This is a genomic window from Pseudomonas sp. PME37.24/025, assembly GCF_055556615.1.
The window spans coordinates 57,090-113,223 of sequence record NZ_JBVHNK010000016.1 but is presented as its reverse complement, the minus strand read 5'-3'; the positions used below and the strand labels follow the sequence as shown (position 1 = coordinate 113,223).

General features: G+C 59.6%; 57 protein-coding genes and 1 other RNA gene (2 of these 58 only partly in view). 15 read left to right on the top strand and 43 right to left on the bottom strand.

Annotation, left to right across the window (positions count from 1 at the left end):
- The 15 genes from ispG to trmJ form a co-directional block, all read right to left on the bottom strand.
- On the bottom strand, window positions 1-4 hold the 5' portion of the coding sequence (ispG, locus tag ACZ3HH_RS25895) for a flavodoxin-dependent (E)-4-hydroxy-3-methylbut-2-enyl-diphosphate synthase (protein ID WP_010457850.1). The gene continues 1,106 nt to the left of window position 1, outside the view; the window shows 4 of its 1,110 coding nt (coding positions 1-4); it begins with the start codon at window positions 2-4; its stop codon lies beyond the left edge, outside the window.
- A gap of 3 nt (window positions 5-7) precedes the next feature.
- On the bottom strand, window positions 8-1,039 hold the full coding sequence (locus ACZ3HH_RS25890) for a RodZ domain-containing protein (protein ID WP_465808900.1): 1,032 nt from the start codon (window positions 1,037-1,039) through the stop codon (window positions 8-10).
- Window positions 1,039-1,797: a type IV pilus biogenesis/stability protein PilW gene (pilW, locus tag ACZ3HH_RS25885; protein WP_007903601.1), complete on the bottom strand. Its 759-nt coding sequence runs from the start codon at window positions 1,795-1,797 to the stop codon at window positions 1,039-1,041. The genes ACZ3HH_RS25890 and pilW overlap by 1 nt, the downstream gene beginning before the upstream one ends.
- A gap of 12 nt (window positions 1,798-1,809) precedes the next feature.
- Complete coding sequence (gene rlmN, locus ACZ3HH_RS25880; protein ID WP_007903600.1) at window positions 1,810-2,958, bottom strand: dual-specificity RNA methyltransferase RlmN; 1,149 nt, start codon at window positions 2,956-2,958, stop codon at window positions 1,810-1,812.
- 28 nt (window positions 2,959-2,986) lie between these two features.
- Window positions 2,987-3,412 (bottom strand): nucleoside-diphosphate kinase, encoded by a 426-nt coding sequence (gene ndk / locus ACZ3HH_RS25875; RefSeq protein ID WP_007916882.1) that lies wholly within the window; start codon window positions 3,410-3,412, stop codon window positions 2,987-2,989.
- A 92-nt stretch (window positions 3,413-3,504) separates the two neighbouring features.
- Window positions 3,505-3,705: a Fe-S cluster assembly protein IscX gene (iscX, locus tag ACZ3HH_RS25870; RefSeq protein ID WP_008147746.1), complete on the bottom strand. Its 201-nt coding sequence runs from the start codon at window positions 3,703-3,705 to the stop codon at window positions 3,505-3,507.
- A 14-nt stretch (window positions 3,706-3,719) separates the two neighbouring features.
- Window positions 3,720-4,061, bottom strand: a complete 342-nt coding sequence (gene fdx, locus ACZ3HH_RS25865; RefSeq protein ID WP_008014719.1) for an ISC system 2Fe-2S type ferredoxin — start codon at window positions 4,059-4,061, stop codon at window positions 3,720-3,722.
- A complete protein-coding gene (hscA, locus tag ACZ3HH_RS25860; protein ID WP_465808896.1) occupies window positions 4,061-5,926 on the bottom strand; it encodes a Fe-S protein assembly chaperone HscA in 1,866 nt (621 codons plus the stop codon). The genes fdx and hscA overlap by 1 nt, the downstream gene beginning before the upstream one ends.
- 51 nt (window positions 5,927-5,977) lie before the next feature.
- Window positions 5,978-6,499, bottom strand: a complete 522-nt coding sequence (gene hscB, locus ACZ3HH_RS25855) for a co-chaperone HscB (RefSeq protein ID WP_465808894.1) — start codon at window positions 6,497-6,499, stop codon at window positions 5,978-5,980.
- An 8-nt stretch (window positions 6,500-6,507) separates the two neighbouring features.
- Window positions 6,508-6,831: an iron-sulfur cluster assembly protein IscA gene (iscA, locus tag ACZ3HH_RS25850; RefSeq protein WP_007903589.1), complete on the bottom strand. Its 324-nt coding sequence runs from the start codon at window positions 6,829-6,831 to the stop codon at window positions 6,508-6,510.
- Window positions 6,832-6,865: 34 nt separating this feature from the next.
- Entirely contained in the window at window positions 6,866-7,252 is a 387-nt protein-coding gene (iscU, locus tag ACZ3HH_RS25845) for a Fe-S cluster assembly scaffold IscU (protein ID WP_003443374.1), read from the bottom strand.
- Window positions 7,253-7,336: 84 nt separating this feature from the next.
- Window positions 7,337-8,551 carry an IscS subfamily cysteine desulfurase gene (locus ACZ3HH_RS25840; protein WP_465808892.1) on the bottom strand — a complete coding sequence of 405 codons (1,215 nt, stop codon included), beginning with the start codon at window positions 8,549-8,551 and terminating at the stop codon, window positions 7,337-7,339.
- Between the two features lie 50 nt (window positions 8,552-8,601).
- Window positions 8,602-9,093 carry a Fe-S cluster assembly transcriptional regulator IscR gene (iscR, locus tag ACZ3HH_RS25835; RefSeq protein ID WP_003227911.1) on the bottom strand — a complete coding sequence of 164 codons (492 nt, stop codon included), beginning with the start codon at window positions 9,091-9,093 and terminating at the stop codon, window positions 8,602-8,604.
- Window positions 9,094-9,356: 263 nt separating this feature from the next.
- Complete coding sequence (cysE, locus tag ACZ3HH_RS25830) at window positions 9,357-10,133, bottom strand: serine O-acetyltransferase (protein ID WP_223489027.1); 777 nt, start codon at window positions 10,131-10,133, stop codon at window positions 9,357-9,359.
- Between the two features lie 2 nt (window positions 10,134-10,135).
- Window positions 10,136-10,906, bottom strand: a complete 771-nt coding sequence (gene trmJ / locus ACZ3HH_RS25825) for a tRNA (cytosine(32)/uridine(32)-2'-O)-methyltransferase TrmJ (protein ID WP_217854398.1) — start codon at window positions 10,904-10,906, stop codon at window positions 10,136-10,138.
- A gap of 303 nt (window positions 10,907-11,209) precedes the next feature.
- Between trmJ and suhB the strand changes: the two genes are divergently transcribed.
- Entirely contained in the window at window positions 11,210-12,028 is an 819-nt protein-coding gene (suhB, locus tag ACZ3HH_RS25820; RefSeq protein WP_038981724.1) for a type III secretion system regulator SuhB, read from the top strand.
- Window positions 12,029-12,321: 293 nt separating this feature from the next.
- Here the strand turns inward: suhB and rplS are convergent, their stop codons facing one another.
- The 5 genes from rplS to ffh form a co-directional block, all read right to left on the bottom strand.
- Window positions 12,322-12,672, bottom strand: a complete 351-nt coding sequence (rplS, locus tag ACZ3HH_RS25815) for a 50S ribosomal protein L19 (protein ID WP_003175895.1) — start codon at window positions 12,670-12,672, stop codon at window positions 12,322-12,324.
- A gap of 45 nt (window positions 12,673-12,717) precedes the next feature.
- Window positions 12,718-13,491, bottom strand: a complete 774-nt coding sequence (gene trmD, locus ACZ3HH_RS25810) for a tRNA (guanosine(37)-N1)-methyltransferase TrmD (RefSeq protein ID WP_173860472.1) — start codon at window positions 13,489-13,491, stop codon at window positions 12,718-12,720.
- Window positions 13,473-14,009: a ribosome maturation factor RimM gene (rimM, locus tag ACZ3HH_RS25805; RefSeq protein ID WP_007897576.1), complete on the bottom strand. Its 537-nt coding sequence runs from the start codon at window positions 14,007-14,009 to the stop codon at window positions 13,473-13,475. Before rimM ends, trmD begins: the two co-directional genes overlap by 19 nt.
- 5 nt (window positions 14,010-14,014) lie before the next feature.
- Complete coding sequence (rpsP, locus tag ACZ3HH_RS25800) at window positions 14,015-14,266, bottom strand: 30S ribosomal protein S16 (RefSeq protein ID WP_003198088.1); 252 nt, start codon at window positions 14,264-14,266, stop codon at window positions 14,015-14,017.
- Between the two features lie 249 nt (window positions 14,267-14,515).
- A complete protein-coding gene (gene ffh / locus ACZ3HH_RS25795) occupies window positions 14,516-15,892 on the bottom strand; it encodes a signal recognition particle protein (protein ID WP_008014733.1) in 1,377 nt (458 codons plus the stop codon).
- A 210-nt stretch (window positions 15,893-16,102) separates the two neighbouring features.
- Here ffh and ACZ3HH_RS25790 point away from each other — a divergent pair, with 210 nt between their 5' ends.
- The 3 genes from ACZ3HH_RS25790 to ACZ3HH_RS25780 all read left to right on the top strand — a co-directional run bounded on the left by ACZ3HH_RS25790 (window position 16,103) and on the right by ACZ3HH_RS25780 (window position 19,881).
- The gene (locus tag ACZ3HH_RS25790) at window positions 16,103-16,915 is read left to right on the top strand and encodes a cytochrome C assembly family protein (RefSeq protein ID WP_367372835.1); all 813 of its coding nucleotides are present in this window, start codon (window positions 16,103-16,105) and stop codon (window positions 16,913-16,915) included.
- 12 nt (window positions 16,916-16,927) lie between these two features.
- Window positions 16,928-18,169: an HlyC/CorC family transporter gene (locus ACZ3HH_RS25785; protein WP_465808875.1), complete on the top strand. Its 1,242-nt coding sequence runs from the start codon at window positions 16,928-16,930 to the stop codon at window positions 18,167-18,169.
- A 395-nt stretch (window positions 18,170-18,564) separates the two neighbouring features.
- Entirely contained in the window at window positions 18,565-19,881 is a 1,317-nt protein-coding gene (locus tag ACZ3HH_RS25780; RefSeq protein ID WP_465808873.1) for an MFS transporter, read from the top strand.
- A gap of 106 nt (window positions 19,882-19,987) precedes the next feature.
- On the opposite strand, the gene purT is transcribed toward ACZ3HH_RS25780, so the two are convergent.
- The 5 genes from purT to ACZ3HH_RS25755 form a co-directional block, all read right to left on the bottom strand.
- Window positions 19,988-21,169: a formate-dependent phosphoribosylglycinamide formyltransferase gene (gene purT / locus ACZ3HH_RS25775; protein WP_465808871.1), complete on the bottom strand. Its 1,182-nt coding sequence runs from the start codon at window positions 21,167-21,169 to the stop codon at window positions 19,988-19,990.
- Window positions 21,170-21,268: 99 nt separating this feature from the next.
- The gene (locus ACZ3HH_RS25770; RefSeq protein WP_008014742.1) at window positions 21,269-21,736 is read right to left on the bottom strand and encodes a 7-cyano-7-deazaguanine/7-aminomethyl-7-deazaguanine transporter; all 468 of its coding nucleotides are present in this window, start codon (window positions 21,734-21,736) and stop codon (window positions 21,269-21,271) included.
- Between the two features lie 209 nt (window positions 21,737-21,945).
- Window positions 21,946-22,155: a DUF1289 domain-containing protein gene (locus ACZ3HH_RS25765; protein ID WP_465808869.1), complete on the bottom strand. Its 210-nt coding sequence runs from the start codon at window positions 22,153-22,155 to the stop codon at window positions 21,946-21,948.
- Window positions 22,152-22,676 (bottom strand): gamma carbonic anhydrase family protein, encoded by a 525-nt coding sequence (locus ACZ3HH_RS25760; protein WP_462019418.1) that lies wholly within the window; start codon window positions 22,674-22,676, stop codon window positions 22,152-22,154. The genes ACZ3HH_RS25765 and ACZ3HH_RS25760 overlap by 4 nt, the downstream gene beginning before the upstream one ends.
- A gap of 68 nt (window positions 22,677-22,744) precedes the next feature.
- Window positions 22,745-23,344: a CoA pyrophosphatase gene (locus ACZ3HH_RS25755; protein ID WP_465808867.1), complete on the bottom strand. Its 600-nt coding sequence runs from the start codon at window positions 23,342-23,344 to the stop codon at window positions 22,745-22,747.
- 146 nt (window positions 23,345-23,490) lie between these two features.
- On the opposite strand from ACZ3HH_RS25755, the gene ACZ3HH_RS25750 reads away from it, so the two are divergent.
- The 7 genes from ACZ3HH_RS25750 (at window position 23,491) to ACZ3HH_RS25720 (ending at window position 33,115) form a co-directional block, all read left to right on the top strand.
- Window positions 23,491-24,042: an NUDIX hydrolase gene (locus ACZ3HH_RS25750; protein ID WP_465808865.1), complete on the top strand. Its 552-nt coding sequence runs from the start codon at window positions 23,491-23,493 to the stop codon at window positions 24,040-24,042.
- A gap of 65 nt (window positions 24,043-24,107) precedes the next feature.
- The gene (locus ACZ3HH_RS25745; RefSeq protein ID WP_095051265.1) at window positions 24,108-24,611 is read left to right on the top strand and encodes a L,D-transpeptidase family protein; all 504 of its coding nucleotides are present in this window, start codon (window positions 24,108-24,110) and stop codon (window positions 24,609-24,611) included.
- Window positions 24,612-24,995: 384 nt separating this feature from the next.
- Window positions 24,996-26,156, top strand: a complete 1,161-nt coding sequence (locus ACZ3HH_RS25740) for an efflux RND transporter periplasmic adaptor subunit (protein WP_465808862.1) — start codon at window positions 24,996-24,998, stop codon at window positions 26,154-26,156.
- Entirely contained in the window at window positions 26,153-29,254 is a 3,102-nt protein-coding gene (locus tag ACZ3HH_RS25735; protein WP_465808861.1) for a multidrug efflux RND transporter permease subunit, read from the top strand. The genes ACZ3HH_RS25740 and ACZ3HH_RS25735 overlap by 4 nt, the downstream gene beginning before the upstream one ends.
- Before the next feature lie 9 nt (window positions 29,255-29,263).
- On the top strand, window positions 29,264-29,941 hold the full coding sequence (locus ACZ3HH_RS25730) for a heavy metal response regulator transcription factor (protein ID WP_123719467.1): 678 nt from the start codon (window positions 29,264-29,266) through the stop codon (window positions 29,939-29,941).
- On the top strand, window positions 29,931-31,295 hold the full coding sequence (locus ACZ3HH_RS25725) for a heavy metal sensor histidine kinase (protein WP_465808859.1): 1,365 nt from the start codon (window positions 29,931-29,933) through the stop codon (window positions 31,293-31,295). The genes ACZ3HH_RS25730 and ACZ3HH_RS25725 overlap by 11 nt, the downstream gene beginning before the upstream one ends.
- 326 nt (window positions 31,296-31,621) lie before the next feature.
- Entirely contained in the window at window positions 31,622-33,115 is a 1,494-nt protein-coding gene (locus tag ACZ3HH_RS25720) for a sensor domain-containing diguanylate cyclase (protein ID WP_465808857.1), read from the top strand.
- Window positions 33,116-33,323: 208 nt separating this feature from the next.
- On the opposite strand, the gene lpxC is transcribed toward ACZ3HH_RS25720, so the two are convergent.
- From lpxC to rsmI, 18 genes are all read right to left on the bottom strand, one after another.
- Window positions 33,324-34,235, bottom strand: coding sequence for a UDP-3-O-acyl-N-acetylglucosamine deacetylase (lpxC, locus tag ACZ3HH_RS25715; RefSeq protein WP_007939852.1), 912 nt, complete (start codon window positions 34,233-34,235; stop codon window positions 33,324-33,326).
- Window positions 34,236-34,347: 112 nt separating this feature from the next.
- A complete protein-coding gene (gene ftsZ, locus ACZ3HH_RS25710; RefSeq protein ID WP_007904318.1) occupies window positions 34,348-35,541 on the bottom strand; it encodes a cell division protein FtsZ in 1,194 nt (397 codons plus the stop codon).
- 67 nt (window positions 35,542-35,608) lie between these two features.
- Window positions 35,609-36,868, bottom strand: coding sequence for a cell division protein FtsA (ftsA, locus tag ACZ3HH_RS25705; protein WP_105347872.1), 1,260 nt, complete (start codon window positions 36,866-36,868; stop codon window positions 35,609-35,611).
- A gap of 15 nt (window positions 36,869-36,883) precedes the next feature.
- Window positions 36,884-37,750 carry a cell division protein FtsQ/DivIB gene (locus ACZ3HH_RS25700; protein WP_465808854.1) on the bottom strand — a complete coding sequence of 289 codons (867 nt, stop codon included), beginning with the start codon at window positions 37,748-37,750 and terminating at the stop codon, window positions 36,884-36,886.
- A 4-nt stretch (window positions 37,751-37,754) separates the two neighbouring features.
- Entirely contained in the window at window positions 37,755-38,735 is a 981-nt protein-coding gene (locus ACZ3HH_RS25695) for a D-alanine--D-alanine ligase (protein ID WP_465808852.1), read from the bottom strand.
- Window positions 38,732-40,192, bottom strand: a complete 1,461-nt coding sequence (gene murC, locus ACZ3HH_RS25690; protein ID WP_123719473.1) for a UDP-N-acetylmuramate--L-alanine ligase — start codon at window positions 40,190-40,192, stop codon at window positions 38,732-38,734. Before murC ends, ACZ3HH_RS25695 begins: the two co-directional genes overlap by 4 nt.
- Window positions 40,185-41,255 carry an undecaprenyldiphospho-muramoylpentapeptide beta-N-acetylglucosaminyltransferase gene (murG, locus tag ACZ3HH_RS25685; RefSeq protein ID WP_465808850.1) on the bottom strand — a complete coding sequence of 357 codons (1,071 nt, stop codon included), beginning with the start codon at window positions 41,253-41,255 and terminating at the stop codon, window positions 40,185-40,187. The genes murC and murG overlap by 8 nt, the downstream gene beginning before the upstream one ends.
- Window positions 41,245-42,462 carry a putative lipid II flippase FtsW gene (gene ftsW, locus ACZ3HH_RS25680; protein WP_367372850.1) on the bottom strand — a complete coding sequence of 406 codons (1,218 nt, stop codon included), beginning with the start codon at window positions 42,460-42,462 and terminating at the stop codon, window positions 41,245-41,247. The genes murG and ftsW overlap by 11 nt, the downstream gene beginning before the upstream one ends.
- Window positions 42,459-43,805, bottom strand: coding sequence for a UDP-N-acetylmuramoyl-L-alanine--D-glutamate ligase (murD, locus tag ACZ3HH_RS25675; protein ID WP_465808847.1), 1,347 nt, complete (start codon window positions 43,803-43,805; stop codon window positions 42,459-42,461). Before murD ends, ftsW begins: the two co-directional genes overlap by 4 nt.
- Window positions 43,806-43,810: 5 nt before the next feature.
- Entirely contained in the window at window positions 43,811-44,893 is a 1,083-nt protein-coding gene (gene mraY / locus ACZ3HH_RS25670; protein WP_008037292.1) for a phospho-N-acetylmuramoyl-pentapeptide-transferase, read from the bottom strand.
- Window positions 44,893-46,260: a UDP-N-acetylmuramoyl-tripeptide--D-alanyl-D-alanine ligase gene (locus tag ACZ3HH_RS25665; protein WP_465808845.1), complete on the bottom strand. Its 1,368-nt coding sequence runs from the start codon at window positions 46,258-46,260 to the stop codon at window positions 44,893-44,895. Before ACZ3HH_RS25665 ends, mraY begins: the two co-directional genes overlap by 1 nt.
- Entirely contained in the window at window positions 46,253-47,716 is a 1,464-nt protein-coding gene (locus ACZ3HH_RS25660) for a UDP-N-acetylmuramoyl-L-alanyl-D-glutamate--2,6-diaminopimelate ligase (RefSeq protein ID WP_465808843.1), read from the bottom strand. The genes ACZ3HH_RS25665 and ACZ3HH_RS25660 overlap by 8 nt, the downstream gene beginning before the upstream one ends.
- Window positions 47,716-49,455 carry a peptidoglycan D,D-transpeptidase FtsI family protein gene (locus ACZ3HH_RS25655; protein ID WP_465808931.1) on the bottom strand — a complete coding sequence of 580 codons (1,740 nt, stop codon included), beginning with the start codon at window positions 49,453-49,455 and terminating at the stop codon, window positions 47,716-47,718. The genes ACZ3HH_RS25660 and ACZ3HH_RS25655 overlap by 1 nt, the downstream gene beginning before the upstream one ends.
- Window positions 49,455-49,748 carry a cell division protein FtsL gene (ftsL, locus tag ACZ3HH_RS25650; protein WP_030129814.1) on the bottom strand — a complete coding sequence of 98 codons (294 nt, stop codon included), beginning with the start codon at window positions 49,746-49,748 and terminating at the stop codon, window positions 49,455-49,457. Before ftsL ends, ACZ3HH_RS25655 begins: the two co-directional genes overlap by 1 nt.
- Window positions 49,745-50,692: a 16S rRNA (cytosine(1402)-N(4))-methyltransferase RsmH gene (gene rsmH / locus ACZ3HH_RS25645; RefSeq protein WP_437128244.1), complete on the bottom strand. Its 948-nt coding sequence runs from the start codon at window positions 50,690-50,692 to the stop codon at window positions 49,745-49,747. Before rsmH ends, ftsL begins: the two co-directional genes overlap by 4 nt.
- On the bottom strand, window positions 50,689-51,144 hold the full coding sequence (gene mraZ / locus ACZ3HH_RS25640) for a division/cell wall cluster transcriptional repressor MraZ (RefSeq protein WP_003205355.1): 456 nt from the start codon (window positions 51,142-51,144) through the stop codon (window positions 50,689-50,691). Before mraZ ends, rsmH begins: the two co-directional genes overlap by 4 nt.
- Window positions 51,145-51,498: 354 nt before the next feature.
- Window positions 51,499-51,852, bottom strand: an RNA gene (gene rnpB / locus ACZ3HH_RS25635) — RNase P RNA component class A.
- A gap of 73 nt (window positions 51,853-51,925) precedes the next feature.
- Complete coding sequence (gene rsmI, locus ACZ3HH_RS25630) at window positions 51,926-52,831, bottom strand: 16S rRNA (cytidine(1402)-2'-O)-methyltransferase (protein ID WP_367372855.1); 906 nt, start codon at window positions 52,829-52,831, stop codon at window positions 51,926-51,928.
- 176 nt (window positions 52,832-53,007) lie between these two features.
- Here rsmI and ACZ3HH_RS25625 point away from each other — a divergent pair, with 176 nt between their 5' ends.
- The 4 genes from ACZ3HH_RS25625 to ACZ3HH_RS25610 all read left to right on the top strand — a co-directional run.
- Complete coding sequence (locus ACZ3HH_RS25625) at window positions 53,008-54,819, top strand: penicillin-binding protein activator (RefSeq protein ID WP_465808837.1); 1,812 nt, start codon at window positions 53,008-53,010, stop codon at window positions 54,817-54,819.
- A complete protein-coding gene (locus ACZ3HH_RS25620; RefSeq protein WP_007904371.1) occupies window positions 54,819-55,181 on the top strand; it encodes a YraN family protein in 363 nt (120 codons plus the stop codon). Before ACZ3HH_RS25625 ends, ACZ3HH_RS25620 begins: the two co-directional genes overlap by 1 nt.
- Before the next feature lie 104 nt (window positions 55,182-55,285).
- On the top strand, window positions 55,286-55,879 hold the full coding sequence (locus ACZ3HH_RS25615) for a phosphoheptose isomerase (RefSeq protein WP_008025961.1): 594 nt from the start codon (window positions 55,286-55,288) through the stop codon (window positions 55,877-55,879).
- A protein-coding gene (locus tag ACZ3HH_RS25610) for a BON domain-containing protein (RefSeq protein WP_367372857.1) crosses the window boundary here: on the top strand, window positions 55,876-56,134 show its 5' end (the start). 320 nt of this gene lie beyond the right edge of the window; the window shows 259 of its 579 coding nt (coding positions 1-259); it begins with the start codon at window positions 55,876-55,878; its stop codon lies off the right edge, out of view. Before ACZ3HH_RS25615 ends, ACZ3HH_RS25610 begins: the two co-directional genes overlap by 4 nt.

The window sequence follows — 56,134 nt, the reverse complement described above, 5'->3', positions numbered from 1 at the left end:
GCATGACTTATTGACCCAACTTCAGGCGAGCAGTCTCGCCACTGGTGAACGGAGCGACATCAACCACCTGCCCGTTGTAGCTGACCTGCGCGCCACGGGCGAAGCCCAGACGTACGGAAAAAGGTGGCTTGCCGCTGACAGTAACATTTTCGCCTTTACGCTTGAGACCACTCAACAGCACCTTGCCGGTGCCATCAGTCACTTGCGTCCAGCAATCGGCAGTGAATTGCAGTTGAACCTGGCCTTGGCCGGCCACCGGAGTTGCCGGAGCTGAAGCCGGGGCAGTCGGAGCAATCGGGGCTGTGATAACCGGTGCCGGTACAGCGGGAACAGCCGGGGCTGGTGTCGCCGGTGTCGCAACAACCGGAGCAGTGCTGTGGGCCGCAGCCGCAGGCGTTACTGCTGGAGCCGCTGGCGCTGGAACCGGTGCGCTCGTTTCGGCACTGACTGGCTCTTCGGCCGAAGTTTCGGCTTGAGGCAGCGCAAGAGGCGTTTCACCTTCAGCCTGACCTTGTGCAACGGCCTGATCTTCCGGCTCGTCCAGTGGATGAATCTGAGTGGTGCCGTCGGCGCCTTCGACTTCAACGTGTTCGGGAGCCAGGCCAACCAGGTCCTTGGTGCGCAATGAGGTTTGATCCTGCCACCAGACAAAACCACCGCCAATCACCGCGAGCAGCAACAGCAGGCTGACAATTCGCAAAATGGTGTGAGAAACCCGAACCGGCTCTTCGATACGACCCAGGCTGTGGACGTTGCTGCCCTGGGAGTCGGTACCGGTAGATTGGTCGAACTGCTGGACCAGAACGGTTTGGTCCATGCCGAGCAATTTGGCATACGCGCGAATATAGCCACGAGCAAAGGTATGCCCAGGCAGCTTGTCGAAAGCGCCGGCTTCCAGGTTACTCAGGGAATTGACGGTGAGGTTGAGCTTGAGGGCCACTTCGGCCAGCGACCAGCCATTGCTTTCGCGGGCCTGGCGCAAAGTCTCACCGGGGTTAACGCGATTCGCTGCTACAACTTCGGGATGCGCCGCTTTCATCATTGCTCCGACAGGTATTGCTGATATTCCGGCGTACCGGGATAGAGTCGTTTTAATTGCAGGCCAAAACTGGCGGCCTTGTCGCGATCTTCGAACACTTTTGCCAGCCGAACGCCGAGCAACAGACTACGTGCATTTTGTTCGGTGAGCAGGCTAAAACGGTCGTAATAGTCACGCGCGGGCACATAATGCCTGTCTTCGTAAGACAACTCAGCCATTTCCAGCAATGCACGTGGCTGTTGGCGATTCAAACGCAGGGCTTTTTCCAGTTGCTGGCGGGCCAGATCACGCTGGCCAAGCTTTGAAGCGGTCATGCCCAGGTTTTCGAAAACCCGTGAACGCTCAGGATACAGGGTATCGGCGGCGGCCTGTTCGAAGCGCTCGTACGCCTCTTTGTAACGTTTCTCTTCGAAAAGAAAACTGCCGTAGTTATTCAGGATTCGCGCATCGGCGGGGCGAGAAGACAACGCTTTGCGAAAATGCTGATCGGCCAGTTCGGGTTCCATCTCGGCCTGGAACACCAGCCCCAGGGCCGCGTTGGCGTCAGGATCCGAGCTATCCAGGTCCAAAGCCTTCTTCAACGGGACTTTGGCGCGCTCGGTCATGCCTTGCTGCAGATACCCCAGGCCCAGCTGCACGTAAGCGGCACGCGCTTCATCACGGCCCTTGCTGGTCTTCATCGGGTTGAAATCGCCCGACAGGACACAACCAGCACAGAGGCTGGCCAACAGCACAAGCAGCGCGAAGCGCAGGGACATAGAGATCCTCTCTTAATTATTGTTCGCGGCGTTTGTCGCGATATCGTTTTCGGCGCTCAACTCGCGCACGGCGATATAACGTTCGCTGCGACGGGTGCGATCCAGCACCTGCCCTACCAATTGGCCACACGCGGCATCGATGTCTTCACCGCGGGTGGTGCGTACGGTGACATTGAAGCCTGCATGGTGAAGCTGATCCTGGAAACGGCGAATCGCGTTATTGCTCGGACGTTCGTAACCGGAATGCGGGAACGGGTTGAACGGAATCAGATTGATCTTGCACGGAATGTTCTTGAGCAACTCGATCATCTCAACGGCATGTTCAACCTTGTCGTTGATGTCCTTGAGCAAGGTGTACTCGATGGTCAGCACGCGTTTTTCGCCCAGGGACGACATATAGCGCTGGCACGACTCGAGCAGCATCTTAAGCGGATATTTCTTGTTGATCGGCACCAATTGGTTACGCAATGCGTCATTTGGTGCGTGCAGCGACAACGCCAGGGACACGTCGATGTGCTTGGACAGCTCATCGATCATCGGCACCACGCCCGAAGTGGACAGGGTCACGCGGCGCTTGGAGATCCCGTAGCCCAGGTCATCCATCATCAGATGCATGGCGGCCACGACGTTATCGAAGTTCAGCAGCGGCTCACCCATGCCCATCATCACCACGTTGGTGATGGCACGATCGGCGGTCGCCGGGATGCTGCCGAACGATTTATTGGCAATCCACACCTGACCGATCACTTCGGCGGCGGTGAGGTTGCTGTTGAAACCTTGCTTGCCGGTGGAGCAGAAACTGCAATCCAGGGCACAGCCTGCCTGGGACGAAACGCACAAAGTGCCGCGTTTGCCCTGGGGAATGTACACGGTCTCGACGCAGCTGCCGGACGCCACACGAACCACCCACTTGCGGGTGCCGTCGGTGGAGATGTCCTCGCTGACAACTTCAGGACCACGAACCTCGGCAATAGCCTTGAGCTTGTCGCGCAAGGCCTTGCTGACGTTCGTCATGGCGTCGAAATCATCGACGCCAAGGTGGTGAATCCATTTCATTACCTGACCGGCACGGAAACGCTTCTCCCCGATTGAGTCGAAGAATTTTTCCATTTCCTGTTGAGTCAGACCCAGCAGGTTGGTTTTTACAGTCGATGTAGTCATGGATTCACCTTCACTCTTAAGCCAATGCTTAGCGAGTGGTTACTTCAGTAGCTGCGAAGAAGTACGAGATTTCGCGAGCAGCAGCGGCTTCGGAGTCCGAACCGTGTACAGCGTTGGCGTCGATGGAATCAGCGAAGTCAGCGCGGATGGTGCCGGCAGCAGCTTCTTTAGGGTTGGTAGCGCCCATCAGCTCACGGTTCAGAGCGATAGCGTTTTCGCCTTCCAGAACCTGAACGACAACCGGACCGGAGATCATGAAAGCAACCAGGTCGCCGAAGAAACCACGAGCGCTGTGCTCAGCGTAGAAGCCTTCAGCTTCAGCTTTGGACAGTTGCTTCAGTTTCGAAGCTACAACGCGCAGGCCAGCTTTTTCGAAACGAGTGGTGATCTCGCCGATAACGTTTTTTGCAACAGCGTCAGGCTTGATGATGGAGAAAGTACGTTGAACAGCCATGGTGTAACTCCAGAAACGGTAATTTGCGAAAAATTAAACCCGCGAATTATACGCGGGTTCTTTGGTATTGCCTAACTGCGTACGGCGCAGACTCAGTCTGCTTCTTCGATCCAGGCGGCCTGAATGGCTTCAAGCACCTTCTCGCCACCGCGGGTCGGATCATCACTGAACTCCGGCAATGCCAGCACCCATTTGTGCAGATCGACGAAGTTCACGTAACGCGGGTCCACATCCGGCTTGGATTCAGCCAGTTGGATCGCGATTTCCAACACATCAACCCATTTCAGACTCATTTCAGTTCCTTGAATCAGTGCGGCGCTTCGGCCGCATGGTTGAGCGAGTATTTCGGAATTTCGACAGTCAGGTCTTCAGTCCCGACGATCGCCTGACAGCCTAGACGCGATTGCGCTTCCAGACCCCAGGCCCGATCAAGAAAGTCTTCCTCCAGCTCATCCGCCTCTTCCAGCGAGTCAAAGCCTTCGCGGATGATGCAATGGCAGGTAGTGCAAGCGCAGACGCCGCCACAGGCGCTTTCCATCTCGATATGGTGTTCGTGGGCCAGCTCGAGAATGGATATACCGGGCTCAGCCTCTACAACCATGCCTTCCGGGCAGAACTTCTCGTGTGGCAGAAAAATGACCTGCGGCATCAGTTATCCTCGATTTCATTCAGATTGCGCCCCGCCAGAGCGGCTTTCACCGTCGAGTCCAGTCGGCGGGCAGCAAAGGCATCAGTCACCTGCGACAGACGCTTGGTCTGCTGCTCGATGGCGTAACCATCGGTGCCTTTCATCAATTCGGTCAGTTCCTGCATCTGCAATTCGATGACCATGCGCTCTTCGGCGTCGAGCAAGCGTTCGCCGTCAACCTCCAGAGCGCCCTGCACCGCCTCGATCAGGCGCTGGGCATCGACTTGCTGCTCACGCAATACGCGGGCGACTTTGTCGTCGTTGGCGTGCTGGAACGAATCCTTGAGCATTTTGGCGATTTCGCCGTCGGTCAGGCCGTAGGAAGGTTTGACCTGGATGCTGGCTTCGACGCCCGAACCCAATTCGCGGGCCGAGACACTGAGCAGACCGTCGGCGTCGACCTGGAAGGTCACGCGAATCTTCGCCGCTCCGGCCACCATCGCCGGAATACCGCGCAATTCGAAGCGTGCCAGGGAGCGACAGTCGCTGATCAACTCACGCTCGCCCTGCAAGACGTGGATCGCCATGGCCGACTGGCCATCTTTATAAGTGGTGAAGTCCTGGGCCCGGGCGACGGGGATGGTGGTGTTGCGCGGAATCACCTTCTCCATCAGGCCGCCCATGGTTTCCAGCCCCAGGGACAACGGAATCACGTCGAGCAACAGCAGTTCGCCGCCGTCACGCTTGTTGCCGGCCAGGGTATCAGCCTGGATTGCGGCACCGATGGCGACGACTTGATCTGGATCGATTTCGGTCAGCGGTTCGCGACTGAAGGCGTGCGCAACAGCTTCGCGGACGCGAGGCACACGCGTCGAGCCGCCGACCATGACCACGGCGTGAACGTCTTCCAGCTCGATACCGGAATCACGCACAGCGCGGCGGCAGGCTTTCAGGCTGCGAGCAACCATCGGCTCGATCAGCGCATTGAAGGCTTCACGGGTCAACTCGGCCTTCCAGTCGCCATAAGCAACTTCGACAGACGAGCAATCGGTCAGGGCTTCTTTGGCCGCACACGCGGTTTGCAGCAGATTACGTTGCGTACCCGGATCGAGATCGGCCGACAGACCGGCGCTCTCAATGATCCAGCCAGCAATAGCATGGTCAAAGTCATCGCCACCCAAGGCGCTGTCGCCGCCGGTAGCCAGCACTTCGAACACACCGCCGGTCAGGCGCAGAATCGAAATATCGAAGGTGCCGCCGCCCAAGTCATAAATCGCGACCAGGCCTTCGGCATGCTGATCCAGACCGTAAGCGACGGCCGCAGCGGTTGGCTCATTGAGCAAACGCAGCACGTTCAGACCGGCCAGCTTGGCCGCATCCTTGGTGGCTTGACGCTGAGCATCATCGAAATAGGCCGGAACGGTGATCACCGCGCCAACCAATTCGCCACCCAAGGTCGCTTCAGCGCGCTGGCGCAGCACCTTGAGGATATCGGCGGAGACTTCGACCGGGCTTTTCGGGCCTTGCACCGTGTCGATGAACGGCATGTGCGACTCGCCGTCGACAAAACGGTACGGCAGCTGATCGCCCAATTGCTTGACGTCGGACAGACCTCGACCCATCAAGCGCTTGACCGACAGCACAGTGTTCAAAGGATCGGACGCGGCGGCCAGTTTGGCCGACTCGCCGACTTCGACGCGATCGGCGTGATAGCGCACGGCAGACGGCAGGATGACCTGCCCTTGCGCGTCGGCCAGAGGCTCGGAAAGACCACTGCGCAATGCAGCGACCAGCGAATTGGTAGTGCCCAAGTCGATCCCCACAGCCAGACGACGCTGGTGCGGTTGAGGACTTTGGCCGGGTTCGGCGATCTGCAGTAGGGCCATCGTTATCAGGACTTATCTGTATATCAGGCGTGCGACCGGAGCGGCACTGGGTTAATCGTCGAGGCGCTCTTCTAACTGGCGCACTTCGTAGGTGAGCTTGTCGAGGAACTGCATGCGCCGCATCAGGCGTTCGGCCTGTTCACGTTGCGCTGCATCATCCCAACAGGCTGCGAAGCTTTCGTTCAGTTCATCCTGCGCGGTCTTCAGGCGACGCTTGAACACTGCAACACCCGCCAGGTCGGCGCTGTCTTGCAGGTCTTCGAGCTCTTCACGCAACTCCATCTGCTGCAGAAGAAACTCCGGATCATGCACCGTGACCTCCAACGGCAGCTCGCGACCGCCCATGGCGAGCAAGTAGCGCGCGCGTTTGGGGGGGCTTTTGAGCGTCTGGTAGGCCTCGTTGAGGCTCGCGGATTGCTCGAGCGCCAGCCGCTGCTCACGCTCGGAAGCGTCGGCAAAGCGGTCCGGATGAACACCGCGCGCCAACTCACGGTAGCGCGTGGCCAACTGATCGAGATTCAGACGGAAGCTCGGTTTCAGCTCAAATAAAGCGAAATGACAAGGAGTACCCACGCGCAGCCTCAGATGTTGAAGCTTTCGCCGCAGCCACATTCACCGCGTACGTTGGGGTTGTTGAACTTGAAGCCTTCGTTCAACCCTTCCTTGACGAAATCGAGTTCAGTGCCGTCCAGGTAGGCGAGGCTTTTCGGGTCGATAATCACTTTCTCGCCGTGACTTTCGAACACTTGATCCTCTGCCACCACCTCGTCGACAAACTCCAGCACGTAGGCAAGGCCGGAACAGCCTGTGGTGCGAACACCCAGACGAATCCCTTCACCTTTGCCGCGCCCGTTGAGGGAGCGTCGCACGTGTTGAGCAGCCGCTTCTGTCATGCTGATAGCCATCGGTGACTCCTTACTCGTCGCCAAATCTTGAAAGTCAGATCAAGCCTTTCTTCTGCTTGTAGTCGCGAACGGCCGCTTTGATAGCGTCTTCAGCAAGTACGGAGCAGTGAATTTTTACTGGCGGCAGAGCCAGTTCTTCGGCCAACTGAGTGTTCTTGATGGTCTCTGCTTCATCCAGAGTCTTGCCTTTCATCCACTCGGTCGCCAGGGAGCTGGAGGCGATTGCCGAACCGCAACCGTAAGTCTTGAACTTGGCGTCTTCGATGATGCCTTGTTCGTTGACCTTGATTTGCAGGCGCATCACATCGCCGCACGCCGGAGCGCCGACCATGCCGGTGCCGACATCAGGATCTTCCGCGTCCATCTTGCCGACGTTGCGCGGGTTCTCGTAGTGGTCGATGACCTTTTCGCTGTAAGCCATGATTCTTAATCCTCACTCATCAGAGAGTCGCTCTTAAGCCCTGCGAACCGTAGTTTTACAGGGCCGGTTTGCGGCGACTTGAAATCAGTGTGCCGCCCACTCGATTTTCGAAATGTCGACACCGTCTTTGTACATGTCCCACAGCGGCGACAGGGTGCGCAGCTTGGTAACGGCCTCGCAGACTTTCTGCGCGGCGTAGTCGATTTCTTCTTCGGTGGTGAAACGGCCGAAGGTGAAGCGAATCGAGCTGTGTGCCAGTTCGTCGTTGCGGCCCAGGGCGCGCAGTACGTACGAAGGCTCAAGCGACGCCGAGGTGCAGGCAGAACCGGACGAAACCGCCAGATCCTTGAGCGCCATGATCAGCGACTCGCCTTCAACGTAGTTGAAGCTCAGGTTCAGGTTGTGCGGTACGCGGGAGGTCATGCTGCCATTGACGTACAGCTCTTCGAGGCCTTCGACCTGCTTGAAGAAACGGTCGCTAAGGGCTTTGATGCGTACGTTCTCGGCAGCCATGTCTTCCCTGGCCACACGGAAAGCTTCGCCCATGCCCACGATCTGGTGGGTCGCCAGGGTGCCGGAGCGCATGCCACGTTCGTGACCGCCGCCATGCATGGTCGCTTCGATGCGAACACGCGGCTTGCGGCTGACGTACAGCGCGCCGATGCCTTTAGGACCGTAGGTTTTGTGGGCAGAGAACGACATCATATCGACTTTCAGTTTCGACAGGTCGATCTCGACCTTGCCGGTGGACTGAGCGGCGTCGACGTGGAACAGGATCCCCTTGGAGCGGGTCAGTTCGCCGATGGCGGCGATGTCGTTGATGGTGCCGATTTCGTTGTTCACGTGCATGATCGATACCAGGATGGTGTCGTCACGCAGGGCAGCTTCGACCATCTCTGGAGTCACCAGACCATCTTCGCGAGGGTCGAGGTAGGTCACTTCGAAACCTTCACGCTCCAGTTGGCGCATGGTGTCGAGGACAGCCTTGTGCTCAATCTTGGTGGTGATCAGGTGCTTGCCCTTGGTGGAGTAGAAATGCGCCGCACCCTTGATTGCCAGGTTGTCGGACTCGGTGGCACCGGAGGTCCAGACGATTTCACGCGGGTCGGCGTTAACCAGGTCAGCGACCTGACGACGAGCGTTCTCGACGGACTCTTCAGCTTTCCAGCCGAACACGTGGGAACGGGACGCCGGGTTACCGAAGTTTCCGTCGACCAGCAGGCATTCACTCATCTTTTGCGCGACACGTGGATCAACCGGGGTCGTCGCAGAGTAATCAAGGTAAATCGGCAATTTCATGGACTATCTCCTAAATCAGGCTGGCTGGCGTGCCGCTAGCTCTTTGGCTGTCATTCGACGGCGGACGCTTCAATCTTGTCCAGGCGTGGCGCCTTGCTGTTGCAACGACGCTGGTCCTGACGCTGGGCTACTTCTTGCACCTCACGGCGAGTTACAAGGTCAGCCAAGCTGATACCGCTCAGAAATTCGTGAATCTGCAGGCTCAGATCGCACCACAAGTGGTGGGTCAGACAGGTGTCGCCGGAATGGCAATCGCCCTGGCCCTGGCATTTGGTTGCATCGACCGATTCGTTGACCGCATCGATCACCTGGGCGACCTGAATCCCCTGCATGTCGCGGGACAGCTGGTAACCACCGCCTGGACCGCGAACACTGGACACCAGATTGCTGCGGCGCAATTTGGCAAAAAGCTGCTCGAGGTAGGACAGGGAGATGCCTTGGCGCTCGGAGATATCGGCCAGGGACACCGGCCCGTGCTGCGCGTGCAACGCCAGGTCAAGCATGGCGGTCACGGCGTATCGGCCTTTTGTAGTCAGTCGCATGGACAATTACCACGGAGTTCGGAATGGGGCGAGTATGCAATTCCCGAGTATTTAAGTCAACTATAAGACCTAGTGCTTTAGTCAGGTTTACCCGCAAAAGAGCGCGCGCATCATAACAAAGGCCGGCCATTAACAGCCAGCAGTACCGAGTTATCGTTCATCGCGGGCAAGCCCGCTCCCACATGGATTTACGCCATGCACACCATCAAGGGCATACACAAACCCTGTGGGAGCGGGCTTGCCCGCGATGAAGCCAACTTGGCCTAGCCGGCCTGGCTCTGATCTTTGTCCTTCACACAGGCAAAGTCTTCTTCGCGCAGTTCAGGCAGATCTTTCGCACAGTAATTGCTACCCAGATCCTTCAGCGCCCCGCACATCCCTTCAAGGCGACCATCTACAGCCTGCAGATGATCGAGCAACTGGTTAATGGCTCGAGCCACCGGGTCCGGCATGTCTTCACCGACACCGTAGGCATCGAAACCAATCTTCTCGGCCATGGCCTTGCGCTTGGCATCCTGCTCGTCATCGGACTTGACGATGATCCGCCCCGGAATCCCCACCACTGTCGCCCCGGGCGGAACCGCCTTGGTGACCACGGCATTGGAACCCACCTTGGCCCCGGCACCAACAGTGAACGGGCCGAGCACCTTGGCGCCCGCCCCGACCACCACGCCATCCTCCAAAGTCGGATGACGCTTGCCCTTGTTCCAGCTGGTGCCGCCAAGAGTTACACCCTGATACAGGGTGACGTCGTTGCCGATCTCGGCAGTCTCACCGATAACGATGCCCATGCCATGATCGATAAAGAAGCGACGGCCGACCTTGGCACCCGGATGAATCTCGATCCCGGTCAACCAGCGACCGAAGTTCGATACCAACCGCGCCAGCCACTTCCAGCCCATACCCCACAACGCTGACGACAGGCGATGGATCCAGATGGCGTGCATGCCCGGGTAGCACGTCAGAACCTCAAAAGCATTACGCGCCGCCGGGTCACGATGGAAAACACTTTGGATATCTTCACGCAAACGCTCGAACATCATTAATCCTTCCGCTTTAGAAGCTCGCCACGGGCCGCTTTCTGGGTTTCCGTGAGGATGCCACGCAATATATTCATTTCCGCCCGGCTAACCGAGCTGCGTCCGTACAACCGGCGCAGACGCGCCATCAAGTGCCGTGGTTTTTCCGGGTCGAGAAACTCGATGGCCACCAGCGTTTGCTCGAGGTGCTCATAGAATCGCTCCAGCTCATCCATGGTCGCCAGCTCACCACTTTTGGTGGACGCCACTTCATCCTTCTCGACCTTGCTCGGCTGACCCGCGGCCGCCAACCAGGACATCCGCACTTCATAGCTCAACACCTGCACCGCCGCCCCAAGGTTCAGCGAACTGAACTCAGGGTCTGATGGGATGTGCACGTGATAATGACATCGCTGCAGCTCTTCATTGGTCAGGCCGGAGTCTTCACGACCGAACACCAATGCGATCTCGGCACCCTGCTCCGCCTCCTCGACCACCTTTACACCGCATTCGCGGGGATCGAGCAATGGCCAGGGAATCCGACGATCACGGGCACTGGTACCAAGCACCAGATTGCAGCCGACCAAGGCATCTTCCAGAGTGGCGACGACCTGAGCGTTTTCAAGGATGTCACCCGCGCCGGACGCACGCGCATCGGCCTCGTGATGCGGGAACAACCGCGGCTCGACCAGCACCAGCCGCGACAGCCCCATGTTCTTCATGGCACGCGCAGCCCCGCCGATATTTCCGGGGTGGCTGGTATTGACCAGGACGACACGAATGTTTTGCAGCAAGGGAGGCGCTCTCGAACACTTTAATAGGGAGCAGAATCTTACAGTTCATCAGGGTGTCCCGCCTCAAAAATAACTCACTTTTGATGGCATTCAATATTGGTATGCTGCGTTGCCACCTCCGCCCATAACAAGCTACGAGCCAGCGCGGCGCCTTGCCTGCCAACATAGACCACTCGTCAAAATATGAACGTATTTACGAGGCGGGACACACCGTTAAGCCATGAAAGCGAACACCGACCTTCACCTGTAGAAACTTTCTGATAGAATGCCCGGCTTTCTTTAACAACCTTAGGTGACACATCCATGCAGCCCATGCTGAATATCGCGCTGCGCGCCGCCCGCAGCGCCAGTGAATTGATTTTCCGCTCCATCGAGCGCCTGGATACCATCAAGGTCGACGAAAAAGACGCCAAGGATTACGTATCCGAGGTGGATCGCGCCGCCGAACAGAAAATCATCGATGCGCTGCGCAAGGCTTACCCTAATCACTCGATCATGGGTGAAGAAACCGGCATGCACGCCGGCAGCGGCATCGAAGGCGAAGAGTACCTGTGGATCATCGATCCGCTGGACGGCACCACCAACTTCCTGCGCGGCATTCCTCACTTCGCTGTCAGCATCGCCTGCAAATACCGCGGTCGCCTGGAGCACGCTGTTGTTCTGGACCCGGTTCGCCAGGAAGAATTCACCGCCAGCCGTGGTCGCGGCGCCCAACTGAACGGTCGCCGCCTGCGCGTCAGCGGCCGCACCAGCCTGGACGGCGCCCTGCTGGGTACCGGCTTCCCGTTCCGCGATGACCAAATGGACAACCTCGACAACTACCTGGGCATGTTCCGCGCCCTGGTTGGCCAGACCGCCGGCATCCGCCGCGCTGGCGCAGCGAGCCTGGACCTGGCCTACGTGGCCGCCGGCCGTTTCGATGCGTTCTGGGAGTCAGGCCTGTCCGAGTGGGACATGGCTGCAGGCGCCTTGCTGATCCAGGAAGCTGGCGGCTTGGTGAGCGACTTCACCGGCGGTCACGATTTCCTTGAGAAAGGCCACATCGTCGCCGGCAACACCAAGTGCTTCAAGGCAGTACTGACGGCGATCCAGCCGCACCTGCCAGCTTCGCTGAAGCGCTAAACGCAAAAGCACCTCAAGAAAAACGCCCCGACCTGTTCGGGGCGTTTTTTTTTGCGCAAAAAAATCCCCCAACGCCCCCCCCCCTGTGGGAGCGGCGGTGCGGCGATCCGACTTGCCCGCGAAGGCGGCGCACCAGACAACATCAATGTCGACTGACACACCCTCTTCACGGACAAGCCCCACTCCGACAGGTTCCGCACCAAAAACGAAAAATGCCCCGTATCTTTCGATACGAGGCATTTTCTTGAATCGCCAACCTAAACAGGCTGGCGTTTCGGCATCGGAAGCTGGACTTAAGCCAGTTTTTCCTTGATGCGAGCTGCTTTACCAGACAGGTCACGCAGGTAGTACAGCTTGGCTTTACGTACGTCACCGCGACGTTTAACGGCCATGCTGTCGATTTGCGGGCTGTAGGTCTGGAAAGTACGCTCTACGCCAACACCGTTGGAGATTTTACGAACGGTGAAAGCACTGTTTACGCCGCGGTTACGCTTGGCGATAACTACGCCTTCGAACGCTTGCAGACGCGAACGATCGCCTTCCTTCACTTTCACCTGAACGACAATGGTGTCGCCCGGGGCAAAGGTAGGGATCTCTTTGGTCATCTGCTCTGCTTCGAGTGCAAGGATGATTTTGTTAGTCATGCTGTGCTCCTAAGGTAAATCGTCGGATCTACCATCGATACGTTGTTAACTATCGTCCCGCTCGCGGATGTATTCCTCGAGCAGCTTCTTCTCTTCTCCAGAAAGCGAGCGGCTTTCCAGAAGATCGGCGCGTCGTTCAAAGGTCCTACCAAGGGACTGCTGTAAACGCCAACGCCGGATGTGCGCGTGATTGCCACTTAGCAATACGTCGGGAACACGCTGATCCGCATACACCTCCGGTCGGGTGTAGTGCGGGCAATCCAGCAAACCATCCGTAAAGGAATCTTCCTCGGCGGAGTCCGCATGCCCTAAAGCTCCAGGCAGCAGTCGTGTAACCGCATCGATCAGGACCATCGCCGGCAGCTCGCCGCCAGACAGTACATAGTCGCCAATCGACCACTCTTCATCGACATGAGCATCAATAAAACGCTCGTCAATGCCTTCATAGCGGCCGGCAATCAGGATCAATGCATCCAGATTCGCCAACTCGCGTACCGCCGACTGAGTCAGTTGACGGCCTTGGGGGGACAGGTAAATTACCTTCGCCGCCTCCCCGGCTGCTGCCTTGGCCTGAACCAGAGCATCTTCCAGGGGCTTGATCTTCATCACCATGCCCGGACCACCGCCAAATGGGCGATCATCCACAGTGTGATGTCGATCCGTCGTGTAGTCTCGCGGATTCCAACAGGTGAGCTGTAACAACCCCTGTTTCACCGCCCGACTGGTGATGCCGTACTCGCTGATGGCGGAGAACATCTCGGGAAACAAACTGATCACTTCTACGCGCAGATTAGCCACGCTTAGAAGTCCGCATCCCATTCCACCTTCATCTCGCCTGCGGCAAGGTCGACAGCCAACACGCATTGCTCCGTATAGGGCAACAGGCGTTCGCGATCATCCAGGCTGCCAGCGCAAGGCTTGACCACCATTACATCATTGGCGCCGGTTTCCAGAAGATGATCGATTTTCCCGAGCAATTGCCCGAGTTGATCAATAACCTTCAGACCTTCCAGCTGGTACCAGTAGTACTCGCCGTCGGTCAATTCAGGGAACAGGTTGCGCGGCACACAGATCTCATAACCAGCCAGAAGACGTGCTTCTTCACGATCATCAAGACCCTTGAGCTTTGCGACCAGGAACTTGTCGTTCCCACGTCCGCTGACCAGCTCAACCTGCTTCACATTGCCTTCGCGCTTGAGCGTCCAGGTTTTGTACTGCAACAGGTTTTCAGTCGGATCAGTAAAGGAATACACCTTCACTTCGCCGCGAACGCCATGAACAGAATAAATTTTGCCAATAACGATCAAATCATCGGCAACAGCTGGCGTCGCGCTCATATTGCTCAGGCCGCAGCCTTAGCAGATTCCTTCAACAACTGAGCAACGCGCTCAGAAGGTTGTGCACCAACGCTCAGCCAGTAGGCTACGCGCTCTTGGTTCACGGACAAACGAACTTCTTGACCACGAGCAACAGGGTTGAAGAAACCAACCTGTTCCTTGTGCGAACCGTCGCGCGGGTTGCGGCTGTCGGTTACGGTCAAGTGGTAAAACGGGCGCTTTTTGGAGCCGCCAAGGGCAAGACGGATTGTTAGCATGTGAACATCGTTCCTGTAGTCGGTGCTGCAAATCTAAAGGCACAGCGGGCATAGGTGCCCGAAAGGCCGCATATTCTAAGGAATATCCGGACTTTTGCAAATGTCTTTTTCCGGCGGCCTATCGGTCGCCATCCAGATTTGCTATAGAGCCGTCGTTGAAAACGGCCAGTCAGCTCCCGCCAAGTGCGGGTTTGCTGGAGATTCCACTTCCTTGTGGGCAGCGCCGACATGACTGCCGGCGCGAATTCTTTACATTTTCGGCATGCCGCCGCCGGGCAACATACCGCCCATGCCGCGCATCATTTTGGCCATTCCGCCTTTCGCGGAGAACTTTTTCATCATCTTCTGCATCTGCTTGTGCTGCTTGATCAAGCGACCGATGTCCTGCACCTGAGTGCCGGAACCCATGGCGATCCGGCGCTTGCGCGAACCGCTGATCAGCTCAGGGTCGCGGCGCTCGGCCGGGGTCATGGAGTTGATGATGGCTTCCATCTGCTTGAACTGCTTCTCTGCCGCGCCCTGGGCGTTGCCCATTTGCGCCAGATTCACGCCGCCGATGTTCGGCAGTTTGTCCATGAGGCCGCCGAGGCCGCCCATGTTCTTCATCTGTTGCAGCTGATCGCGGAAGTCTTCGAGGTCGAAACCCTTGCCCTTCTTCAGCTTCTTGGCCAGTTTATCGGCCTTGTCTTTGTCGAGGGTCTGTTCGGCCTGCTCAATCAGGCTGAGCACGTCGCCCATGCCGAGGATACGCGAAGCAATACGCTCAGGGTGGAACGGCTCGAGCGCTTCGCTCTTCTCGCCCATACCGATGAACTTGATCGGCTTGCCAGTGATGGCACGTACCGACAGCGCGGCACCGCCACGGGCATCGCCGTCGACCTTGGTCAGAATCACACCGGTGAGCGGCAGCGCATCGCCAAAGGCCTTGGCCGTGTTGGCGGCGTCCTGGCCGGTCATGGCATCGACCACGAACAGGGTTTCAACCGGATTGATCGCGGCGTGCAGCGCCTTGATCTCGCCCATCATCTCTTCGTCGATGTGCAGACGACCGGCGGTATCGACGATGACTACGTCGATGAATTTCAGTTTTGCTTCTTTAATAGCAGCTTGCGCGATGTCGACCGGCTTCTGGCTCAGGTCGGACGGGAAGAACGTAACGCCAACTTCACCCGCGAGCATTTCCAGCTGCTTGATCGCCGCCGGACGGTAAACGTCCGCGGACACGACCATGACCGACTTCTTCTTGCGCTCTTTAAGGAAGCGCGCGAGTTTGCCGGCGGTGGTGGTTTTACCCGCACCCTGCAAACCGGCCATCAACACGACAGCAGGAGGAACGGCGCTCAGGTTCAAGTCTTCGTTGGCCGCGCCCATCAGGCTTTCGAGTTCGGCCTGGACGATTTTCACGAAGGCCTGGCCCGGCGTCAGGCTGCGCGACACCTCGGTGCCAACAGCGCGTTCCTTGACCGAGTTGACGAAGTCTTTGACCACCGGCAAGGCGACGTCGGCTTCGAGCAACGCCATGCGCACTTCGCGCAGGGTGTCTTTGATGTTGTCTTCGGTCAGCTTGGCCTTGCCGGTGACATGGCGCAGCGTCTGCGAGAGACGGTCGGTTAAGTTTTCAAACATTGCGCGATCCTTTCAGGCCCTGTGTAGACCGGGATAATGGCGGCCCAGACCGGAATAAACATGTGCTCGGCGAGCCTGCGGCGTGGGCAGGTCGCGGATTATAGCGAAGACTGCGTCTGGCGGACACCTCGCCGTCAGGTTGCATGGTCTTTCGTGCCGTGGGGATTCTATGCCAAACTCAGCGCCTTTCGGGCTTGCCTAACAGGATTTATGCTCCCCTTGTCACCCAGTTTGCTTACCTCCCTCGCCGCCGCCTGCTTATACGCCGCTGCGACCCTTTATCAGGGCACTCGTCTGGCCACCGGCGCCAAGGCGAACAAACGCCTGCTAGTCACGCTCGGCGTGCTGGCCGTGCTGGCCCACAGCGTCAGCCTGATCACCTATCTGCTGACACCGATCGGCCTGGCCCTGGACTTTTTCAGCGCCGCCAGCCTGATCGCCGCGGCGGTCATCGCCCTGACCCTGCTGGCCTGCTCGCGGATTCCGGTGGAAAACCTGCTGCTATTGCTGTTCCCGCTGGGCGCCGCAACCGTGCTGCTGGCACAGTTCGCCCCCGCCGGCACGGTGCAGATCATTGACGAAGAACCAGGCATCCTCGCCCACATCCTCTTGTCGATCCTCGCTTACGGCATGTTCACCATCGCGGTGTTCCAGGCGTTGCTGCTGCTGGTTCAGGACCATCAGCTCAAACACAAGCATCCGTCCGGGCTGATCAAGAACTTCCCGCCACTGCAAACCATGGAGAGCCTGCTGTTTGGTTTTCTCTGGGCCGGCTGGAGCCTGCTGTCGTTGTCGCTGATCTCCGGCTGGCTGTTCGTCGAGAACCTGTTCGCCCAGCACCTGGTGCATAAAACCCTGCTGGCGTGCCTGGCCTGGATCGTGTTCAGCGTGCTGCTTTGGGGGCGCAACCGCCTCGGCTGGCGCGGACACAAAGCCATCCGCTGGACCCTTGCCGGTTTCTGCCTGCTGATGCTGGCGTATTTCGGCAGCAAGCTGGTCCGCGAATACATTCTGCATATCTGACGGGCGGCATTAATGGACGACTTGCCCATAGGGCCGATGCTCGCGGTGCTGGCCCTGCTGATTTTATGGTCGGGGCTGTTTACCGCCATCGAAATTGCACAACAGCAATTGCTGGCCCAGCGCACGGCCTCGCGCTCGAGCGACAAACCCATGGCCAAGCTGAGTTTCCCGCTCAGCAGCCTGATCCTCTGCAACACCTTGTGCCGCGCACTGGTGGTGGTCATCAGCACCTTGCTGGCGATTTTCACCTGGGCACAAAACGGTCCATGGATTGCCTGCCTCGGTGCCAGCGCGGTGTTGTTGGTGTTCGCCGACTACCTGCCGCGCACCCTTGCCGTGCGCTATCCGGATGCCGTCCTGACCCTGGGCAACACACTGCTCGGCATACCCTTGAAGATTGTCTACCCGGCGGCCTGGTTACTTAATGCCATCAGCCAACTGCTGATGCGACCATTCGCCCGCAAAATCAACGTGGTGCAGCAAAGCGAAGACGAGGCACCGGCAAATCGGCACGACGATCACGAACACGCAGCCAGTCGCCCGCATTTGCTGTCAGGTATCCACGCGCTGGATAACATCACGGTCAACGATATTCTGGTACCGCGCAGTGACGTCGACGGAATCAATCTGGACGATTCCCTCGAAGAAATCATCGAACAACTGCGCCATAACAGGCGCACCCGCCTGCCGGTATTCCACAGCGACATCAACCAGGTCGAAGCGGTGCTCAACACCCGACAGATCCGTCATTTGCTGCCCGATTCAAGTCTGACTCTGGAAGCGCTGCTGGCAGCCAGTCACGAACCGTACTTCGTACCGGAAAGCACGCCGTTACAGCTGCAATTGCTGAACTTCCACAAGCAGCAGCGGCGTTTGGGCATGGTGGTCGACGAATACGGAGAAGTGCTGGGCATCGTGACCCTGGAAGACATTCTCGAAGAAATCGTCGGAGAGTTCGAAAGCCAGCACAGCCTGGATAATCCACACATCCATCCGCAGGCCGATGGGCGCCTGGTCATCGAGGGTGCGGCGTCGATTCGTGAATTGAACAAAAGCCTTGGCTGGCACTTGCCCAGCGATGGCCCGAAAACCCTCAACGGGTTGGTGACCGAGGCGCTGGAAACGATTCCGGATAGCGCGGTTTGCCTGAAGATCGGGCGATACCGGCTGGAGATTCTGGAGACGGAAGACAATCGCGTCACGCGCGTGCTGATCTGGCATACCAGCTCAGTGCCTGCCCTTTCCAAAATCTGACGCGTTCCCCTGTGGCGAGGGAGCTTGCTCCCGCTGGACTGCGAAGCAGGCCCGATCACAGACAGCGCGATTATTCTGAAAGAATGCATTCAGCCGTTTGCGGCCGCTACGCACCCGAGCGGGAGCAAGCTCCCTCGCCACAAAAGCCATCGCATCCTCCAAGCCGCTTGTTGAATCATTAGCCGCCTTCCTATAATCAAGCCGCTTACCCAAGCCCCCGCCGAACCACGTGCTTACCCCGCGCGCAGCAGGTTCCGGCCAGATCATCGACAATATCCGCACCACTGCGACGACTGTTCCTACCTTGAACAGCGACCGTATCTCAACCCACATCCCTGGGTATTCGACCATAATAATTCGCTCCACTGGGGCACATGACTGTCAGGGATTACCGCATGACGACCAGCACAACGTTCAGCGACACCGCGCCTGTCCAACCAACCAACTCCGCCACCCGAGTAGCCACCGCGAGTTTCATCGGCACAGCCATCGAGTTCTACGACTTCTACGTCTATGCCACGGCGGCGGCGCTGGTGATCGGGCCGGTGTTTTTTCCGCAGACCTCCGGCACCGCCCAAATGCTGTCGGCGTTCCTCACCTTCGGTATCGCCTTCCTTGCGCGACCACTGGGTTCGGCGCTGTTCGGCCACTTCGGTGACCGCATCGGGCGTAAATCGACACTGGTCGCCTCCCTGCTGCTGATGGGCGTGTGTACCACGCTGATCGGCGTGCTGCCGGGTTACGACAGCATTGGCGCCTGGGCGCCGATCCTGCTTTGCGTGCTGCGCTTCGGCCAGGGCCTGGGGTTGGGCGGTGAATGGGGCGGCGCCGCATTACTGGCCACGGAGAACGCGCCCAAAGGCAAGCGCGCCTGGTACGGCATGTTTCCGCAACTCGGTCCATCGATCGGGTTCCTGGCGGCCAACGGCCTGTTCCTGACCCTGGCCATGAGCCTGAACGACGAACAGTTCCGTTCGTGGGGCTGGCGGATTCCGTTCCTGCTCAGTGCCGTGCTGGTGATGGTGGGCTTGTACGTACGCCTCAAACTCCACGAAACCCCGGTGTTCGCCAACGCCATGGCGCGCCAGGAGCGGGTGAAGATCCCGTTGGTCGAGCTGTTCAGCCAATACTGGGCGCCGATGCTGCTGGGGGCCGGCTCGATGGTGGTGTGCTACGCGCTGTTCTACATCTCGACGGTGTTTTCGCTGAGTTATGGCGTGTCGACGCTCGGCTACACCCGGGAAACCTTCCTCGCTCTGTTGTGTTTCGCGGTGCTGTTCATGGCGGCCGCGACACCGCTGTCGGCTTGGGCGAGTGATCGCTTCGGGCGCAAACCGGTGCTGATCATCGGTGGCGTGCTGGCGATTCTGTCCGGATTCCTGATGGAACCGCTGCTGACCCAAGGCTCGACCTGGGGCGTGGCGCTGTTTCTGTGCATCGAACTGTTTCTGATGGGCGTGACGTTTGCGCCGATGGGCGCGCTGCTACCAGAGCTGTTTCCGACCCACGTACGCTATACCGGCGCATCGGCGGCCTACAACCTGGGCGGGATTGTCGGAGCCTCGGCGGCGCCGTTCTTTGCGCAGAAACTGGTGGCGATGGGCGGTTTGAGTTATGTCGGCGGGTATGTGTCGGGGGCGGCGGTGCTGAGCTTGATTGCGGTGCTGTGCCTGAAGGAGACGCGGCATAACGATTTGAATCGGGTGGTCTGATAGACCGCCATCGCGAGCAGGCTCGCTCCCACAGGGGACCACGCTCTGTCAGAAAGAATGCGGTTCAATGTGGGAGCGAGCCTGCTCGCGATAGGCGCGACTCGGTTTAGAGCTCTACAACAACAGCCTGAGAAGCTCGGGTCGCTTTAGCCCGTGCGCTCTCGATCGACTCATCACGCGCCAACGCCACACCCATCCGACGCTGGCCATTGACCTCAGGCTTGCCGAACAGACGCAATGCAGTATCCGGCTCACTCAGTGCAGCGCCCAAATTGGCGAATGCGGTTTGAGTCGACTGCCCTTCCACCAGAATCACCGCCGAAGCCGAAGGCCCGAACTGACGAATCAAGGGAATCGGCAGGCCCAGAATCGCCCGTGCGTGCAGCGCGAACTGCGACAGGTCCTGGGAAATCAGGGTCACCAGACCGGTGTCATGCGGGCGCGGCGAAACTTCGCTGAACCAGACCTGATCACCTTTGATGAACAGCTCGACGCCAAACAGACCGCGGCCACCCAAGGCTTCAGTCACGGATTTGGCAACGCGCTCGGATTCAGCCAGAGCAACCGGGCTCATCGCTTGTGGCTGCCAGGATTCCTGGTAGTCGCCCTTCTCCTGACGGTGGCCAACCGGCGCACAGAACGTAGTGCCGCCAACGTGACGCACGGTCAGCAAGGTGATTTCGTAGTCGAAGTCGATGAAGCCTTCGATGATCACGCGACCTTTACCGGCGCGGCCACCTTCTTGAGCGTAATCCCAGGCCTTGCGCACGTCATCGGCGCTGCGCAGCAGGCTCTGGCCTTTGCCCGAGGAACTCATGACCGGTTTGACCACGCATGGGAAACCCAGATTTTCGACAGCCTTGCTGTAGTCCTCGAAGGTATCGGCGAAGTGGTACGGCGACGTCGGCAGGCCCAGCTCTTCGGCGGCCAGACGACGGATGCCTTCGCGGTTCATGGTCAGCTGTGCGGCGCGAGCGGTCGGGATCACGGTGAAGCCTTCGGACTCCAGTTCTACCAGGGTCGCGGTGGCGATGGCTTCGATTTCCGGCACGATGAAGTCCGGCTTCTCGGCTTCGATCACTGCACGCAGGGCGGCGCCGTCGAGCATGTTGATCACATGGCTGCGATGGGCGACTTGCATGGCCGGCGCATTGGCGTAGCGATCGACAGCAATCACTTCAACGCCCAGGCGTTGCAGCTCGATCACCACTTCCTTGCCCAACTCACCACAGCCACACAGCAATACGCGGGTCGCGGTTGGCGACAATGGAGTTCCGATACGGGTCATCTCAGGTCCTCAAGAAGCGGATCATCGAGGGACGCGGTGCCTGGCACGCTTCCCATGGGGAGAAAGCGCGGCATTTTACATGAACCTGAGGGTTTGGCTTCAGCTGACGACGGCCTGATTACGCAAGCGCCAGGCCATGATCAGCCACACGACCGTCACACCTGCGAACTTCGAGCCCATGGCGGTGAGGATCACGGCCGGAGTGAAGGCATCGATCATGCCGAAGAAGATGAAGGTGTCCAGCGGGATGCTCAGCGCCGAACTTATCCACAGGCGATCGTGCAATGGACGCTTGGTGATGCTGAACACCAGCCAGTCGATGCACTCCGACACGGCGAATGCGATGGCACTGGCCAGGGCGATGGACGGATCGGAAGTGACATAGGACAGCACCAGCGCCACCAGCATCGCCGCGATCGCGCCGTGACCGAAGCGGGTTTGCACCATGTCGCGCAGGACGAACACCAGCCCACCCCAGGCCGACCAGATGATGTCCAGGTGCGGGGCGCTGGAAAAGGCGTAATTGATCAGCACGACGCTGCTGATGTAGGCGATCAGGAAGAGCATGGGGGCGGGGGGATACCTGTCAATTTGGTGCACAGGGTACTTCATCTTCAACGCACAGATCACCTGTGGCGAGGGGGCTTGCTCCCGCTGGGGTGCGTAGCGGCCCTGAAATCAGCGGCCGCGGTGTGTCAGATAGAACGTAGTCGGTTTGGGGGCTGCTTCGCAGCCCAGCGGGAGCAAGCTCCCTCGCCACAAAAACGCCAAACGACTCAGGATTTGGAAGGCAACATCCAGATCAACCCACTCGACTTCGCCCGCTCATGACACAACTCCAACACCTTGCGCCGTTCTGCGTTGTCCATCCGGCTCCAGCGGGTAATTTCTTCCACCGTGCGCTGACACCCGGTGCAAATGTCATCCTCATCCAGCGCACAAATGTTCACGCATGGCGATGGAACCGGTCGTTCAATGGTGCTCATTCTTCCTGCTCGACCAGATCGCGAGCATAACGCTGCGCGTTATGCACATAGTGCGCAGCGCTGGCTTCGAGCATCTTCTTTTGCGGCTCGGTCAACTCGCGCACCACCTTGCCCGGTGAGCCCATGACCAGCGAACCGTCTGGAATTTCCTTGCCTTCACCGATCAGCGAGTTGGCGCCGATGATGCAATTCTTGCCGATTTTCGCGCCGTTGAGGATCACCGCGTTGATGCCGATCAGGCTGTAATCGCCCACCGTGCAGCCGTGCAGCATGGCGTTGTGGCCGATGGTCACGCCGGTGCCAATGGTCAACGGGTAGCCCATGTCGGTGTGCATAACGGTGCCGTCCTGCACGTTGCTGTTCTTGCCGATCAGGATCAGTTCGTTGTCGCCACGCAACACAGCGTTGAACCAGACGTTGGCGCCCTCTTCCAGCTTGACCTTGCCCACCAGCACGGCATTGGGAGCGACCCAGCTCTGCGGATGGGTATCGACGCGGGCGTCGCCCAGGCGGTATTTCATCTTATTGCCCTCAAGGCCAGGCAGGCTCACTAGCGAAAAGAAAGACTCACGCCATACGCGCGATGGCTTCAGGTTTTGATAAAACTCTTGGGTGGTTGATGCAGGCTGATTTTCGCGTCATAGAGCAGGTTGATCAACTCGACAATCATGATCGCCGTCAGCCCCCAGATCTTGTACTCACCATAGCGGTAGCTCGGCACGTACCAACTGTGGCCCTGATAATCGATGCGGTGGGTATGCTCGCGCGGGTCCTTGCGAAAAAACTCCAGCGGCACGCTGAACACCGCGGCGATCTCGGCATCGTTGGCCAGGTATTCGACGAAATCCGGAATCACACCGACATAGGGCGTGACCTTGATGCCGTGCAGGGAAATCAGTGGGCTCAGCGGGCCGATCACTTCGACCAGCCCCGGCGGCAAACCGATTTCTTCTTCGGCTTCGCGCAGGGCGGTAAAAATCAGGTCGGGGTCTTCGGGGTCGCGTCGACCGCCGGGGAAAGCGACTTCGCCGCCATGGGTCGAGAGCCCGCTGGCGCGAAGGGTCAGGACCAGTGCCGGTTCGTCACTGCGCGTTATAGGCACCAATACCGCGGCTTCGGGGAAACGTCGGTCGGTTTCCAGCGTACGCGGCGTGTGATTGCTTACCCGGTGCAGTAGCTCGTCCAGCATGAGTCTTCTCGATCTGTGCCTTACCCTGCATCATGCACCAATCGCACCGGCCGCCCAAGCCCCGAACAACCTCATGTCGCGAAACGACAACTTGCCGACCGACACCGCTGCACGCCAAGATAGGCGCAGCATTCAGGAACCCAAGCATGAAATTTTGCAGCCAATGCGGCAACCCGGTGACCCAGCGCATTCCCGAAGGCGATTCGCGCCTGCGTTTTGTCTGCGACAGCTGTCATACCATCCATTACCAGAACCCCAATATCGTCGCCGGTTGCGTGCCGACCTGGGGTTCGAAGGTGTTGCTGTGCCGGCGCGCCATCGAGCCACGGCTCGGTTACTGGACCCTGCCCGCCGGTTTCATGGAAAACGGTGAGACCATCGAACAGGCCGCCGTACGTGAGACCGCCGAAGAAGCCTGTGCCCGGGTGCGCAACCTGAGTATCTATACGCTGATCGACGTGCCGCACATCAGCCAGGTGCATGTATTCTTTCGCGCCGAGCTGGTGGACCTGGATTTTTCCGCGGGGCCCGAGAGCCTGGAAGTGCAACTGTTCGAAGAAGCCGACATCCCTTGGGGCGAACTGGCTTTCCGCACGGTGGGGCGTACCTTAGAATGCTTCTTCGCTGACCGGCGGACCGAGGTCTACCCCGTGCGGTCCGAATCGATCCCGCCGCTGGTCCAGCCTGCCATCATTTAAAGCTCCTACCCATAAAAGCACCTATAAAATAAATAGTCGCGACACCTCTCAGGGATATCGTTTCAATGCGCTGGTTGCTTGCTGTTTTTTGCTTGTCGTTCGTCGCTGTCACCCAGGCTTCCTCCGCGGAAACGCTGGACGGCAGAGTCATCGAAAAAGTTCTGGTTCTCAAATCAGCCCATCAATTGCAATTGATCAATGATGGCAAGCCGATCAAGACCTATCGCATTTCCCTGGGTAAACGCCCCAAAGGGCCGAAGCTGATGGAGGGCGACAAACGCACCCCCGAAGGCTTTTATTGGGTGGACTGGCGCAAAATCAGCGACCGTTTCAACCTGGCGATGCACATCTCCTACCCCAACATCAGCGATTCCGCCCGCGCCCGACGCGAAGGCGTCGAGCCTGGCGGCATGATCATGATCCACGGCACCCCGGATACCGAAGACAACCCCGAAGACTTGTTCCATACGTTGGACTGGACCGACGGCTGCATCGCCATGCGCAATATGGACATGCGAGAGGTTTGGGGTCTGGTGCCGGACGGCACGATGATTGAGATTCGCCCTTAACGGCTACCTTCAATTCAAGGCTGGCTAGAAGCTTCTGTGGCGAGGGAGCTTGCTCCCGCTGGGCTGCGAAGCGGCCCCAAAGTTCTATCTGAAACCGCATTCGCTAATCGAGGGCCGCTTCGCGCCCCAGCGGGAGCAAGCTCCCTCGCCACAGAAGCTTCGCTTTCCATCCATGATCTGGCCGCTTCCTTCGGTCGGCATCGAAAAATAAATTCAAAAATCGCAGCCTTCGGCAGTGCCTGCAGCGGAATCAGCATCAATCCAGAGAGGTCCAAACTGACAGCGCCGTCAGTTACCGGTCACCTTCCTGACGGGCTAACAGGTTTATAAAGGAAGGTATAAACCTGACAAAACTCCGACCACTCTGCCCGGCGCCCCACTCGCATGCGAATTCAGAAAAAAATCGCCCTGTTCGCCGCCCTTCTGATCGTCCTGGCAGCGCTGGGCGTGTGGTACGCCGCCAAACCCGCTACTACCAAACTGGCCACCTCCACCGCCATCCCCGTGCGAGTGGTCAGCGTTGCCGAAAAAGACGTGCCCCGCTACGTCAGCGGCATCGGCTCGGTGCTGTCGCTGCACAGTGTAGTCATACGTCCGCAGATCGACGGCATCCTCACCCAATTGCTGGTCAAGGAAGGCCAACCGGTGAACAAAGGTGACCTGCTGGCCACCCTCGACGACCGCTCGATCCGCGCCAGCCTCGACCAGGCCCGGGCGCAACTGGGCGAAAGCCAGGCGCAACTGCAAGTGGCACAGGTCAACCTCAAACGCTACAAACTGCTGAGTGTCGACGACGGCGTGTCCAAGCAGACCTATGACCAGCAACAAGCGCTGGTCAATCAACTCAAAGCCACCGCCCAAGGCAACCAGGCCTCGATCGATGCTGCTCTGGTACAGCTTTCCTACACACAGATTCGCTCCCCGGTCACCGGTCGCGTCGGTATTCGCACAGTGGATGAAGGCAACTTCCTGCGCATGACTGACACCCAAGGCCTGTTCACAGTGACCCAGATCGACCCGATCGCCGTGGAGTTTTCCCTGCCGCAACAAATGTTGCCGACCCTGCAAGGCCTGATCAACGATCCACAGCACACGCCGGTCAAGGCTTACATTGGTGCCGACACCGATGGCGAAACCGGCAACCTGCTGGGTGAAGGTCATCTGACCCTGATCGACAACCAGATCAACGCCAACACCGGGACCATCCGCGCCAAGGCCGAATTCGCCAACTCCGCACAGAAACTCTGGCCGGGCCTGCTGGTAACGGTAAAGATTCAGACAGCGCTGGATAAAAATGCGCTGGTGGTACCGCCCACCGTCGTACAGCGTGGCCTTGATCAGCATTTCGTCTACCGGGTCAATGGCGACAAGGTCGAAGCCGTTCAGGTGCAGATGGTTTATCAAGGCAGCGGCCAGGACATCATCAAGGGCGTGAAACCGGGCGATGTACTGGTCAGCGACGGCCAGTCGCGGCTCAAACCTGGCTCGACCGTGCAGGTAGTGACCGACCCACCGCAAGTGGTGCAATCGGAGCCGAAACCATGAAGGGCCATGGCTCGATTTCCGCGTGGTGCATCGATCATCCGGTGGCGACGGTCCTGCTGACCTTTGCCTTGGTGCTCCTCGGTGTCATCGCCTTTCCGCGACTGCCGATTGCGCCACTGCCGGAAGCGGAATTCCCGACCATCCAGGTGGCCGCGCAACTGCCCGGCGCCAACCCCGAGACTATGGCCTCGTCGGTGGCCACGCCGCTTGAAGTGCAATTCAGCGCCATCCCCGGCGTGACCCAGATGACCTCGAGCAGCGCCCTGGGCTCGACCATTCTGACCCTGCAATTCACCCTCGACAAAAGCATCGACACCGCCGCGCAGGAAGTCCAGGCTGCGATCAACACCGCCGCCGGCAAACTGCCCAAGGACATGCCGAACCTGCCGAACTGGAGGAAGGTCAACCCGGCCGACAGCCCGGTGCTGATCCTCAGCATCAACTCACCGCAAATGCCCGGCACCGAAGTCAGTGACCTGGTGGAAACCCTGCTCGCCCGTCAGATCAGCCAGATCGACGGCGTAGGCAATATCAACATCACCGGTCAGCAACGTCCGGCGATCCGCGTGCAGGCCTCGGCGGACAAGCTCGCCGCCATCGGCCTGACCCTGGCGGACATTCGCCTGGCGATCCAGCAGACCAGCCTCAACCTGGCCAAGGGTGCGTTGTACGGCGAGTCGAGCATTTCGACCTTGTCCACCAACGACCAATTGTTCCACCCCCAGGAATACGGTCAGCTGATTGTTTCCTACAAGGACGGCGCACCGGTTCATCTCAAGGATGTGGCCAAAGTCGTCAACGGTTCGGAAGACGCCTACATCCAGGCCTGGGCTGATGGTCAGCCGGGGGTGAACCTGGTGATTTTCCGGCAACCGGGGGCCAACATCGTCGAGACCGTGGACCGTATTCAAGCGGCCCTGCCGACGCTGGAGGCCATGCTGCCGGCCTCGGTGCAGGTCAAGGTGTTGATCGACCGCACCCAGACCATCCGCGCTTCGTTGCATGAAGTAGAGGTCACCCTGCTGATCGCGATCCTGCTGGTGGTGGCGGTGATGGCGCTGTTCCTGCGGCAGCTGTCAGCGACCCTGATCGTGGCGTCGGTGCTCGGTGTGTCGCTGATCGCCAGTTTTGCCCTGATGTACATCATGGGCTTCAGCCTGAATAACCTGACGCTGGTGGCGATCGTGGTGTCCGTCGGGTTTGTGGTGGACGATGCGATTGTGGTGGTGGAAAACATTCACCGTCACCTGGAGGCCGGCGATGGTATGCGCGAGGCGGCGATCAAGGGTGCCGGCGAGATCGGTTTTACCGTGGTCTCGATCAGCTTCTCGCTGGTGGCGGCGTTCATTCCGCTGCTGTTCATGGGCGGCGTGGTCGGGCGGCTGTTCAAGGAGTTCGCCCTGACTGCCACCTCGACCATCATGATTTCCGTGGTGGTGTCCCTGACGCTGGCGCCGACTCTGGCCGCGCTATTCATGCGCGCGCCGGTGCATCTCGCCCACGGCAAACCGGGTTTCGGCGAACGCTTGCTGGCGCTGTATGAGAAAGGCCTGCGCCGCGCCCTCGCCCATCAGAAATTGATGATCGGTGTATTCGGTCTGTCCCTGAGCCTGGCGGTCGCCGGGTACATTTTCATTCCGAAGGGTTTCTTCCCGGTGCAGGACACCGGTTTCGTCCTCGGCACCACCGAAGCAGCCGCCGATATTTCCTACGGAGACATGGTGAAAAAACACCTGGCGATGGCCGAAATCGTCGCCGCCGATCCCGCCGTCGAGACGTTCTCACACTCGGTCGGCGTTTCGGGCAGCAACCAGACCATCGCCAACGGGCGGTTCTGGATCTCGTTGAAAAAACGCGGCGACCGCGATGTGTCCGCCAGCCAATTCATCGACCGGATTCGCCCACAGCTGATGAAAGTCCCGGGCATCGTGCTGTACCTGCGCGCCGGGCAAGACATCAACCTCAGCTCCGGCCCGAGCCGTGCGCAGTACCAATACGTGCTCAAGAGCAACGACGGTGCACTCCTGAGCACCTGGACCCAGCGCCTGACGGAAAAGCTGCGCAGCAACCCGGCGTTCCGCGACATTTCCAACGACCTGCAACTGGGCGGCAGCATCACCCACATCAGCATCGACCGTAGCGCGGCGGCGCGTTTCGGCGTGACCGCCAGCGATGTCGATGAAGCGCTGTACGACGCCTTCGGCCAGCGGCAGATCAACGAGTTCCAGACCCAGACCAACCAGTACAACGTGATTCTGGAACTGGACACCAAGCAGCGCGGCAAGGCTGAAAGCCTCAACTATTTCTACCTGCGCTCGCCGCTGAGCGGGGAAATGGTGCCGCTGTCGGCCCTGGCGAAATTCGATGCGCCAACCATCGGCCCGTTGTCCATCGCTCACGACGGGATGTTCCCGGCGGCCAACCTGTCGTTCAACCTGGCGCCCGGCGTCGCGTTGGGCGATGCGGTGATCATGCTTAATCAGGCCAAGACCGACATCGGTATGCCGACCGCCATCAGCGGTAATTTCCAGGGCGCGGCCCAGGCGTTCCAGAGTTCGCTGGCCAGTCAGCCGTGGCTGATTCTGGCGGCGCTGGTGGCGGTGTACATCATTCTTGGCGTTCTGTACGAAAGCTTCGTACACCCGCTGACCATCATCTCGACCCTGCCCTCGGCGGGGCTCGGGGCGGTGATCATGCTGTGGATCTGCGGCCAGGACTTTTCGATCATGGCGCTGATCGGGCTGGTGCTGCTGATCGGCATCGTCAAGAAAAACGGCATTCTGATGATCGACTTCGCGCTGGACGCCCAGCGCAACCGTGGCCTGCCGCCGGAAGAGGCGATCTATGAGGCGTGTATGACGCGATTCCGGCCCATCATCATGACCACCCTCGCCGCCCTGCTTGGTGCCCTGCCGCTGATGCTCGGCTACGGCACCGGCGCCGAACTGCGCCAGCCATTGGGCATCGCGGTGGTCGGCGGTTTGCTGGTGAGCCAGGCGCTGACGCTGTTCACCACGCCGGTCATATACTTGTGGCTCGAACGATTATTCCATCGACCTGAACCAGCACCGATGTCGGCGCTGACGACCACAGACTGAGGCGGGGTCATGCGCGTTCTGATTATCGAAGACGAAGAAAAAACCGCGGACTATCTGCACCGTGGTCTGACGGAACAGGGTTACACCGTAGACGTGGCTGGCGATGGCGTCGAAGGCCTGCACCTGGCGCTGGAAAGCGATTACGCAGTGATTGTCCTCGACGTCATGCTGCCAGGCCTCGACGGCTTCGGCGTATTACGTGCGCTGCGGGCTCGCAAACAAACGCCGGTGATCATGCTCACCGCCCGCGAGCGGGTGGAAGACCGCATCAAGGGCTTGCGCGATGGCGCCGACGATTACCTCGGCAAACCGTTTTCCTTCCTCGAACTGGTGGCGCGCCTGCAAGCGCTGACCCGTCGCAGCGGCGGCCATGAACCGGTGCAAGTGAGCATCGCCGACCTGTGGATAGATTTGATCAGCCGCAAGGCTACCCGCGCCGGCACTCGCCTGGACCTGACCGCCAAGGAGTTTTCGCTGCTGAGCGTGCTGGCGCGGCGGCAAGGGGAAATCCTCTCGAAAACCGCCATCGCCGAGATGGTCTGGGACATCAACTTCGACAGCGACGCCAACGTGGTCGAAGTCGCGATCAAACGCCTGCGGGCCAAACTTGACGGGCCGTTCGAAGAGAAGTTGCTGCACACCATTCGCGGCATGGGTTATGTGCTGGAGAGCCGTGGTGTCCAGTAATTCGATCGCGCTGCGCCTTAGCGGGATGTTTACGCTGGTGGCGCTGCTGGTGTTCCTGTTGATCGGCGGTGCGCTGTATCAACAGGTCGACAAGGGTCTGGGCCTGCTGCCCGAAGCCGAGCTGGATGCGCGTTACAGCGTGCTCGAATCAGCGCTCAACCGTTATGGCACGCCCGAGCATTGGGTGAAGATCAACGCCAAGCTCAAGCTGCTGAGCGAAGAAGACAAGCGCATTCGCTTTTGGGTGGTCAGCGGCAATCCCGGTTATGAATACGGCCAACCCGATGCGCCGATCCGCGCTTTCGCCCAAGGCCCATTGGGCATGCGCGACATGAAATTGCCTGACCATCCATACCCGCTGAAAGTGCTGGTCACTGAGCTGCCGGCCAAGGATCAGCGCCCGTCGCTGCGCTTCATGATCGGCATCGATACCGAAACCTTTTACGAGACGCAGCACCACTTGCTGATCGCCCTGATCAGCCTGGCGATCGTGGGTGTATTGCTGGCCTCGCTACTCGGTTATTGGGTGGCCAGGATCGGCCTCAAGCCGCTGATCAAGTTGTCGCAGGAAGCCCAGCGCCTGGCGCCGCCGCGGTTGTCCGGGCGCCTGCAACTGTCGCCATTGCCACCGGAACTGGATCAGTTCGTCAGCTCGTTCAACGCCACTCTGGAGCGGGTCGAACAGGCCTACTCGCGGCTGGAATCATTCAACGCCGACGTGGCCCATGAACTGCGCTCGCCGCTGACCAACCTGATCGGCCAGACCCAGGTTGCACTGACCCGTGGGCGTTCGGCCGAACACTATTTTGAAGTGCTGCAATCGAACCTCGAAGAGCTCGAACGGTTGCGCTCGATCATCAACGACATGCTATTCCTCGCCAGCGCCGACCAGGGCAGCAAGGCCACCAAATTGACGTCCACCTCACTGGCCGATGAAGTGGCGACGACACTCGAATATCTGGATTTCATTCTTGAAGATGCGCAGGTTCAGGTCGAGGTCAGTGGCGATGCGCAGGTACGAATCGAGATCGCCCATCTGCGCCGGGCGCTGATCAACTTGCTGAGCAACGCGGTGCAGCACACCGAGCCCGGGCAAGTGATTCAGGTACGGATCGAAGTCGAAGAGCATCAGGTCAGCATCGGCGTCGCCAACCCGGGATCGCCGATTGCCAATGAGCATCTGCCGCGATTGTTCGAGCGCTTCTACCGGGTCGATGCATCGCGCAGCAACAGCGGCAATAACCATGGACTGGGGCTGGCAATCGTCAAGGCGATTGCGCTGATGCATGGTGGGGATGTGTTCGTGCGCAGTGATCATGGGATGAATACGTTCGGCATCCACCTCCCGGTCTGATCACACAGAACCCTGTGGCGAGGGGGCTTGCCCCCGTTGGGTCGCGAAGCGGCCCCCTGCATTCTTTCACACCCACCGAGTTGCCTGAATTTACGACTGCTTCGCAGCCGAACGGGGCGATGCGGCGTTCCGACAAGCCCCCTCGCCACAGGTCGACTACCCGATGAATGTCTTCTAAGCTTCAATAAGCAAAAGGCCAGCATGTTTTGCTGGCCTTTTTTTTATCCGGCATTTATACAGGCGCTCTGGACGCGACCGGTTTCTGGGACTCTGCCCGATTCTTGTAAAAGCACTTTCATAACGCCTTATTTGCAGAAGTCAGAACCATGAGTGTGAACAGTGCGAATTCTCAACATCCGATCCGTTCGACACGATCAGAGCGGCTTTTGGTTCTCAGCAGTTTGTTGTTGGTGATAGCGATACTGAGCATCGTGACCTTCCTGCTCATCCGTGAACGCGCCAACGCCGAATTGTCCGCCGCTCGCGCCGCCAACAATATCGTGCAATTGATCGATGCCGACGTGCTGCGCAATGTCGAACTCTACGACGTGTCGCTGCTGGGTTTGATCGCTGCCTCCCAGCGAGAAGACCTCAAGAGCGTTTCTCCAGCCATTCGTCATTTGGCCTATTTCGATCGCGCCACTGCCGCGCCGTACAAGGGCAACATTTTGTTGCTCGACAACAAAGGCGACGTGATTGCCGACTCGGCCTCGGTGGAGCCCAGGCAAGGCAACTATGCCGATCGCGAGTACTTCCAGTCTCACGTGAACAACCCGGACCCGGGCATGTTCATCAGTCCCCCCTTCAGAGCCAGGTCGCCCGAACAGGATTGGCGTATCAGTTTCAGCCGACGGGTGAGCGGCTCCCAGGGTGAGTTCCTGGGCGTGGCCGAAGCCGCCATGCGCTTGAGTTACTTCGATCAGTTGTTCAACAGTTTGAGCATCGGCCGCGACAGCACGGTCAATCTGATCAGCAAGGACGGGACGCTTCTGGCTCAACAACCACATCTGGCCGAAGAGCTGATCGGCAAGAACTTCAGTAACCGCCCCAATTTCCAGCGTATCGTCAAGGAAGGCAACGGCAGCTTTACCAGCATGTCCGATCGATACAAGGACAAGCGCCTGTACACCTTCTCCAAGGTCGGCAACTTGCCGTTGATCGTTATCGTCGCACTGTCCAGTGATGAAGTCTTTGCGGCCTGGAAGCGCACTGCGGTGGTGGTCAGCTTTGCGACCATTGCCCTGTGCGTGAGCCTGCTGTGGCTGACCTGGTTGCTCTGTCGGGAATTGCGTCGGCGCCAAAGCGCCGAGCAGGAACTGGCGCAACTGGCCGCTACCGACCCCTTGACCGGTCTGGCCAACCGTCGAAGCCTGGATCAGACCCTGCGCCATGAATGGTTTCGCGCCCAACGTTCCGGCCTGCCATTGTCAGTGCTGATGATTGATGTCGATCACTTCAAGGCGTTCAACGATCGCCATGGCCATCAGGGCGGCGACGATGCGTTGCGCTGGGTGGCCAAGGTGATCAGCACTCATGTTCGACGGCCCGCAGATCTGGTCGCCCGTTACGGTGGCGAAGAGTTTTCGGTGATCCTGGCTGAAACCGACAGCGCCGGCGCGCAACAGATTGCCGACAACGTCCGCGCAGCGGTGGAGCAGTTGCCGTTGGTGGGGGGCGATGAGTCGCCGCTTACTGTCAGTATCGGTATCAGTACCTGGACGACGGCAACCGACATCAGCCTGGAGCAGTTGTTGTTTGTGGCGGACAAGGCGCTGTATCAGGCCAAGGAAAGTGGGCGGAATCGGGTGGTTGCTACGTAGTGAAATCTGCGTTGTGACGGCCGGCCCCATCGCGGGCAAGCCCGGCTCCCACAGGTTGTGCGGTTGACGCGGATTCGGACACGACGCATGACCTGTGGGAGCGGGCTTGCCCGCGATGGGGCCAGAACAGGCACCCTCAATACTTTCCCGCAGCCATAAAAAAAGGCCACCCGAAGGTAGCCTTTAAAAAACTAGAGAGGTTTTTTGCTTACACGGCCGCAACAGGACGCATGTAAGAGATCGGTGCAGTGCTGGCGTCTTCGAAAGTCACGACTTCCCAAGCATCTGTCTGCTCAATCAACTTGCGCAGCAGCTGGTTGTTCAATGCATGTCCGGACTTGAAGCCCTTGAACTCACCAATCAGGCTATTGCCCAGCAGGTAGAGGTCACCAATTGCATCGAGGATCTTGTGCTTCACGAATTCGTCTTCATAGCGAAGGCCGTCTTCGTTCAGTACACCATCCGCGTCGACCACAATAGCGTTTTCAACGCTGCCGCCGAGTGCGAGGTTGTGCTTGCGCAGGTACTCGATGTCACTCATGAAACCAAAGGTACGGGCGCGGCTGACTTCTTTTACGAACGAAGTGCTGGAAAAATCCACGCTTGCACTTTGTGTGCGGTCACGGAAAACCGGGTGATCGAAATCGATCTCGAAGCTCACTTTGAAACCTTCGAAAGGGACGAAAGTGGCGCGCTTGTCGCCGTCTTCCACTGTCACTTCCCGCAAGATCCGGATGAACTTCTTGGCGGCGTCCTGTTCTTCCAGGCCGGCCGATTGAATCAGGAATACGAAGGGTCCAGCGCTACCATCCATGATCGGGACTTCGGACGCGGAGAGCTCGACGTAGGCGTTATCGATGCCCAGGCCAGCCATGGCCGAGAGCAGGTGCTCCACCGTGTCCACTTTGACGTCACCGTTAACAAGCGTGGTCGACATAGTGGTTTCGCCAACGTTTTCCGCGCGGGCAGGAATCTGCACCACAGGGTCGAGGTCAGCACGACAAAACACAATGCCGGTGTCGACGGGCGCTGGCTTGAGGGTCAGGTAGACCTTCTCCCCGGAGTGCAGGCCGACACCTGTGGCACGGATAATATTCTTCAGGGTGCGTTGTTTTATCATGGCATGGGCCGCTTCAGCGCAAATTGCGAACTGGTATCAACAAAGGCTGGCGATGATAGCAGACCAGACCTTTGCTGAACACCAATCACCCTAATACCCCTGATACATTTCATCAATCGGCCTGACGACGCAGGAAAGCCGGGATGTCCAGGTAGTCCAGGTCATCTTGCGGGTTCATCTTCGCGGCAGTCGCAGCACCGGCCTGAGCCTGGTTGCGCATGACGGTCGGACGATCCAGGTCACGGTAGTTCACCGCAGGCTGTTCTTGACGAACAGGGGCTTGTTGTTGTGGCTGGGAGGCCATCGAGGTGTGAACGGTATTGTCGATGACCTTCACAGGCTTCTCGATTTTAGCGCCTAAACCGGTGGCAACAACAGTCACGTGTAGCTCGTCGCGCATGTCCGGATCGATAACGGTACCGACCTTGACCATCGCGTGCTCGGAAGCGAAGGCTTCGATGATGCTACCCACGTCGGAGTACTCACCCAGGGACAGGTCAGGACCGGCGGTGATGTTCACCAGGATGCCGCGTGCGCCTTGCAGGTTCACGTCTTCGAGCAACGGGTTGCGAATGGCCGCTTCGGTGGCCTCACGTGCACGGTTCGGACCGCTGGCGCAGCCAGTGCCCATCATCGCCATGCCCATTTCGCTCATCACGGTACGCACGTCGGCAAAGTCGACGTTGATCATGCCCGGACGCTTGATGATGTCGGAGATACCGCGAACGGCACCGGCCAGTACATCGTCGGCCTTGGCGAAAGCCGACAGCAGGCTTGCGTCTTTACCGAGGATGGTCAGCAGCTTCTCGTTGGGAATGGTGATCAACGAGTCGACGCTTTCAGACAGCAGACGAATACCTTCGTCGGCGATCTGCATACGCTTGCGACCTTCGAACGGGAACGGACGGGTCACCACCGCAACGGTGAGGATCCCCATTTCCTTGGCTACTTCGGCAATGATCGGCGCAGCACCGGTACCGGTACCACCGCCCATGCCGGTTGTGATGAACACCATATTGGTGCCCTGCAGGACTTCGGCAATGCGCTCACGGTCTTCGAGAGCGGCCTGACGACCTACTTCAGGGTTGGCGCCAGCGCCCAGGCCTTTGGTCACGCCGGTGCCCAGTTGCAGAATGGTCCGCGCGCCGATGCTTTTCAGCGCTTGGGCATCAGTGTTGGCGCAGATGAATTCAACGCCTTCAATGTTGCTCTTGACCATGTGATTGACAGCGTTGCCGCCGCCACCGCCAACACCGATAACTTTAATTACCGGGCTTGCGGGGATGTTGTCTACGAGTTCGAACATTTTCCCTCTCCTTACATTCTCTAGTTTTTTCGCCTACTGCTGTTTGAAGCGGTGTTGCGGTAAAGCTTTAGAAATTGCCTTGTACCCAGCTCTTGATGCGATCGAGCAAGGCGGCTTTCGGTTCGTCATTGCTGTAGCTGTCGCGGCTGCCGATGCCCGAGAACGAAATCCCGTCGGACTGCTTCTGCAGGCCGTACATCAACAAGCCAACGCCGGTGGAATAAATCGGGTTGCGGACCACGTCGTCCAGGCCCTTGACGCCATGCGGCACGCCCAGGCGAACCGGCATGTGGAAGATCTCTTCGGCAAGTTCCACCGCGCCTTCCATCTTCGACGTACCGCCGGTCAGCACGATGCCGGCCGGGATCAGGTCTTCGTAGCCACTGCGACGCAGTTCGGCCTGGATCAGGGTGAACAGTTCGTCATAACGTGGCTCGACCACTTCGGCCAGGGCCTGACGGGACAGCTCACGCGGCGGACGGTCGCCGACACTCGGCACCTTGATGGTTTCACCGGCACCGGCCAGTTTGGCCAGGGCGCAGGCGTAGCGAATCTTGATTTCTTCGGCGTACTGGGTCGGGGTGCGCAACGCCATGGCGATGTCGTTGGTCACCTGATCGCCCGCAATCGGGATCACCGCGGTGTGACGGATCGCGCCTTCGGTGAAGATCGCGATGTCGGTGGTACCGCCGCCGATGTCCACCAGGCACACGCCCAGCTCTTTCTCGTCGTCGGTCAGGACCGAGTAGGCCGAGGCCAACTGCTCGAGAATGATGTCGTCGATTTCCAGACCGCAGCGACGCACGCATTTTTCAATGTTCTGTGCGGCGTTGACGGCGCAGGTGACCACGTGAACCTTGGCTTCCAGACGCACGCCGGACATGCCCAACGGCTCGCGAACGCCTTCCTGGTTATCGATCACGTAATCCTGCGGCAGGGTGTGCAGCACGCGCTGGTCAGCCGGGATTGCCACAGCCTGGGCAGCGTCGAGAACGCGCTCAAGGTCGGCGGAGCTGACTTCGCGATCACGAATCGCCACGATGCCGTGGGAATTCAGGCTGCGGATGTGATTGCCGGCCACGCCGACAAACGCCGAGTGGATTCGGCAACCGGCCATCAGCTGCGCTTCTTCGATCGCGCGCTGGATCGACTGGACGGTGGACTCGATGTTCACCACCACGCCTTTTTTCAGGCCGCGGGACGGATGAGTACCGATCCCGACGATTTCGAGCGTGCCGTCGTCCGAGACCTCGCCGACCAGCGCCACCACCTTGGAGGTGCCGATATCGAGACCGACGATCATTTTGCCGCTTTGCACGTTTGCCATGGGTCCTGCCTCTTCTTAATTCTTCGCGACAGCGGGTTGGGCTGTCGTGGGCGCTACAGGTTCCCGCCAGCCAACAGCGAGGCCGTTGGCGTAGCGCAGATCGATGCGCGCAATGTTCGTAATCTGCTCTTTGAGCGTCTTGTCATAGATGGCAATGAAGCGGCGCATCTTTTCCACCAGGTTGCCGCGTCCCAGCAGCAGTTCGATCCCCGGGCCCGCGCTGCCGGCGCCGGTGGTCAGGAACCAGCTGCCTCGTTCACGCAATTCCAGGCGTGCAATCGAGAAGCCCAATGGCCTGAGCATCTGGCTCAGCACCTGATATTGCTGCATCACTTGCTGCTGGGCCCGCTGCGGGCCGAACAGCTGTGGCAAGTGTTCGTAGTTCGCCAGCTCACGCGGGGTGAACGCCTGCCCCTGGTTGTTCAACAGCGATTCGTCGCCCCAACGGGCCACCGGCAGTTGTTCTTCCAGGCGAATCACTACTTGATCCGGCCATACCCTGCGCACTTCGGCGTGGGCAATCCATGGCATCTGTTCAAGCTCGGTACGCATGCTCTCCAGGTCGATGGTGAAGAAGCTCGACGCCACGTAGGGGGCGATCCGCTGCTGCACCGCTTGCTGGCTGATGTAACTCAAGTCGCCCTGCACCGCGATCTTGGTGATCGGCCGGTCGGCGTACGGCAGCAAACGCTGTGCGCCTTCATAAGTGCCGAACCCCAACGCAACCAGCAGCACGGGCCAGAACAGGCTTTTCAGAAAACCAAAGTTGGCTTTCGGCAGGCGCGCGGACATCGGCTCTTTGGCCACCATTCGGCTGGCACCCCGCGGTACCGGCTTGCGGCCGGGTGCGGTGGGCTGATGACGTAGCTGAGCGCCTTGCATGGTCTTAACCTCGCGGCTCGTTGTTGCTGGCAGTATTACCGGCAACGCTAGCGGCCAAAATCGCCAGAACCAGTTGCTGGAAATCCAGGCCAGCGGCACGGGCTGCCATCGGCACCAGACTGTGATCGGTCATGCCCGGTGCGGTATTGACTTCCAGGAACCAGAACTGCCCGTCGGCGTCCTGCATCACGTCAGCCCTGCCCCAACCGGCGATACCCAGCGCCTCACAGGCTTTGGCCGTGAGGTCCATGAGTTCTTTTTCTTTGTTGCTGTCCAGGCCACATGGGATCCGGTACTGGGTATCGGAAGCCACGTACTTGGCGTCGTAGTCGTAGAAGCTGTGCGTCGTGCCCAGTGCAATCGGTGGCAACACCTGGTCACGCAGGGTGGCGATGGTGAACTCCGGACCTTGAATCCATTGCTCGACCAACACTTGCGAATCGTAGGTACTGGCCGCTTTCCACGCGTCAATCAACTCCGACGCGGAGGTCACTTTAGCCATCCCGATACTTGAACCTTCATGGGCCGGTTTGACGATCAAAGGGAAGCCCAGTTCCGTCGCCGCGGAAATACAATCGGCCTCGCAGCTCAGTACCGCATGGCGTGGCGTCGGAATACCGAGGCTGTGCCAGACCTGCTTGGTGCGCAGTTTGTCCATGGCCAGTGCCGAGGCCAGAATGCCGCTGCCGGTGTACGGAATGCCCAGGCATTCGAGCAGGCCCTGCATGCTGCCGTCTTCACCGCCACGACCGTGGAGGATGATGAAGGCGCGATCGATTTTTTCGCTTATCAGACGCTGCAGCAGGTCATCACCCACATCAAGACCGAAGGCGTCCACACCGGCGCTTTGCAGTGCTTCGAGCACCGCGTTACCCGATTTCAGGGAGACCTCACGCTCGGCGCTCTTGCCGCCGAACAGCACGGCGACACGGCCGAAGTCTTTCGGCGCGATAGTGGAGACGAGGTTGGCGTAAGCAGCAGTCATTTCAACTTCCCCACGCTTGGCGCGGCAACCGCGCCAGCGAACAACGGACTGTTCAATAGTTTCGGTGCGAGACCGCCGATATCACCGGCGCCCTGGCACAACAGAATGTCGCCGGCACGCAGCAGCGGCTTGACGATTGGCGCGAGGTCGATACCGCGCTCGATGTAGATCGGGTCGAGCTGACCGCGCTGGCGAATGCTGTTGCACAGTTTGCGGCTGTCGGCGCCCGGGATCGGCTCTTCGCCGGCCGGATAAACTTCCATCAGCAACAGCACGTTGGCGTCGGCCAGTACATTGACGAAATCGTCGTACAGATCGCGGGTGCGGCTGTAACGGTGCGGCTGGTAAACCATCACCAGACGGCGCTCCGGCCAACCACCGCGCACGGCTTTGATCACGGCCGCGACTTCGGTCGGGTGGTGACCGTAGTCGTCCACCAGCATCACGTTGCCGCCTTCAACCGGCAGTTCGCCGTACACCTGGAAGCGCCGACCGACACCCTGGAACCCGGACAGGCCCTGGACGATGGCTTCATCGCTGACGCCTTCGTCGGTGGCGATGCAAATGGTCGCCAGCGCGTTCAGCACGTTGTGGTTGCCCGGCATGTTCACCGACACATCCAGCGGCTCGCGATCAGGGCGCAGCACGGTAAAGAAAGTCTGCATGCCCTGCTGACGTACATTGATCGCGCGCACGTCGGCATCATCGCCAAAGCCATAAGTGACCGTCGGACGTTTCACCTGCGGGAGGATTTCACGCACCACCGGATCATCCAGGCACACCACTGCCAGACCGTAGAACGGCAGGTTGTGCAGGAACTCGACGAAGGTTTTCTTCAGTTTGTTGAAGTCGCCGTCGTAGGTCGCCATGTGATCGGCATCGATGTTGGTGACCACGGCCACCAACGGCTGCAAGTGCAGGAAGCTGGCATCGCTTTCGTCGGCTTCGGCGATCAGGTAACGGCTGGTGCCGAGCTGGGCATTGGTGCCCGCGGCATTCAGACGACCACCGATCACGAATGTCGGGTCCAGGCCACCAGCAGCGAACACCGAAGCGATCAGGCTGGTGGTGGTGGTTTTGCCGTGGGTACCGGCGACGGCGATGCCGTGGCGGTAGCGCATCAGTTCGGCCAGCATCTCGGCACGCGGCACTACCGGAATCCGGCGCTCCAGGGCCGTGGCCACTTCCGGGTTGGAAGTGTTCACGGCGCTGGAGGTGACCAGCACATCGGCGTTCGCGGTGTTCTCGGCACGGTGGCCGATATAGATGTGGGCACCGAAGGATTCCAGGCGCTCGGTCACCGGCGATGCTTTCAGGTCGGAACCGGACACTTCATAGCCCAGGTTCAGCAACACTTCGGCAATGCCGCACATGCCCACGCCGCCGATACCGACGAAGTGGATGCGACGGATGCGGCGCATTTCCGGGTGCGGCATGGCTTTCTTGTTCTCAACCATGGGCCACCTCCAGGCAGGTATCGACCACGTTACGAGTGGCATCGGGTTTGGCCAGGCGGCGTGCCGCGGTGGCCATGTCGTTGAGTCGTTGCGGTTGCATCAAGACCTCTGTCAGGCGAGCGGCAAGATCCGCTGCGCCAGTCGTTCTTTGCGGCATCAGGAAAGCCGCGCCTTCACGGGCCAAATAATCGGCGTTGCGGGTCTGGTGATCGTCGATCGCGTGGGGCAAAGGCACCAGCATCGAGGGCAGACCGGCAGCCGCCAGTTCACTGATGGTCAACGCGCCTGCGCGGCACACCACCAGGTCGGCCCAGCCATAGGCGTGGGCCATGTCTTTGATGAAAGGCTGCACTTGCGCCTCGACGCCAGCTGCGCGATAGCGCTCTGTAGTCACTTCATCGTGGTTTTTGCCGGCCTGATGAAACACGTCCGGGCGCAGGTCGGGGGCGACTTGCGACAGAGCTTCAGGCAGCAACTTGTTCAACGGCTCTGCGCCCAGGCTTCCGCCCAGGATCAGCAAACGCGCTTTGCGACCGGCCAGGGCAGGTCGCGGTGTTTCGAGGAACAGCTCGGTGCGCACCGGGTTACCGGTGGTGCGACGGCTGTTCGACAGGGTAAAGGTGTCGGGGAACGCTTCACAGACTCGGGCGGCCAACGGCACCAGCAACCGATTGGCGGTACCCGCCACGGCGTTCTGCTCATGAACGATCACCGGTACGCCAGCCAGTTTGGCTGCAACGCCGCCGGGACCGGTCACATAACCGCCGAAGCCGACCACACACACCGGCCGCAGCTGACGAATGATCGCCCGCGCCTGCCAGATCGACTTGAGCAACATGAACGGAGCCTTGAGCAGGGACAATTTGCCCTTGCCGCGCAAACCGCTGGCGTTGATCCGATGCAATTGAAGACCGGCCGCCGGCACCAGATCGTTTTCGATCCCGCGCGGCGTGCCGAGCCAGTGCACGGTGTAACCGCGGGCCTGGAACTCCCGAGCGCACGCCAGCGCCGGGAACACGTGGCCCCCGGTGCCGCCAGCCATGATCAATACGTTAGCGCCCATGGGTCGGCTCCTCGGCGAAGTCGCTCTCATGGAACTCCATCTCTTCACTGCCCAAGTGGGTTCGACTCTCCCACTCGATGCGCAGCAACAAGCCAAGACAGGCACAGCAGATCACCAACGAACTGCCGCCATAACTGAGGAATGGCAGGGTCAGACCCTTGGTCGGCAGCAGGCCGACGTTCACCCCGATGTTGATCAGGAACTGACCAATCCACAGGAACGACAGGCCGTACGCGATATAGGCGGCGAAAAATTGCTTGGCCTTCTCGGCCCAGTAACCGATGTACATGCCACGAATACAGACAAAGACGAACAGCGCCACCGTGCACAAAGAACCCACGGCACCCAGCTCTTCGGCCAGGACCGAGAACACGAAGTCAGTGTGGGCTTCCGGCAGGTAGAACTGTTTCTGCACGCTGTTGCCCAGGCCAACGCCCAGCCATTCGCCGCGACCGAAAGCGATCAAGGCTTGAGACAACTGATAGCCCGCACCGAACTGGTCGGCCCACGGATCCGCAAAGTTGGTCAGCCGCGCCATTCGATACGGCTGCATTTGAATCAGCAACACCACCGCACCGACAGCCAGGACGACCATCAAGGAGAAACGGAACAGCCCGACGCCGCCGAGGAACAGCATCGCCGCAGCAGCCCCCATCATCACGACGGTGGCACCGAAGTCCGGCTCCATCAGCAACAGCCCCGCCATCGGCAGCAGAACGATGAACGGCTTGAAGAAGCCCATCCAGCTTTCACGCACTTCTTTCTGGCGACGCACCAGATAACCGGCGAGGTAAATCACCACGAACACCTTGGCGATCTCGGAAGGCTGAACGTTGAAGAAACTGAAGCCGATCCAGCGCATCGAACCGTTCACTTCACGGCCGATCCCCGGGACGATCACCATCACCAGCAAACCGAACGCACCAATCAGCATCAGCCAGCCCAGGCGTTGCCAGGTCGCGATCGGAATCATCATGGTAACGATGCAGGCACCAAGGCCCAGCACCACGTAGATCAGGTGGCGAATCATGTAATACAGGGCACTGCCCGACTGCACCGCCGCCACTTCGGTCGATGCCGATGCAATCATCACCAACCCCAGGCCCAGCAGCGCCAGGCAGCCGGCGAGCATCGGGAAGTCGAGGTCGATACCGCGACCGGTGATGATCGGCGACGGGTACGGCTTGATGATATTCAGGAGGCTCATGCCAAGTCCTCCACGGCGCGGACGAACTGGTGACCGCGATCTTCGTAGTTCTTGAACATGTCGAAACTGGCGCAGGCCGGCGACAACAGCACCACGTCGCCCGGTTGGGCAGCGGCGCGGCATTGCTCCACGGCTTCGACCAGCGAGCCGACGCGAATCTGTGGAACGGTATCGCCGATGGCCTCACCGATCTTGTCGGAGTCACGGCCCATCAATATGACGGCGCGGCAGTTGGCCGCCACCGGATCGCGCAGGTCCTTGAACTCGGCCCCCTTGCCATCGCCACCGGCGATCAACACGATCTTGCCGTCGATGTCCGCGCCCAAACCTTCGATGGCGGCCAGCGCGGCACCGACGTTGGTGGCTTTGGAATCGTTGTAATAGCCCACGCCATCCAGGTCACGCACCCATTGGCAGCGATGCTCGAGGCCGGCGAAGGTGCGCAAGCTCGAAAGCATGGCATCGAACGGCAACCCCACGGCGTGGCCCAGCGCCAAGGCCGCCAGGGCGTTGGACTGGTTATGCGCGCCACGAATCTTCAACTCGCGCACTGGCATCAGGCTCTGGAATTCGAAGGCCAGGTATTTCTCGCCATTCTCTTCCCGGATACCAAAGGCCTTGAAGTCGGGTTTGTTCAGACCGAAGGTCCAGCACGGTTGGCCTTCGCCCATCAGCGGACGGCTCAAGGCGTCCTGACGGTTGACCACAAATTGCTTGGCGCCCCGGAAGATCCGGTGCTTGGCCAAGTGATAAGCCGGCAGACCGCTGTAGCGGTCCATGTGGTCTTCGCTGATGTTGAGCACGGTCGCCACTTCGGCGTTGAGTTGATCGGTGGTTTCGAGCTGGAAGCTCGACAGCTCCATCACGTACAACTCGATGTCGTCGCTGAGCAAATCCAGCGCCGGCGTACCGAGGTTGCCGCCGACCGCAACACGCTTGCCGGCCGCAGCCGCCATCTCGCCGACCAAAGTGGTGACGGTGCTTTTGGCGTTGGAACCGCTGATGGCGACAATCGGCGCCTTCGCGTTACGCGCGAACAGCTCGATGTCGCCGGACAACTTCACGCCACGGGCGGCGGCAGCCTGCAGGGCCGGGGTCGCCAGTGCCAGACCGGGGCTCACGTAGAGCTCGTCGGCACGGCACAGGAATTCGACGTCCAGCTCGCCACAACGCACTTCCACGTGCGGATAGTCACGTTTGAGCGTGGCCAGTTCCGGTGGATTTTCCCGCGTATCGGCGACAGCAAACGACACGCCCCGGTTCGCCAGGAAGCGAACCAGGGACATGCCGCTCTTGCCGAGGCCGACAACGATGCGGAAGTGGTCAGAAGCGATCAGAGACACTCGTTCTACCTCAGCTTCAGGGTGGCAAGGCCGACCAGTACCAGAATCACGGTGATGATCCAGAAACGGACGATCACACGCGGCTCGGGCCAGCCCTTGAGTTCAAAGTGGTGGTGTATCGGTGCCATGCGGAACACACGGCGACCGGTCAACTTAAAGGAGGCAACCTGGATGACAACCGACAGGGTCTCCATCACGAACACGCCGCCCATGATGAACAGGACGATTTCCTGACGGACGATCACCGCGATGGTGCCCAGGGCCGCGCCCAGCGCCAGTGCGCCGACGTCGCCCATGAACACTTGGGCCGGATAGGTGTTGAACCAGAGGAACCCCAGGCCCGCGCCGATCAACGCGCCGCAGAACACGATCAACTCACCCGCGCCCGGTACGTAAGGAATCAGCAGGTATTCGGCGAATTTCACGTTACCCGACAGGTAGCAGAAGATCCCCAAGCCACCGCCGACCATTACGGTGGGCATGATCGCCAGACCGTCGAGGCCGTCAGTCAGGTTGACCGCGTTGCTCGAACCGACAATCACGAAATAGGTCAGGACGATGAAACCCGCACCCAACGGAATGCTGTAGTCCTTGAGCATCGGCAGGATCAGGGTGGTTTCCACCGGCGTTGCGGCAGTCATATAAAGGAAGATCGCCGCGCCCAGGCCGAACACCGACTGCCAGAAATACTTCCAGCGGCTCGGAAGGCCTTTAGAATTTTTCTCGATCACTTTGCGGTAGTCATCGACCCAGCCGATGGCGCCGAACAGCAACGTCACCAGCAACACGGTCCAGACATAACGGTTGCTCAGGTCAGCCCAAAGCAACGTACTGACGCCGATGGACGAAAGAATCAGCGCGCCGCCCATGGTCGGGGTGCCGGATTTGGACAGGTGCGATTGCGGGCCGTCGTTGCGAACGGATTGACCGATCTGACGGTTCTGCAGAGTGCGGATCATCCACGGGCCATAGCACAGCGACAAGACCAGCGCGGTCAGCACACCGAGGATCCCGCGCAGGGTCAGGTACTGAAAGACCGCGAAGCCTTTGTAGAACTGTTGCAGATACTCCGCTAGCAGCAGCAGCATTAATGTTTCTCCAGACGGGTCCCGCACAAAGCGGCGACGATGTTTTCCATCGCGGCGCTGCGCGAGCCCTTGATCAAAATAGTGGTGTTTGTGTCCTGCTCGGCTTCCAGGGCCTTGATCAGTTCAGCCTGTGTGCTGAAATGAAAGGCCTGCTCGCCGAACGCGTTCACGGCGTGCGCCATCATTGGCCCGACGGCGTAAAGCGCGCAAACCTTGCCACGGGCGTACTCGCCCACATCACGATGCCCCTGCTCCGCCCACGCACCCAACTCGCCGATATCCCCGAGCACCAAAACGGTGCGACCGGAAAAGCCGGCGAGTATATCAACGGCGGCGCACATGGAGGTGGGGTTTGCGTTGTATGTGTCATCGATCACGCGTATGCCGTTAGTCGCCAGTTGCGCGACGGTGCGGCCTTTGACCGGTTGCACGGCGCCGAGACCGGTGGCGATGCCGAACAGCGACACGCCCAAGGCATGAGCTGCAGCGGCGGCGGCCATCGCATTGGCGACGTTATGGGTGCCGAGCAGGTTCAGTTGAACCCGTTCCACACCTTCAGGGCTGTGCAAGTTGAACGCCGGGCAACCGCGGGCATCGCGGTCCAGATCGCTGGCGTAGAAGTCGGCGCTGATGTTGCTCAGGGCAAACGTCAGCACTTTGCGACCGGCGGCTCGGGTTTTCCAGATTTCAAAAGCCTTGTCGTCAAGATTCAACACGGCGACGCCATCGGCATCCAGCCCTTCGAGAATCTCGCCCTTGGCTTCAACGATTTTTTCCGGCCCACCGAACTCGCCGACGTGGGCGGTCCCGGCGTTGTTGATGACAGCCACGTGGGGCTTGGTCATGCCGACGGTGTAAGCAATCTCGCCGAGCCGCGAAGCGCCGAGTTCGATCACCGCAGCGGTGTGTTCCGGCGCCAGTTCGAGCAGGGTCAGCGGAGCGCCGAGATCATTGTTCAGATTGCCACGGGTCGCCAGCACTGGACCACGCGTGCGCAGGATGCTCGCGAGCATTTCCTTGACCGTGGTCTTGCCGCTGGAACCGGTGATGGCCACGACCGGCTGAGTGAATGCCGCACGGTTCATCGCGCCCAATTGGCCGAGGGCCTGGCGGGTGTCCTTGACCAACAGTTGCGGCAGCGCGCTGTCGGCAACTTCGCGTTCGACCAGGGCACCCACGGCGCCTTTGCCGGCGACGTCATTGAGGTAGTCATGGCCATCAAAACGCGGGCCGGCCAGAGCAATAAACAGCTGGCCGGGCTTGATCGCGCGGCTGTCGATGCTGACGCCGTCGAAGCTGGCGTCGCTGGCAATCAGACGGCCATTCAACGCGCTAGTCAGCTCGCTCAATTTCAAGACTTTAAGCATGGGCCACCTCCCACGCGGTCAAGGCGTGATCGGCCTCGACCAGATCGGAGAAGGCGTGGCGCTCACCGTTGATTTCCTGATAGTCCTCGTGACCTTTACCGGCCAGGACAATCACGTCATCCGCCGAAGCGCCGGCGATCAATTGGGCAATCGCCTGGCCACGGCCAGCGACGAAGGCAACTTTATCCACAGCAGTGAAACCGGCGCGGATATCGTCAAAAATCACGGTCGGGTCTTCAGTGCGCGGGTTGTCATCGGTGACCAGTACGCCATCGGCCAGACGCTCGACCACTTCCGCCATCAGCGGACGCTTGCCACGATCGCGATCACCGCCGCAACCGAACAGGCACAGCAACCGGCCTTTGGCGTGAGGACGCAGGGCCATCAAGACTTTTTCCAGCGCATCCGGTGTGTGGGCGTAATCGACCACCACCAACGGCTGAGTACCGCCGCCCAGGCGTTGCATGCGACCGGCCGGGCCTTCGAGTTTGGGCAGCACTTTGAGGATTTCGTCCAGCGCGTAATCCAGCCCGAGCAAGGCGCCAACCGCGGCCAACACATTGCTCAGGTTGAAACGGCCGAGCAAGGTGCTGCGCAAATGGTGCTCGCCTTGCGGCGTGACCAGCGTCGCGCGCACGCCTTCGTCGTCGAACTGCGCTTGGCGGCAATAGAGGTAGGCGCTGGAATCTTCCAGGCTGTAAGTGATCAGTCGCGACTCGCCTTTATCGGCAGCCAGTTGCCGACCGAAATCGTCGTCCAGGTTGACCACCCGGCACTTCAGATCATTCCAGGCAAACAACTTGGCCTTGGTTTCGCCATAGGCCTGCATGGTGCCGTGGTAATCCAGATGATCGCGCGACAGGTTGGTCATCACCGCCACATCGAACGCCAACGCAGTCACGCGGCCCTGATCCAGGCCGTGGGAAGAGACTTCCATGGCCACGGCTTTGGCGCCGGCCTTTTTCAGGTCGGAGAGGGTCGCTTGCACCGCAATCGGGTTCGGCGTGGTGTGCAGACCGCTTTCCAGCGCGCCGTAGAAACCGGAGCCCAGAGTGCCGACGATGCCGCAGTGTTGACCGAGCAGGTCAAGTGCCTGGGCGACCAATTGGGTCACGCTGGTCTTGCCGTTGGTACCGGTCACGCCAATCAGATTCAAGTGACGGCTCGGCTCACCATAAAAACGCCCGGCGATGTCCGACAGCTGCGCCGCCAGGCCTTTGACCGGAATCAGCGGCACGTCGGTAATCGGCAGCACGGTCGCGCCTTCGACTTCATAAGCCACGGCAGCAGCGCCGCGTTGCAAGGCGTCGGCGATGTGCGCACGCCCGTCGAACTTGCCACCCGGGACCGCGAGAAACAGATCGCCTGCTCGTACGTTGCGACTGTCCAGCGCCAATTCGCGGATCAATAGATCGCGACCGGCGTGGGCGAAAATCTTGTTCAGGCTCAGCGACATCAGCCGCGCCCTCCATTAGCTTTCAGCGGAACGACCGGTGCGGCGTTCGCTTGTTGAGTGGCTGGCAGGTTGTCCGGGGTGATGTTCATCAGGCGCAGGGTCCCGGACATCACTTTGCTGAACACCGGCGCCGATACCAAGCCACCGAAGTAGCCAGCTTTGGTCGGTTCATCGATCACCACCACGATTGCGTAACGCGGATCGCTCATCGGGCCGAAGCCGGCGAACAGCGAGCGGTAGGAATTCTCGGCGTAGCCTTTGGTGCCGACCGACGTTTTACGCGCGGTACCCGACTTGCCGCCCACGTGATACGCCGGCACCTGTGCCCGGAATACACCACGCGGAGCCTCGATCACTTGTTGCAGCATGGTTTGCATGGTTTTTGCGACGGTTTCCGGCAGGACCTGTGTAGTTTGCGGCGCTTTGTCGGTTTTGATCAGGGTCAGCGGCGCGAGGCGACCATTGTTGGCCAAGGCCGAGAAGGCGTGGACCAACTGGATAGCAGTCACCGAAATACCGTAGCCGTAAGACAGCGTGGCGGTTTCAGCCTTGCGCCATTCGCGGTAGTTCGGCAGGTTGCCGACGCGCTCACCCGGGAAACCGAGGCCGGTGTCCTGGCCGAGGCCGACTTTCTGCGCGAGACGGAAAATCGTTTCTCCGCCGATATCGAAGGCGACCTTACTCATGCCGACGTTACTGGAATTGATCAGAATACCGGTCAAGTCGAGTACCGGGCCTTCGGTCTTCGATACGTCCTTGATGGTGTACTTACCAATCTGCAAGGAGCCTGGATACACCTCGACGGTATCGGTCGGCTTCCAGCGCCCGGTTTCAATCGCGGCGCTCATGGAGATCGCCTTCATGGTCGAACCCGGCTCGAACACGTCGATCATCGCGCGGTTGCGCATCATCGCCGGCTGCAGGTTGCGACGGTTGTTCGGGTTGTAGGTCGGCTGGTTGACCATGGCCAGGATCTCGCCGGTCTTCACGTCCATGATCACCAGGCTGCCGGCCTTGGCGCCGTTCTCGATGATCGCGTTACGCAGCTCGCGGTTGGCCAGGTATTGCAGACGCAGGTCAATGGACAACGCCAAGGGCTTGCCGGCCTTGGCGTTTTTGGTGACCTGGACATCTTTGATCAGCCGGCCACGCCGGTCCTTGATCACCTGCCGCTTGCCGGGGACACCGGCCAGCCATTCGTCGTAGGCCAACTCGACGCCTTCGCGTCCGTGGTCATCGATGTCGGTAAAGCCGACCATATGGGCGGTGACTTCACCGGCCGGGTAGAAACGCCGGAACTCTTCGATGCCATAAACGCCCGGCACTTTCAGGTCGAGCACAGCCTGGCCTTGCTCGGGGGTCAGCCCGCGCACCAGATAAATGAATTCTTTATTGGCCTGGGCTTCGAGACGCTCAGCCAGGGCTTTCGGGTCCTGCCCCAGGGCAGCCGCCAGTGCCGGCCACTTCTCTTTGGCCGTTTGCATTTCCTTGGCGTTGGCCCACAGGGTCGTGACCGGCGTACTCACGGCCAAAGGCTCGCCGTTACGGTCGGTGATCAGACCACGGTGAGCCGGAATTGGAATATGACGAACGCTGCGCGCATCGCCCTGACCTTTAAGGAAGGCACGGTCGACCACTTGCAAATCGATGATGCGCCAAGAGATCGCCGCCACCATGATGCCGAGTAAACCCACCACCAAACGGAACCGCCATGGGAAGAGCGCGCCTTCGAGTTTCATCATGGCGCCACCATCTGCACTTCAGCGGCGCCGGGAATGCGCATCTTCAGTTGTTCGGTGGCCAGGACTTCGATACGGCTGTGGGCAGTCCAGGTGCTCTGTTCGAGAATCAACCGGCCCCACTCCGCCTGCGCCTTGTCTCGCACACTCAATTCGTTGTACAGCGAATTCAACAGCTGACGGTTCCAGTGCGCGCTATAGGACACGCCGATGGCCGACACGAGCACGCCGACAAACAGCAGCAGCATGAAAAAGCTTCCGCCGGGAAGTGGCTTGGCGAAAAGCTTGCTCACCGCAACTTCTCCGCGACACGCATGATGGCGCTACGGGAACGTGGGTTGGCTTTGAGTTCGGCCTCGGAGGCGGACTGCGCTTTGCCATGGATTTTGATTTTCGGTTCGAAAGCGACATGACGGACCGGCAGGTTGCGCGGCAGGTTGTCGGCTTCGCCTTTCACCAGTTTGCGCATGAACAGTTTGACGATTCGGTCTTCCAGCGAGTGGAAGCTGATGACGACCAGACGGCCGCCCACTTCCAGGCATTCCAGCGCGGCTTCGAGGCCGGCTTCCAGATCGCCCAGTTCGTTGTTGACGTGAATACGCAGGCCCTGGAATGCACGGGTGGCCGGATTCTTGCCCTTTTCCCATGCCGGGTTGGCGACTTTCAGCACTTCAGCCAGATCGCCAGTGCGCTCGAACGGCTTGATGTCGCGACGTTCGGCCACGGCACGCGCCATGCGACCGGAGAAACGCTCTTCGCCGTATTGCTTGAACACCCGGGCGATTTCTTCCACCGGCGCGGTGTTGACGAACTCGGCTGCACTGATCCCGCGGGACGGGTCCATGCGCATGTCCAACGGACCGTCGTTGAGGAAACTGAAACCGCGTTCAGGGTCATCGAGCTGCGGCGAAGACACGCCGAGGTCGAGCAGAACGCCGCTGACCTTACCGGCCAAACCGCGTTCGGCGACTTCCGAACCGAGCTCGGCAAAGCTGCGCTGCACAATGACAAAGCGGCCGTCTTCGGCCGCTAGCGTTTGCCCGGTGGCAATCGCTTGAGGATCTTTGTCGAATCCGAGCAACCGACCATCAGGCCCGAGCTGGCTGAGAATCAACCGACTGTGGCCGCCACGTCCGAACGTACCGTCCAGATAGCAGCCATCAGGACGTACGGCGAGAGCTTCGACGGCCTCGTCAAGCAGTACGGTGATGTGGTTAAAGCCGCTATCAATAGTCACAGGATTAAATCACGCAGTTCATCAGGCATGGCGCCCGGTTGTTGAATAGCAGCCAGGTCAGCGGCAGAAACCGCATTCCAGGCATCCTCGTCCCACAATTGGAACTTGTTCAGTTGGCCTACCAACATTGCGCGCTTATCCAACTTGGCATATTCGCGAAGACGTGGCGGAACCAGAAAACGACCACTGCCATCGAGCTCGAGGTCGACGGCATTACCAATCAGTAAACGTTGCAAGCGGCGGTTCTCTTCGCGAAGCGAAGGCAGTGCACGCAGTTTGGTTTCAATAATTTCCCACTCATCGAGGGGATAAACACACAAACACGGATCAACGGCATCGATGGTGACGATTAATTGACCGGAACTACGCGAAACCAGCTCGTCACGGTACCGGCTCGGCATAGCGAGACGGCCCTTTGCATCGAGACTGATAGCGTTAGCTCCGCGAAACACGTCAGCGCTTCTCCAAATATTAGCGTTTTACGCTCAAAAAACCCACTTCATGCCACTTTCCGCCACTTGCGCACACTATAGGAATGCGCCCACCACACCGTCAAGGCGCGGATTAAAGGAAAAGCCTTACAGAACGGAGATTTAGGAGCGTAAAAGGAGGGTTGACGAGAATCTGACGAATGAATTCGCTCAATAACTTGAATCAGCACAGAAGGCTGCGTTCAGAAGTTAAAGTAGTTTGTTAAGAGTAAGATTTTTTCGGTATTACAAAAGCGCTTCTGCTATTGATTCAGCAGGGAGGGAAATTGCCATTACACACATCGCTGCCAATGACTCGGCAGAGAGGAAAAAAAGGTGGAGAGTCGATCTGTAAGCCGGGTTCTGTCTTGAACAGTCATTCGTCTACGATGGCCATCACTGGACATCTTTAGCAACCTACCCGGTCCCAGCGCGGGCCACGCCTTGGGACCCTATTTGGTCTTGCTCCAAGTGGGGTTTACCTAGCCACGAACTGTTGCCAGACGTGCGGTGCGCTCTTACCGCACCTTTTCACCCTTACCGGCGCCGAAGCGCTTAGGCGGTTATTTTCTGTGGCACTTTCCGTAGGCTCACGCCTCCCAGGCATTACCTGGCACTTCGCCCTATGGAGCCCGGACTTTCCTCCCCCCCCTAATTTTCATAGAGGGCAGCGACTGTCCGATCGACTCTCCGCCGCGAAGATTAACGGCAGAGCGGCCGAAGAACAAGCGCTAAAAGCCTCTGGCCGGCGCTGCATGTCGGTTTACTCGCCCTTCTGTTTATCCAGCGCGACCTGATAGAGCACATTCTTGCGTTCGCCGGTAATTTGCGCGGCCAATGCCGCCGCACGCTTGAGCGGCATCTCTTCAAGTAACAGGTTGAGAATACGCATGGCTTCACTGCTGACAGCGTCTTCGGTTTCGGGGGCAGACCAGCCCGCCACCAACACCACACACTCGCCACGCTGTTGATTGCTGTCCGATTCGACGAACTCGCGCAACTCGGCCAACGGCAAGCCTTTGAGTGTTTCGAAAGTTTTGGTCAGCTCCCGCGCCAGTAATGCCGGACGCTCGCCACCGAATACCAGTTCCATGTCTTGCAGGCACTCGAGGATACGGTGCGGGGCTTCATAGAAAATCAGCGTGCGCGGTTCTTCTTTAACGAGTTCCAGGCGAGCACGTCGGCCGACAGCCTTGGCCGGCAAAAAACCTTCGAAGATGAAACGGTCGGACGGCAGCCCCGCCGCCGACAACGCCGCGATCAATGCACACGCACCCGGAACCGGCACCACATTGATTCCCGCGGCACGGGCCTGACGCACCAGGTGATAACCCGGATCGGAAATCAGGGGTGTTCCGGCGTCGGAAATCAGCGCCACATCGTCGCCGGCCAGCAGACGCGTGATAAAGCGGTTACCCTCTTCTCGCTCGTTATGTTCATGGCAGGCCGCCAGCGGCGTTGGAATACCGAAATGCTGCATCAATCGCTGGGAATGGCGAGTATCTTCGGCCGCGATCAAAGCGACGTCGCGCAGAATTTTCAGCGCCCGCGCACTGATATCGTCCAGGTTGCCGATGGGCGTCGCCACCACATAAAGCGAGCCAGCAGCGGAATTCAAAGCACCTGGAGCAGTCAAAGCGCACACCTCATGATCGGTAAAAAGCGGCATTGTAGCGCGTAGCGGCGCTTGCGATACGTCTCACTCTCCCCGGGTTTTCCAGCCTTTTGTGCAGTACTGCAACATTTGCACGAGCTAAATTGATCGATTCACGCCAGTAACATCGCGCCCCGGCCAGTGCTTGGGTACAATTCCACGCTAATTTGATCGAGTATCAGGAACACTACATGATCGCTTGCCTGCGGCTGTTCACTGCCCTCTGCCTCGCTGCCTTGCTGGCGGCTTGCGCCAGCTCGCCCTCCTCCAGCCTTGGCGAACTTCCACGGACCCCGGACGCCAGTATCGAGCAACTGCTCGAACAGGCCACTAAAAGCAAAGATCCGGAAAAAGCCGCTCTATTGCGCTTGAGCGCAGCAGACCTGGCTTATCGTCAGGGCAATGCCGGCCAGTCCGCGCAAATCCTGCAACAGGTCCCGGTGGAACAACTCAAGCCTGGCCAACAAGTCTTCGCCAGCACCCTGGCTGCTGAACTGGCAATGGTCCGCAATCAGCCCAAAGCGGCGCTGACTGCCCTGAGCCATCCGAGCCTGCAACGCCTGAGCGAACTGCCCGTCGAACAACAGGTTCGCACCGGCACCGTTCATGCTCGCGCCCTTGAGGCCGACGGCCAGACCCTGGCCGCCGCACGGGAGCGCATCTTTATTGCCCCTATGCTTGAAGGTGAAGCAGCCAGCAAAAACCACGAAGCGATCTGGACCCTGATCGCTTCGCTGCCGACTGATCAATTGCAGCCGACCACCGACGACGACCTCGGCGGCTGGATACGTCTGGCGCTGGCAGTGAAAACAGCCGGCACCCTGGAACAGCAGCAAGCCGCGATCGACACCTGGCGCGAACAGAATCCAAAGCATCCGGCTGCCATCCAGCTGCCGCTGCCACTGACCAAACTCAAGGAACTGGCCAGCCAGCCCCTGAGCAAGATCGCCCTGCTGCTGCCGCAAGACGGCCCGCTGGGTTCGGTTGGCAAAGCACTACGCGAAGGCTTCATGGCCGCTCACTACCAGGCGCAACAAGCCGGGCAGAAGCCGCCAGCCATCGAGTTCTATGACAGCTCGCGCCTGACCTCCCTCGACGAGTTCTATCGCAAGGCCCAGGCCGATGGCGTGCAACTGGTGGTCGGCCCGCTGGAGAAGCCGCTGGTCAAACAGCTCAGCGCGCGCCCGCAACTGCCGATCACTACCCTGGCGCTGAATTACAGCGAAGGCGAACAAGGTCCGGCCCAACTGTTCCAGTTCGGCCTTGCCGCTGAAGACGAAGCCCGCGAAGTGTCCCGTCGTGCGCGCGCCGATGGCCTGCACCGCGCCGCCATTATGGTGCCGAAAGGCGAATGGGGTGACCGCGTACTCAGGGCATTCAGCCAGGATTGGCAAGCCAACGGTGGCAGCATCGTCGCTACCGAACGCGTCGACCAGCCGGTGCAACTGGCCCAGCAGATTGCCGACATGTTCCAGTTGCGCCAGAGCGAAGGCCGCGCCAAGAGCCTGCAAAGCACCGTTGGCTCGCAGGTTGCCGCCCAACCTTCGCGTCGTCAGGACATCGAGTTCATCTTCCTGGCCGCGACGCCGCAACAGGCTCAACAGATCAAACCGACCCTGAACTTCCAGTACGCGGGGGACGTGCCGGTTTACGCCACCTCCCACGTGTTCAGCGCCAGTGGCGACCAGAACCAGTACAACGACATGAACGGTATTCGCTTCTGCGAAACCCCATGGCTGCTGGATGCCAACGACCCGCTGCGCAAACAAGTCACTGCACAATGGCCACAAGCCGGCGGCAGCCTGGGCCGCCTGTACGCGATGGGCGTTGACGCCTATCGCCTGGCACCGCGTCTGGGGCAACTCAAGGCCTTGCCGGACAGCCGCATCCAAGGCCAATCGGGCAGCCTGGGCATGACTCAGAATCAACGGGTCGAGCGTCAGTTGCCATGGGCAGAGTTCGCCAACGGTCAGGTTCAACGCCTGCCGGACACCTCGCGCTGATGCCTGACAGGTCACGCCAGCAAAGCGGTAAAGATGCCGAGCGTCATGCGCTCGAGCATCTTCAGCAACAAGGTCTGCGCCTGCTGGCGCAGAACTGGTTGTGTAAACGCGGCGAGCTTGATCTGGTCATGCTTGATGGCGATACAGTAGTATTCGTCGAAGTCCGCTACAGAAAAAACACCCAATGGGGTGGCGCGCTCGATAGCATTGATGGGCGCAAACGGCAGAAACTGATTTTTGCCGCGCAGTATTTTCTTCAGCGCGAGTCGCGTTGGGCCAATTCCCCCTGCCGCTTCGACGTGGTTGCCATCGACAGCAACCTTGATCAGTTGAACTGGTTGCAGAATGCCTTCGACAGCTGATCGCTTGCACCTCGAACCGGACACCTTCACCCAACACTTTTGCTCTTTGCTTTGCGGGCTGCACATTCATGTGCCAAGTAGCCGCGCTAATTAAGGTCACACAGATGGACATGCAATCCCGAATTCGCCAGCTTTTTCAGGCCAGTATCGACACCAAGCAAATGGCGATGGACGTACTTGCACCGCACATCGAGCAAGCCAGCCAAGTGATGGTCAACGCCCTGCTCAACGAAGGCAAAATGCTTTCCTGCGGCAACGGCGGCTCTGCCGGTGATGCCCAGCACTTTTCATCCGAGCTGCTCAACCGCTTCGAGCGCGAGCGCCCGAGTCTGCCCGCCATCGCGCTGACCACCGACAGCTCGACAATCACCTCGATTGCCAACGATTACAGCTACAACGAAATCTTCTCCAAACAGATTCGTGCCCTCGGCCAGCCGGGTGATGTTTTGCTGGCGATTTCCACCAGCGGCAACTCGGCAAACATAATTCAAGCGATCCAGGCCGCACATGATCGCGAAATGATTGTCGTAGCATTGACCGGTCGTGATGGCGGCGGCATGGCGTCACTGCTTTTGCCTGAGGACGTCGAGATTCGCGTACCGGCCAACGTCACCGCACGTATTCAGGAAGTCCACCTGCTGGCGATCCATTGCCTTTGCGATTTGATCGACAGCCAACTATTCGGGAGTGAAGAATGACCCCTAATCGCCTAGGCCTTCTGGCCTTGACCCTATGCCTTGGCATCAGTGGCTGCACTTCGGTGGTTAACGCCAGCCGTGAAGCGCCGATCGACGATGACCGTGGCACCCGTACCTTCGGCAGCAAGATCGACGACTCCCTGATCGACACCAAGGTCGGCGTGAACATCGCCAAGGCTGATCCAGCCCTGGACAACGACTCGCACATCGTCATCACCAGCTTCAACGGCGTGGTGCTGCTCGCCGGGCAAACCC

Bases quoted from the DNA above. Each gene is read 5' to 3' on its own strand.
- rpsP (WP_003198088.1), bottom strand. From the start codon at position 14,266: ATGCTAACAATCCGTCTTGCCCTTGGCGGCTCCAAAAAGCGCCCGTTT.
- rimM (WP_007897576.1), bottom strand. From the start codon at position 14,009: ATGAGCGCGACGCCAGCTGTTGCCGATGATTTGATCGTTATTGGCAAA.
- ACZ3HH_RS25655 (WP_465808931.1), bottom strand. From the start codon at position 49,455: ATGAAACTCGAAGGCGCGCTCTTCCCATGGCGGTTCCGTTTGGTGGTG.
- pilW (WP_007903601.1), bottom strand. From the start codon at position 1,797: ATGTCCCTGCGCTTCGCGCTGCTTGTGCTGTTGGCCAGCCTCTGTGCT.
- ACZ3HH_RS25750 (WP_465808865.1), top strand. From the start codon at position 23,491: ATGAAATTTTGCAGCCAATGCGGCAACCCGGTGACCCAGCGCATTCCC.
- ndk (WP_007916882.1), bottom strand. From the start codon at position 3,412: ATGGCTGTTCAACGTACTTTCTCCATCATCAAGCCTGACGCTGTTGCA.
- cysE (WP_223489027.1), bottom strand. From the start codon at position 10,133: ATGTTCGAGCGTTTGCGTGAAGATATCCAAAGTGTTTTCCATCGTGAC.
- ftsZ (WP_007904318.1), bottom strand. From the start codon at position 35,541: ATGTTCGAACTCGTAGACAACATCCCCGCAAGCCCGGTAATTAAAGTT.
- ACZ3HH_RS25790 (WP_367372835.1), top strand. From the start codon at position 16,103: ATGCTCCCCTTGTCACCCAGTTTGCTTACCTCCCTCGCCGCCGCCTGC.
- ACZ3HH_RS25625 (WP_465808837.1), top strand. From the start codon at position 53,008: ATGATCGCTTGCCTGCGGCTGTTCACTGCCCTCTGCCTCGCTGCCTTG.
- trmD (WP_173860472.1), bottom strand. From the start codon at position 13,491: ATGGGATGCGGACTTCTAAGCGTGGCTAATCTGCGCGTAGAAGTGATC.
- ACZ3HH_RS25700 (WP_465808854.1), bottom strand. From the start codon at position 37,750: ATGCAAGGCGCTCAGCTACGTCATCAGCCCACCGCACCCGGCCGCAAG.
- suhB (WP_038981724.1), top strand. From the start codon at position 11,210: ATGCAGCCCATGCTGAATATCGCGCTGCGCGCCGCCCGCAGCGCCAGT.
- ACZ3HH_RS25665 (WP_465808845.1), bottom strand. From the start codon at position 46,260: ATGCTTAAAGTCTTGAAATTGAGCGAGCTGACTAGCGCGTTGAATGGC.
- ftsA (WP_105347872.1), bottom strand. From the start codon at position 36,868: ATGGCAAACGTGCAAAGCGGCAAAATGATCGTCGGTCTCGATATCGGC.
- iscX (WP_008147746.1), bottom strand. From the start codon at position 3,705: ATGAGTCTGAAATGGGTTGATGTGTTGGAAATCGCGATCCAACTGGCT.
- rplS (WP_003175895.1), bottom strand. From the start codon at position 12,672: ATGACTAACAAAATCATCCTTGCACTCGAAGCAGAGCAGATGACCAAA.
- ACZ3HH_RS25730 (WP_123719467.1), top strand. From the start codon at position 29,264: ATGCGCGTTCTGATTATCGAAGACGAAGAAAAAACCGCGGACTATCTG.
- rlmN (WP_007903600.1), bottom strand. From the start codon at position 2,958: ATGACTACATCGACTGTAAAAACCAACCTGCTGGGTCTGACTCAACAG.
- iscU (WP_003443374.1), bottom strand. From the start codon at position 7,252: ATGGCTTACAGCGAAAAGGTCATCGACCACTACGAGAACCCGCGCAAC.
- ACZ3HH_RS25890 (WP_465808900.1), bottom strand. From the start codon at position 1,039: ATGAAAGCGGCGCATCCCGAAGTTGTAGCAGCGAATCGCGTTAACCCC.
- ACZ3HH_RS25620 (WP_007904371.1), top strand. From the start codon at position 54,819: ATGCCTGACAGGTCACGCCAGCAAAGCGGTAAAGATGCCGAGCGTCAT.
- ACZ3HH_RS25765 (WP_465808869.1), bottom strand. From the start codon at position 22,155: ATGAGCACCATTGAACGACCGGTTCCATCGCCATGCGTGAACATTTGT.
- lpxC (WP_007939852.1), bottom strand. From the start codon at position 34,235: ATGATAAAACAACGCACCCTGAAGAATATTATCCGTGCCACAGGTGTC.
- iscA (WP_007903589.1), bottom strand. From the start codon at position 6,831: ATGGCTATCAGCATGACAGAAGCGGCTGCTCAACACGTGCGACGCTCC.
- ACZ3HH_RS25770 (WP_008014742.1), bottom strand. From the start codon at position 21,736: ATGCTCTTCCTGATCGCCTACATCAGCAGCGTCGTGCTGATCAATTAC.
- rsmI (WP_367372855.1), bottom strand. From the start codon at position 52,831: ATGCCGCTTTTTACCGATCATGAGGTGTGCGCTTTGACTGCTCCAGGT.
- ACZ3HH_RS25745 (WP_095051265.1), top strand. From the start codon at position 24,108: ATGCGCTGGTTGCTTGCTGTTTTTTGCTTGTCGTTCGTCGCTGTCACC.
- ACZ3HH_RS25760 (WP_462019418.1), bottom strand. From the start codon at position 22,676: ATGAAATACCGCCTGGGCGACGCCCGCGTCGATACCCATCCGCAGAGC.
- ACZ3HH_RS25720 (WP_465808857.1), top strand. From the start codon at position 31,622: ATGAGTGTGAACAGTGCGAATTCTCAACATCCGATCCGTTCGACACGA.
- ACZ3HH_RS25755 (WP_465808867.1), bottom strand. From the start codon at position 23,344: ATGCTGGACGAGCTACTGCACCGGGTAAGCAATCACACGCCGCGTACG.
- ACZ3HH_RS25840 (WP_465808892.1), bottom strand. From the start codon at position 8,551: ATGAAATTGCCGATTTACCTTGATTACTCTGCGACGACCCCGGTTGAT.
- mraY (WP_008037292.1), bottom strand. From the start codon at position 44,893: ATGCTGCTGCTGCTAGCGGAGTATCTGCAACAGTTCTACAAAGGCTTC.
- ftsW (WP_367372850.1), bottom strand. From the start codon at position 42,462: ATGAGCCTCCTGAATATCATCAAGCCGTACCCGTCGCCGATCATCACC.
- ACZ3HH_RS25615 (WP_008025961.1), top strand. From the start codon at position 55,286: ATGGACATGCAATCCCGAATTCGCCAGCTTTTTCAGGCCAGTATCGAC.
- iscR (WP_003227911.1), bottom strand. From the start codon at position 9,093: ATGCGACTGACTACAAAAGGCCGATACGCCGTGACCGCCATGCTTGAC.
- ACZ3HH_RS25735 (WP_465808861.1), top strand. From the start codon at position 26,153: ATGAAGGGCCATGGCTCGATTTCCGCGTGGTGCATCGATCATCCGGTG.
- fdx (WP_008014719.1), bottom strand. From the start codon at position 4,061: ATGCCGCAGGTCATTTTTCTGCCACACGAGAAGTTCTGCCCGGAAGGC.
- ACZ3HH_RS25695 (WP_465808852.1), bottom strand. From the start codon at position 38,735: ATGACTGCTGCTTACGCCAACCTCGTCTCCACTATCGCGCCGAAAGAC.
- ACZ3HH_RS25660 (WP_465808843.1), bottom strand. From the start codon at position 47,716: ATGTCGCTGAGCCTGAACAAGATTTTCGCCCACGCCGGTCGCGATCTA.
- hscA (WP_465808896.1), bottom strand. From the start codon at position 5,926: ATGGCCCTACTGCAGATCGCCGAACCCGGCCAAAGTCCTCAACCGCAC.
- murC (WP_123719473.1), bottom strand. From the start codon at position 40,192: ATGGTTGAGAACAAGAAAGCCATGCCGCACCCGGAAATGCGCCGCATC.
- ACZ3HH_RS25785 (WP_465808875.1), top strand. From the start codon at position 16,928: ATGGACGACTTGCCCATAGGGCCGATGCTCGCGGTGCTGGCCCTGCTG.
- murG (WP_465808850.1), bottom strand. From the start codon at position 41,255: ATGGGCGCTAACGTATTGATCATGGCTGGCGGCACCGGGGGCCACGTG.
- ACZ3HH_RS25740 (WP_465808862.1), top strand. From the start codon at position 24,996: ATGCGAATTCAGAAAAAAATCGCCCTGTTCGCCGCCCTTCTGATCGTC.
- ACZ3HH_RS25780 (WP_465808873.1), top strand. From the start codon at position 18,565: ATGACGACCAGCACAACGTTCAGCGACACCGCGCCTGTCCAACCAACC.
- ffh (WP_008014733.1), bottom strand. From the start codon at position 15,892: ATGTTTGAAAACTTAACCGACCGTCTCTCGCAGACGCTGCGCCATGTC.
- purT (WP_465808871.1), bottom strand. From the start codon at position 21,169: ATGACCCGTATCGGAACTCCATTGTCGCCAACCGCGACCCGCGTATTG.